55 protein-coding genes and 1 tRNA gene (1 of these 56 cut by a window edge) are annotated in these 56278 nt (G+C 63.0%); 28 read left to right on the top strand and 28 right to left on the bottom strand.

Annotated features, from left to right (window positions below; all coding sequences use genetic code 11):
* Positions 1-406: the 3' portion of a MarC family protein gene (locus KY379_RS12985; RefSeq protein ID WP_261238926.1), read on the top strand. The gene continues 188 nt to the left of window position 1, outside the view; the window shows 406 of its 594 coding nt (coding positions 189-594); its start codon lies beyond the left edge, outside the window; it ends in the stop codon at positions 404-406.
* On the opposite strand, the gene KY379_RS12980 is transcribed toward KY379_RS12985, so the two are convergent.
* The 7 genes from KY379_RS12980 to cobG all read right to left on the bottom strand — a co-directional run bounded on the left by KY379_RS12980 (position 403) and on the right by cobG (position 6883).
* On the bottom strand, positions 403-1026 hold the full coding sequence (locus KY379_RS12980) for a hypothetical protein (protein ID WP_261238847.1): 624 nt from the start codon (positions 1024-1026) through the stop codon (positions 403-405). The two genes, KY379_RS12985 and KY379_RS12980, sit on opposite strands and share 4 nt — an antisense overlap.
* The gene (locus KY379_RS12975; RefSeq protein ID WP_261238845.1) at positions 1013-1669 is read right to left on the bottom strand and encodes a hypothetical protein; all 657 of its coding nucleotides are present in this window, start codon (positions 1667-1669) and stop codon (positions 1013-1015) included. The genes KY379_RS12980 and KY379_RS12975 overlap by 14 nt, the downstream gene beginning before the upstream one ends.
* 46 nt (positions 1670-1715) lie before the next feature.
* Positions 1716-2411: a hypothetical protein gene (locus KY379_RS12970; protein ID WP_261238844.1), complete on the bottom strand. Its 696-nt coding sequence runs from the start codon at positions 2409-2411 to the stop codon at positions 1716-1718.
* A 102-nt stretch (positions 2412-2513) separates the two neighbouring features.
* Complete coding sequence (gene cobJ, locus KY379_RS12965) at positions 2514-4217, bottom strand: precorrin-3B C(17)-methyltransferase (protein ID WP_261238843.1); 1704 nt, start codon at positions 4215-4217, stop codon at positions 2514-2516.
* Positions 4205-4936: a precorrin-2 C(20)-methyltransferase gene (locus KY379_RS12960; protein WP_133325150.1), complete on the bottom strand. Its 732-nt coding sequence runs from the start codon at positions 4934-4936 to the stop codon at positions 4205-4207. The genes cobJ and KY379_RS12960 overlap by 13 nt, the downstream gene beginning before the upstream one ends.
* On the bottom strand, positions 4936-5562 hold the full coding sequence (locus tag KY379_RS12955; RefSeq protein ID WP_133324545.1) for a precorrin-8X methylmutase: 627 nt from the start codon (positions 5560-5562) through the stop codon (positions 4936-4938). The genes KY379_RS12960 and KY379_RS12955 overlap by 1 nt, the downstream gene beginning before the upstream one ends.
* Positions 5555-6883 (bottom strand): precorrin-3B synthase, encoded by a 1329-nt coding sequence (gene cobG, locus KY379_RS12950; RefSeq protein ID WP_261238841.1) that lies wholly within the window; start codon positions 6881-6883, stop codon positions 5555-5557. Before cobG ends, KY379_RS12955 begins: the two co-directional genes overlap by 8 nt.
* Before the next feature lie 144 nt (positions 6884-7027).
* Here cobG and cbiE point away from each other — a divergent pair, with 144 nt between their 5' ends.
* The 17 genes from cbiE (at position 7028) to KY379_RS12865 (ending at position 24379) form a co-directional block, all read left to right on the top strand.
* Positions 7028-8239: a precorrin-6y C5,15-methyltransferase (decarboxylating) subunit CbiE gene (cbiE, locus tag KY379_RS12945; protein WP_261238840.1), complete on the top strand. Its 1212-nt coding sequence runs from the start codon at positions 7028-7030 to the stop codon at positions 8237-8239.
* Positions 8232-9326 carry a cobalt-precorrin-5B (C(1))-methyltransferase gene (locus tag KY379_RS12940; protein ID WP_261238839.1) on the top strand — a complete coding sequence of 365 codons (1095 nt, stop codon included), beginning with the start codon at positions 8232-8234 and terminating at the stop codon, positions 9324-9326. The genes cbiE and KY379_RS12940 overlap by 8 nt, the downstream gene beginning before the upstream one ends.
* Positions 9323-10045, top strand: coding sequence for a cobalt-precorrin-6A reductase (locus KY379_RS12935; RefSeq protein ID WP_261238838.1), 723 nt, complete (start codon positions 9323-9325; stop codon positions 10043-10045). Before KY379_RS12940 ends, KY379_RS12935 begins: the two co-directional genes overlap by 4 nt.
* A gap of 113 nt (positions 10046-10158) precedes the next feature.
* Positions 10159-10596: an NfeD family protein gene (locus tag KY379_RS12930; RefSeq protein ID WP_133324555.1), complete on the top strand. Its 438-nt coding sequence runs from the start codon at positions 10159-10161 to the stop codon at positions 10594-10596.
* Between the two features lie 39 nt (positions 10597-10635).
* Positions 10636-11490: an SPFH domain-containing protein gene (locus KY379_RS12925; RefSeq protein ID WP_133324557.1), complete on the top strand. Its 855-nt coding sequence runs from the start codon at positions 10636-10638 to the stop codon at positions 11488-11490.
* A gap of 101 nt (positions 11491-11591) precedes the next feature.
* Complete coding sequence (locus tag KY379_RS12920) at positions 11592-11981, top strand: DUF2946 domain-containing protein (protein ID WP_261238837.1); 390 nt, start codon at positions 11592-11594, stop codon at positions 11979-11981.
* Positions 11982-12029: 48 nt separating this feature from the next.
* Positions 12030-12515: a copper chaperone PCu(A)C gene (locus tag KY379_RS12915; protein ID WP_261238836.1), complete on the top strand. Its 486-nt coding sequence runs from the start codon at positions 12030-12032 to the stop codon at positions 12513-12515.
* A 20-nt stretch (positions 12516-12535) separates the two neighbouring features.
* On the top strand, positions 12536-12979 hold the full coding sequence (locus KY379_RS12910; protein ID WP_261238835.1) for a DUF2946 domain-containing protein: 444 nt from the start codon (positions 12536-12538) through the stop codon (positions 12977-12979).
* 67 nt (positions 12980-13046) lie between these two features.
* Positions 13047-15113 (top strand): TonB-dependent copper receptor, encoded by a 2067-nt coding sequence (locus KY379_RS12905; RefSeq protein WP_261238834.1) that lies wholly within the window; start codon positions 13047-13049, stop codon positions 15111-15113.
* A gap of 58 nt (positions 15114-15171) precedes the next feature.
* Entirely contained in the window at positions 15172-16539 is a 1368-nt protein-coding gene (locus tag KY379_RS12900; RefSeq protein ID WP_133324567.1) for a PepSY-associated TM helix domain-containing protein, read from the top strand.
* A gap of 171 nt (positions 16540-16710) precedes the next feature.
* Positions 16711-18117, top strand: coding sequence for a D-serine/D-alanine/glycine transporter (gene cycA, locus KY379_RS12895; RefSeq protein ID WP_133324569.1), 1407 nt, complete (start codon positions 16711-16713; stop codon positions 18115-18117).
* Positions 18118-18306: 189 nt separating this feature from the next.
* A complete protein-coding gene (gene urtA / locus KY379_RS12890) occupies positions 18307-19572 on the top strand; it encodes an urea ABC transporter substrate-binding protein (protein ID WP_261238833.1) in 1266 nt (421 codons plus the stop codon).
* A gap of 97 nt (positions 19573-19669) precedes the next feature.
* Positions 19670-21181, top strand: coding sequence for an urea ABC transporter permease subunit UrtB (gene urtB / locus KY379_RS12885; protein ID WP_397466175.1), 1512 nt, complete (start codon positions 19670-19672; stop codon positions 21179-21181).
* Positions 21181-22260, top strand: coding sequence for an urea ABC transporter permease subunit UrtC (gene urtC, locus KY379_RS12880; RefSeq protein WP_261238832.1), 1080 nt, complete (start codon positions 21181-21183; stop codon positions 22258-22260). The genes urtB and urtC overlap by 1 nt, the downstream gene beginning before the upstream one ends.
* Positions 22257-23114, top strand: a complete 858-nt coding sequence (gene urtD, locus KY379_RS12875) for an urea ABC transporter ATP-binding protein UrtD (protein ID WP_261238830.1) — start codon at positions 22257-22259, stop codon at positions 23112-23114. Before urtC ends, urtD begins: the two co-directional genes overlap by 4 nt.
* A gap of 19 nt (positions 23115-23133) precedes the next feature.
* Positions 23134-23832 carry an urea ABC transporter ATP-binding subunit UrtE gene (gene urtE / locus KY379_RS12870; RefSeq protein ID WP_133324577.1) on the top strand — a complete coding sequence of 233 codons (699 nt, stop codon included), beginning with the start codon at positions 23134-23136 and terminating at the stop codon, positions 23830-23832.
* A gap of 31 nt (positions 23833-23863) precedes the next feature.
* Positions 23864-24379, top strand: a complete 516-nt coding sequence (locus KY379_RS12865) for a GNAT family N-acetyltransferase (RefSeq protein ID WP_133324578.1) — start codon at positions 23864-23866, stop codon at positions 24377-24379.
* A gap of 132 nt (positions 24380-24511) precedes the next feature.
* On the opposite strand, the gene KY379_RS12860 is transcribed toward KY379_RS12865, so the two are convergent.
* Together KY379_RS12860 and cbpA are read right to left on the bottom strand one after the other, a co-directional pair.
* A complete protein-coding gene (locus KY379_RS12860; RefSeq protein ID WP_133324580.1) occupies positions 24512-24817 on the bottom strand; it encodes a chaperone modulator CbpM in 306 nt (101 codons plus the stop codon).
* Positions 24818-24819: 2 nt separating this feature from the next.
* Positions 24820-25776, bottom strand: a complete 957-nt coding sequence (gene cbpA / locus KY379_RS12855; RefSeq protein ID WP_261238828.1) for a curved DNA-binding protein — start codon at positions 25774-25776, stop codon at positions 24820-24822.
* Between the two features lie 163 nt (positions 25777-25939).
* On the opposite strand from cbpA, the gene KY379_RS12850 reads away from it, so the two are divergent.
* Positions 25940-27211, top strand: a complete 1272-nt coding sequence (locus KY379_RS12850; RefSeq protein ID WP_261238827.1) for an Hsp70 family protein — start codon at positions 25940-25942, stop codon at positions 27209-27211.
* Positions 27212-27339: 128 nt separating this feature from the next.
* Here KY379_RS12850 and KY379_RS12845 read toward each other — a convergent pair whose 3' ends face one another.
* The 3 genes from KY379_RS12845 to KY379_RS12835 form a co-directional block, all read right to left on the bottom strand.
* Positions 27340-28347 carry an AI-2E family transporter gene (locus KY379_RS12845; protein WP_133324586.1) on the bottom strand — a complete coding sequence of 336 codons (1008 nt, stop codon included), beginning with the start codon at positions 28345-28347 and terminating at the stop codon, positions 27340-27342.
* Positions 28348-28418: 71 nt separating this feature from the next.
* A complete protein-coding gene (locus tag KY379_RS12840) occupies positions 28419-28691 on the bottom strand; it encodes a PsiF family protein (RefSeq protein WP_133324588.1) in 273 nt (90 codons plus the stop codon).
* Between the two features lie 67 nt (positions 28692-28758).
* Positions 28759-29649, bottom strand: a complete 891-nt coding sequence (locus KY379_RS12835; protein WP_133324590.1) for a lipase family alpha/beta hydrolase — start codon at positions 29647-29649, stop codon at positions 28759-28761.
* A gap of 124 nt (positions 29650-29773) precedes the next feature.
* On the opposite strand from KY379_RS12835, the gene osmE reads away from it, so the two are divergent.
* A complete protein-coding gene (gene osmE, locus KY379_RS12830) occupies positions 29774-30115 on the top strand; it encodes an osmotically-inducible lipoprotein OsmE (RefSeq protein WP_133324592.1) in 342 nt (113 codons plus the stop codon).
* 45 nt (positions 30116-30160) lie between these two features.
* On the top strand, positions 30161-30691 hold the full coding sequence (locus KY379_RS12825) for a bacterioferritin (RefSeq protein WP_133325154.1): 531 nt from the start codon (positions 30161-30163) through the stop codon (positions 30689-30691).
* 125 nt (positions 30692-30816) lie between these two features.
* Here the strand turns inward: KY379_RS12825 and KY379_RS12820 are convergent, their stop codons facing one another.
* The gene (locus tag KY379_RS12820) at positions 30817-32883 is read right to left on the bottom strand and encodes an AsmA family protein (protein WP_261238825.1); all 2067 of its coding nucleotides are present in this window, start codon (positions 32881-32883) and stop codon (positions 30817-30819) included.
* A gap of 326 nt (positions 32884-33209) precedes the next feature.
* Here KY379_RS12820 and KY379_RS12815 point away from each other — a divergent pair, with 326 nt between their 5' ends.
* The 3 genes from KY379_RS12815 to KY379_RS12805 all read left to right on the top strand — a co-directional run bounded on the left by KY379_RS12815 (position 33210) and on the right by KY379_RS12805 (position 35584).
* Positions 33210-33617: a phage infection protein gene (locus KY379_RS12815; RefSeq protein ID WP_261238824.1), complete on the top strand. Its 408-nt coding sequence runs from the start codon at positions 33210-33212 to the stop codon at positions 33615-33617.
* Positions 33618-33739: 122 nt separating this feature from the next.
* Positions 33740-34372, top strand: coding sequence for a TetR family transcriptional regulator (locus KY379_RS12810; protein ID WP_133324598.1), 633 nt, complete (start codon positions 33740-33742; stop codon positions 34370-34372).
* 114 nt (positions 34373-34486) lie between these two features.
* Complete coding sequence (locus KY379_RS12805) at positions 34487-35584, top strand: AGE family epimerase/isomerase (RefSeq protein ID WP_261238822.1); 1098 nt, start codon at positions 34487-34489, stop codon at positions 35582-35584.
* On the opposite strand, the gene KY379_RS12800 is transcribed toward KY379_RS12805, so the two are convergent.
* The 6 genes from KY379_RS12800 to KY379_RS12775 all read right to left on the bottom strand — a co-directional run bounded on the left by KY379_RS12800 (position 35585) and on the right by KY379_RS12775 (position 42057).
* A complete protein-coding gene (locus KY379_RS12800; protein WP_133324604.1) occupies positions 35585-36349 on the bottom strand; it encodes an SDR family oxidoreductase in 765 nt (254 codons plus the stop codon).
* A 610-nt stretch (positions 36350-36959) separates the two neighbouring features.
* A complete protein-coding gene (locus tag KY379_RS12795) occupies positions 36960-37676 on the bottom strand; it encodes an ABC transporter ATP-binding protein (RefSeq protein WP_133324606.1) in 717 nt (238 codons plus the stop codon).
* Positions 37673-38548, bottom strand: coding sequence for an ABC transporter ATP-binding protein (locus tag KY379_RS12790; protein WP_133324608.1), 876 nt, complete (start codon positions 38546-38548; stop codon positions 37673-37675). Before KY379_RS12790 ends, KY379_RS12795 begins: the two co-directional genes overlap by 4 nt.
* Positions 38545-39846 carry a high-affinity branched-chain amino acid ABC transporter permease LivM gene (gene livM, locus KY379_RS12785; protein WP_133324610.1) on the bottom strand — a complete coding sequence of 434 codons (1302 nt, stop codon included), beginning with the start codon at positions 39844-39846 and terminating at the stop codon, positions 38545-38547. Before livM ends, KY379_RS12790 begins: the two co-directional genes overlap by 4 nt.
* Positions 39847-39848: 2 nt before the next feature.
* Positions 39849-40763, bottom strand: a complete 915-nt coding sequence (locus KY379_RS12780) for an ABC transporter permease subunit (RefSeq protein WP_133324612.1) — start codon at positions 40761-40763, stop codon at positions 39849-39851.
* Between the two features lie 157 nt (positions 40764-40920).
* The gene (locus tag KY379_RS12775; protein WP_133324614.1) at positions 40921-42057 is read right to left on the bottom strand and encodes a branched-chain amino acid ABC transporter substrate-binding protein; all 1137 of its coding nucleotides are present in this window, start codon (positions 42055-42057) and stop codon (positions 40921-40923) included.
* A 467-nt stretch (positions 42058-42524) separates the two neighbouring features.
* On the opposite strand from KY379_RS12775, the gene pncB reads away from it, so the two are divergent.
* Positions 42525-43730 (top strand): nicotinate phosphoribosyltransferase, encoded by a 1206-nt coding sequence (gene pncB / locus KY379_RS12770; protein ID WP_133324616.1) that lies wholly within the window; start codon positions 42525-42527, stop codon positions 43728-43730.
* 3 nt (positions 43731-43733) lie between these two features.
* Positions 43734-44561 carry an ammonia-dependent NAD(+) synthetase gene (nadE, locus tag KY379_RS12765; protein WP_133324618.1) on the top strand — a complete coding sequence of 276 codons (828 nt, stop codon included), beginning with the start codon at positions 43734-43736 and terminating at the stop codon, positions 44559-44561.
* Between the two features lie 102 nt (positions 44562-44663).
* On the opposite strand, the gene azu is transcribed toward nadE, so the two are convergent.
* Positions 44664-45113 (bottom strand): azurin, encoded by a 450-nt coding sequence (gene azu, locus KY379_RS12760; protein ID WP_133324620.1) that lies wholly within the window; start codon positions 45111-45113, stop codon positions 44664-44666.
* A gap of 350 nt (positions 45114-45463) precedes the next feature.
* Here azu and KY379_RS12755 point away from each other — a divergent pair, with 350 nt between their 5' ends.
* Positions 45464-46051 (top strand): TIGR00730 family Rossman fold protein, encoded by a 588-nt coding sequence (locus tag KY379_RS12755; RefSeq protein ID WP_261238819.1) that lies wholly within the window; start codon positions 45464-45466, stop codon positions 46049-46051.
* A gap of 117 nt (positions 46052-46168) precedes the next feature.
* On the opposite strand, the gene KY379_RS12750 is transcribed toward KY379_RS12755, so the two are convergent.
* The 8 genes from KY379_RS12750 to rnr form a co-directional block, all read right to left on the bottom strand.
* Positions 46169-48466: a YgiQ family radical SAM protein gene (locus KY379_RS12750; protein WP_133324624.1), complete on the bottom strand. Its 2298-nt coding sequence runs from the start codon at positions 48464-48466 to the stop codon at positions 46169-46171.
* A 101-nt stretch (positions 48467-48567) separates the two neighbouring features.
* Positions 48568-49965, bottom strand: a complete 1398-nt coding sequence (gene dnaB / locus KY379_RS12745; RefSeq protein ID WP_133324626.1) for a replicative DNA helicase — start codon at positions 49963-49965, stop codon at positions 48568-48570.
* A 112-nt stretch (positions 49966-50077) separates the two neighbouring features.
* The gene (gene rplI / locus KY379_RS12740) at positions 50078-50524 is read right to left on the bottom strand and encodes a 50S ribosomal protein L9 (RefSeq protein WP_012316464.1); all 447 of its coding nucleotides are present in this window, start codon (positions 50522-50524) and stop codon (positions 50078-50080) included.
* Positions 50525-50544: 20 nt separating this feature from the next.
* Entirely contained in the window at positions 50545-51408 is an 864-nt protein-coding gene (locus tag KY379_RS12735) for a hypothetical protein (RefSeq protein WP_261238817.1), read from the bottom strand.
* A gap of 33 nt (positions 51409-51441) precedes the next feature.
* A complete protein-coding gene (rpsR, locus tag KY379_RS12730; RefSeq protein ID WP_003249563.1) occupies positions 51442-51672 on the bottom strand; it encodes a 30S ribosomal protein S18 in 231 nt (76 codons plus the stop codon).
* A gap of 28 nt (positions 51673-51700) precedes the next feature.
* Positions 51701-52126, bottom strand: a complete 426-nt coding sequence (gene rpsF / locus KY379_RS12725) for a 30S ribosomal protein S6 (RefSeq protein ID WP_003249557.1) — start codon at positions 52124-52126, stop codon at positions 51701-51703.
* Between the two features lie 306 nt (positions 52127-52432).
* On the bottom strand, positions 52433-53179 hold the full coding sequence (gene rlmB, locus KY379_RS12720) for a 23S rRNA (guanosine(2251)-2'-O)-methyltransferase RlmB (RefSeq protein ID WP_133324630.1): 747 nt from the start codon (positions 53177-53179) through the stop codon (positions 52433-52435).
* On the bottom strand, positions 53176-55755 hold the full coding sequence (gene rnr / locus KY379_RS12715) for a ribonuclease R (RefSeq protein WP_133324632.1): 2580 nt from the start codon (positions 55753-55755) through the stop codon (positions 53176-53178). Before rnr ends, rlmB begins: the two co-directional genes overlap by 4 nt.
* A gap of 273 nt (positions 55756-56028) precedes the next feature.
* Between rnr and KY379_RS12710 the strand changes: the two genes are divergently transcribed.
* Positions 56029-56115: transfer RNA gene (locus tag KY379_RS12710), tRNA-Leu, on the top strand.
* The last annotated feature ends 163 nt before the right edge of the window (positions 56116-56278 follow it).

Raw genomic sequence — 56278 nt, 5'->3', positions numbered from 1 at the left:
GGTCTTCGGCATTACCGCCGACGCCTTCCGCATCGGTGCCGGCAGCGTGCTGTTCATCTCGGCCCTGGGCATGGCCCAGGGCAAATCGTCGGTGCAGGCCGACAACGTGCAGCAAGACGTGACCATCGTACCGCTGACTATCCCGCTCACCGTCGGTCCGGGCACCATTGGCGCCTTGCTGGTGATGGGCGTGAGCCAACCGCATTGGGACGAAAAACTACTGGCCATCGTCAGTATCGCGCTGGCCAGTTTCACGGTGGGCCTGGTGCTGTATCTATCCCACCGCATCGAACGGATTCTCGGCGAGCAGGGCCTGCAGATCGTCAGTCGACTGATGGGGCTATTCGTCTGTGCCCTGGCGGCGCAGATCATCTTCACCGGTATCAAAGGTTACCTGGTGTCCTAGATCTTTACCGCAAGGACCTCTTGAACCATGACTCGCTCGACGTTCCTACGCACACGCGCTTGATGCTCCTGCTGGAACAGACGAATGTTGAAACGCACCAGCTCGGCCTTGACCGTGGTCGATTGAAGTACGCGGGTGAGAAATCCAGATGTGAACTCCTGGCGGTCACCCGCTTCGTGATAAATCACCATATCCACGTTGCCATTCTTGGCTGGCGCACAAGGTAACAACTGGAACAGACCTCGCTCCCGGCTATGCTGCTCCAGGTGCGACAAGGCCTGGTCGCTTTGCAACAGTGCCGACAATGACAGGGACAGGCTACTCGCGTGTTTTTCACCGCCTACCCGCCTGGCCATCGAAACGGCTTTGTCGACGATCGCCTGGCGCTGCGGCTGCGGCCAATGGACTTGCTCCGGGCTCAGCGCGTCCCAGCCCAGGTACTGCATCCGACGGCGAAAGTAGCCATACCAATCGCTGACAAGACCAGCGGCATACTCGTCTTCAGTCGCCCGCTCCGTGAACAGGATCGCCAACTCCACCGCGTTACGCTGCTCGACAGTAAGACCTGGCAAGAACGAGACAAGGCTGCCGCCCACAACCACTGATTCATGCCTGTCCATGTACACCCCCTGCCGAAAGCTTGCCGACATACGTGATGTAGTCGCTGCTACTCTTGCTTTCGATCAGTGCTCGCAACTCTGTGCGACGCAACGCAAAGAGCTCATCAATGGGGCTGCCCAACCAGGCGCGCACTTCCAGCCTTGCCGTCGACAACGGGCCTTCTTCGCATGACGACACGCTTTGCCGGTGCAGGCTGCACAACGCAAGAACGTTGTCGCTCGACGCCACCCCAAGCTCATGCACAGGGCCCTGCTGGTCATCGATGAAGCGGGCCAGGTGCCTTTGTGCAGCCGAACCGCCCAGGGCATTGGCAGCAGCATCAAGCTCGCTTGCCAGCGATGGGTCGTGTCCCAGCAACCAATCGCGCATCGGTTGCAAGGGAGGGGCCGAGGCGCCTTGCGCCTTTGGTTGATCACTGTATCGTTGTAACCGGAGCCAGCCCAGGTCATCGAAACTGCTCACATGCAGATCCCACCAGCCTGCGTGATCACTGGAGCGACCCTGAGAACGCTTGTTCGCGCGGAGCTGCGCATAGAGCACACTGTCGAGCAAATCCTGGCGCTGCCCCAGTGCCAGGGCGGTATCGACAAGCAAAGCCGCCCCGCCTATTAGCCACAGCGCGTACTTTTCTTCATTCATCATCAGCTCTCCTGAAGGCGAAGATGCCCCGAAGGGCATCCGCGTTTCTCTAGATTTCCACGTCCAGCGTGCGACGGATGGTGTAATCCTTGAGCTGGTTTCTGATGATTTCCCTGACGGCGGAATACAAGTCGCGATTGAAGACGAACACGGCACGGCCAGAGTAGATTTCCTTCGCCGTGCTTTCCCACTCGAACGCCACAGTGTCCATTTTATGATCGTCAAATGGCGTGGCATCGACCGCGCTTATGGCCAGGATGATTTGTCCCGCTTCGTTCTGGATGCAGGTAGCCAGGCCGACCGTTCCGGTCTTTTTATCATCGAGATTGCGTTTGAAGAGTTTCTGCGCTTCGGTAACCTTGCCCAGGCCTTCGAGCGCCTTGGACGCCAGCTCCATCAATGCGTCGGTCGCAGGGTTGCTGAGTGCGGCTTCACCCACCACTTTCAGGCCTTTGTACGCTACGGCGCCAAGCTTCAACGATTGCGACGACGAAGTTTCGTATTCGTAGGATCGCTGGAGGGGCACCCAGCCGACGTCTCGCATCACCGAGGAGAACTTGCCGAACCATTCCTCGGTCTGGTGTTTACCGGGAAACATTTTGGTAGCACCTAGCGATGCGAAGTGAACGGCATACTGGATGTCGGACAGAGCTGCCAACTCTATGCCACTGCCAAATCCCAACAGAATCTGCTCGATGACAACTGCAGACGGGCGATCGCTCTTTTCAATGATATCTGTGGTCATGCTGGACTTCCTCGAGAGTGAACCCCGACGCTAACCGTCGAGGTGTTTTCACCCTACCGCCGAAACGCTGGCCAACCTGGCCGGAAGCCCTTCCTCAACAGCTCAGCGTAGCCCTGGATACCAGCGTGGCGTGTACACCCAATGGCTGCCATCTGCGCGCGTAAACATGCACGTCGTGGACGAGCCGACCAGCACCATCGTGCGCATATCGACCATTTCTGGCTGCAACTCGGCCAGCGAGACTACTTTCAGCGTCTGTCCTGGCCTACCGATATCTCGACCAAGGACTACAGGCGTCTGCCCATCTCGATGTCGACGGACGATGTCCAGCGCCACGCCCAACTGCCAAGGCCGTGAGCGTGAGATCGGGTTGTAGAAGGCCAGCACCAGGTCCGCTTGGGCAGCCAGGTCCAGCCGCTGTTCGATGACCGCCCAAGGCTTGAGGTTGTCCGACAGCGACATCACGCAGAAGTCATGGCCCAGCGGTGCACCGGCCTGGGCCGCGGTGGCCAGCGAGGCGGAGACTCCCGGCAGGATCTCCAGTTCGACGCGGTGCCAGGCCTGGTCGCTGGAGCCGTGCAAGGCCTCGAGTACGGCCGAGGCCATGGCGAACACACCGGGGTCGCCTGAGGACACCACCACCACCGAGCGACCTTGGGCGGCCAACTCGAATGCGTGGCGGGCACGCTGCATCTCTTCGCGGTTGTCGGTGCAGTGCTGGACCTGATCGTCGCGAAACGGCCCCGCCATGCGCACGTAGGTTTCGTAGCCGAGGATGTCCTGGGCTTGCGCAAGCTCGGCCTTGACCGCCGGCACCATCAGCTCGGCAGCGCCAGGGCCTAAGCCGATCACCGCCAGACGACCGCGGCGCTGGCCGACCTGCTCGACCTCGACCGGTCCCGGTGCGACGGCGATCACGCAGCTGTCCTGTTCATGCAGGCGCGCCTGCGGCAGGGCCTTGCCCGCCATGTCAGCGAGCCCGCTGCCTGCGGGTGCAAAGCGTAGCGCGACCCCCAATGCCTGCGCCGCATCATGCAGCGCTGGTTCGGCCATGGTCTGCTCGGCGGCCAGCAGGCAAGCCAGCGAGCCCTGGGCGATACCCGCTTCGTGCAAGGCCCGGCGCACGCTGTCGGCAAGCTCCGGGGTGCCCGGATCCACTGCCACGACCACGGCACGGGCATGGATCAGCAACTCGTCGCGGCTGGCCGGCCGCGCCGCGCACCCCACATGGATGGTGCGCTGGGCCGAATCGCTGGCCGGCAGGTTCGCCTGCTGCAACCAGGGTGCATCGCCTTCGATGCGTACCGACTCACCGGCCAGCAAGTCGGAGACGAAGCGCTTGCCCTGCTCGAGATCGGCCAGGGCATACCCCTCCGGCGGGTTCAGCAGGCAAGTGCCGAAGCGCAGTTCGCCGCTGGTGGTGATGGCCGCAGCCACACCCAAGGTTTCGCCGATCGTCCGGGCCATGGGGTTTACCCCTGCCAGGCCACCGAGCAACGGCACCACCGCGCTGCCGTCCTCGGCCACAGCCAGCACCGGCGGCTCTGCGCCTTTTTCGTCGAGCAGGCTGGCCAGGCTGCGAATGACGATACCCGCCGCGCACAGAGCGATGATCGGCGTGGCCTGCCGATACAGCGCACGCAAGGTTTCGCCGAACGAGCTGTAGTCCTGGTCGGCGCCTTCGACCCGACCTTTGAGGCCATGGATCGAAGCCTCGGGGTAGCGCTGTTGAATACGCCGTGCGGTTTCCAGGCTGCCCTGGCCGAGGATGACGATAGCCGGTGCCTGCATGATCATCCCTGCCATTTTTCACCTGGCACGATGATCAGCGAGAAGTACGGCGACGACTGTGGGTCGACGTCGTCCAGGGGCACGATCTTCTGATTGGCCATGGTCGCCCGCTCCACATACAGGGCGCGCTTGTCCAAGCCCAGCTCGGCGAGCACCTGGCGCACCTTGGGGAAGTTTCGGCCCAGCTTCATGATCACTGCGGCATCGGCATCGGCCAGGCGCCGCTTGAGCTCCTCGGCCGGCAACACGCCCGAAAGCACCGACAGGCTCTGGTTGCGGTAGACCAATGGCGCGCCGAGCACCGAAGCGCCACCGAGCATCGAGCAGACGCCGGGGATCACCTGGGCCTCGTAGCGCTGCGCCAGGCGGTCGTGCAGGTACATGTAGGAGCCATAGAAGAACGGATCGCCTTCGCAGATCACCGCCACATCGCGCCCGGCATCCAGATGTTCGGCCACCTGCACGCTGGCCTCGTCATAGAAATCGCTGATCACCTGCTCGTAGGACAAGGGTGCCGGGAGCACCTCGGTGGTCACCGGATACACCAGCGGCAGCAGGGTCTGCTCGGCCTGCAGGTGCGCCTCGATGATTCCGAAGGCATTGCCGCGCTTGCCCTTGGCCACGAAATACGCCACCACCGGCGCTTCGCGCAGCAGGCGCAGGGCCTTGACCGTAATCAGCTCTGGATCGCCCGGGCCGACGCCCAGGCCGAGCAGTTGTCCACGCGGCGCCATCATTCGACCTCCGTCGCCAGGGCATTGACCGCCGCAGCGGCCATCGCGCTGCCGCCGAGGCGGCCCTGCATGATCACGAACGGCACGCCTCGGCTGTCGGCAGCGAGCATCGCCTTGGATTCTGCGGCTCCCACGAAGCCTACCGGGAAGCCAAGAATCAGTGCGGGCTTCGGCGCGCCGGCGTCGAGCATCTCGAGCAGGTAGAACAACGCAGTCGGCGCATTGCCGATGACCACCACGCTGCCTTCGAGGTGCGGACGCCAGAGCTCCAGCGCCAGGGCCGAGCGGGTGTTGCCGGCCTCCTTGGCCATGCCTGGCACGCTTGGGTCGCGCAGGGTGCAGATCACCGGGTTGTCCGCCGGCAGGCGCGCACGGGTGATGCCTTCGGCGACCATGTGCGCGTCGCAGAGAATCGGCGCGCCCTTGGCCAGGGCTTCACGACCGGCACGGCCGGCGCCTTCGGAGAACTGCAGGCCATCGATGGCCTCGACCATGCCGCAGGCATGGATAACCCGCACGGCGAGCTTCTCGAGATCTGCGGGGATCCGCTCGAGTCGGGCTTCCTCGCGGATGATCCGGAAGGAATTGCGATAGATCTCCTGACCATCGCGGATGTAGTCAATCATCAAGGTGCTCCGTCGGCAGGTCGAGCATTGCGCCTGCCTCGTTCAAGGTGAGGTCGGTGCCGCGCAGGGCACCCAGGCCCGGCAGGTGCGCGTCACGCTGATAGAGGTCGTAGCGCCCGGGTGCACGGGCCAGCAAGGTGACCGGAGCGACATGGGCCAAGGCGCAAGACCGGGCGCAACCGGACAAGTGCACGCTGGCTGGCCCGCCGCGATGCAGCAAGGCGGCGAGGGCAACGGCGTCGGCCTTGGTTTCGGCATTGGCCTTGGCGCAGCCGGGGCTGCCGGTGCAGGCGACCATACGGGCCAAGGGCTCATGGATGTGGCACAGCAGTCCGAGGGCGGCAAGCTCGGACCGGGCCTGGTCGAGGCGCGCTGGCAGCAGGTTGGGCAATAGCAGGCTTTGCCAGGGGCTGATCCGCAAGCTGCCATCGCCCCACTGCCGGGCGATGCGCGCTGCGCCGCGCAGCATGGCAGGTGTCAACCGACCCAGCGGCGGCGCGACGCCCAGGGCCAGGCCCTGCTGTTGTACCACCGTTCCCAGCCACGCAGTGCAAGTGGTCGCACGCCGCCACCGGAGTACGGCGGCATCGCGTCGAATAGCCAGCCCCAACCCATCGACGAAGGCCTGCGTCGGAATCTGTTCGAGTAGCTGACGCATGCGCCCCTGCTGGGGAGTGGCCAGGTCGAGGAAGCGCTCCAGCACAGCCCGCACCAGGGCCAGGCCTTGCTCTAGCGGCACCGCACCGAGCGGCGCATCGCTGGGGCATCCGGCCAGGCCGAAAGCCAGCCAGGTTCGCTGCTCCAGGCGCAGCACCGAAAGCCATAGGTCGTGGGGGTGCTCAAGCATTGCCAGGCCTTCACCGCCATCGAGCTGGATGGCGAACTTGGCCGACAGCTCATGGAAACGCGGGGTGCCCTGAAGCAGGTCGAGGATCTGCCCGGCCAACGGCCGCACATCCGTCAGCATCATAGGGTCGAGCCCGGCCAAGGGGCTGAGCATGAGGTTGCGCACGTCATCGCTGGCCGCCTCGCGCGGGCCAAGGTCGGCGCCCAGGAGGCTTTCGATCAAACCATCGTGGTCGGCACCGATGCCACGAATTTGCAGGTTGCCGCGATTGGTCGCCTCGATCACACCACCGGCGAAGCGCTCGGCCGCTCTCGCCAGCACATCGGCCTGCTCGACCAGCAGCAGGCCGCCAGGCAGTTTGATGCGGCAGATCCCGCCGTCGCGCGCCGCGACGATGCGCCACAACCCCGGGCAGGCCGAGGGACGGGGCGAAACGGTAGGGGTATGAACCTGCTTCAAAGGGGCGTCCGGCAATCGCTGAAAATGCGCTTGAGTGTAGAAGGCGCGGTATTATGCCTGCTTTGGCCTGTGGCATGAAAAGCCGGTGGTCGAGCATCGTCGCGATCGTGCGAAAAATTCTGGGCGCGGCACGGCCCAAAGCAATAACGGAAAATACCCATGGCACCCTGGCTGACAGTAGTAGGCATCGGCGAAGACGGTTTCAGTGGCCTCGGCAAACAGGCCCGGCGCGCCCTGCTGGGCGCCTCGCGGATCGTCGGCAGCCCACGGCAACTGGCACTGCTGCCGCGCTGCGTGGGCGCACAACGCCTGGACTGGCCGACGCCATTCTCCCTCGCCCCGGTGCTGGCGCTGCGCGGCGAGCCGGTGTGCGTGCTGGCCAGCGGCGACCCGATGTTCTTCGGCGTCGGTGCCAGCCTGGCGCGCCAGGTCGCCGCCGAGGAAATGCAGGTCCTGTCGATGCCTTCGTCCTGCGCCCTGGCTGCCGCGCGCCTGGGCTGGGCGCTGCAGGACGTGCAGGTGGTCTCGCTGGTCGCCCGGCCACTGGCGGCGCTCAACGCTCACCTTTACAGCGGCATGCGCCTGCTGGTGCTGAGCAACGATGGCGATAGCCCTGCAGCCATCGCCGCGTTGCTGCGCGAACGTGGCTTTGGCCCTAGTCGCCTGCAGGTGCTGGAGCACCTCGGCGGTAACGCCGAGCGGCAACTGTCGGGCACTGCCGACGACTGGCCGCACCCGCAGGTTGCCGCTCTCAACATCGTCGCCATCGAGTGCCAGGCCGGCGCCGATGCACCCCAGTTGTCGCGGCTCGCCGGCCTCCCTGATGACGCGTTCCGCCATGACGGCCAACTGACCAAACGCGACGTGCGCGCCATCACCCTGGCCCGCCTGGCGCCACAGCCCGGCCAGTTGCTGTGGGACGTGGGGGCGGGTAGTGGCTCGATTGGCATCGAATGGATGCGTGCGCACCCGGCCTGCCGCGCGCTGGCGATCGAAGCCGACGAGGGCCGCCAGGGGTTGATCGAGCTTAACCGCGACGCCCTTGGCGTACCCGGCCTGCAGCTAGTGCGCGGCAAGGCTCCGCAAGCCTTGACCGGCCTCGAGCAGCCCGATGCCATCTTCATCGGCGGCGGCGTGACCGCTGACGGCGTACTGGCGCTGTGCTGGGAGCGCCTGCGCCCCGGTGGGCGTCTGGTGGCCAATGCGGTCACGCTGCAGAGCGAAATGGCCTTGGCGCAGTTTCGCCAGCAGCATGGCGGCGAACTGACCCGCCTGCACGTTGCCCACGCCCAGCCCCTGGGTGCCTTCGACACTTGGCGCCAGGCGTTGCCGATCACCTTGCTGGACGTGGTGAAGCCGGCCGATGCGTGAAGAGACCCACGAACAGCCCGCCCCGCTGCGTAGCGGCCTGACCACCGGTAGCTGCGCCACCGCCACCAGTCTGGCGGCGGCGCACTTGCTGTTGACCGGCCAGAGTACCGATGCGGTGAACATCACCTTGCCCAAGGGCAAGATCGTGCAGATGCGCCTGGAGTTCTGCCGGCGCAATGGCGAGCGCGCCGAGGCCGGCACGCTCAAGGACGCCGGCGACGATCCGGATGTCACCCACGGCGCCCTGCTCTACAGCCAGGTGCGCCTGCTGGATGAGCCCGGCGTCCGCTTCGTCGCAGGCGCAGGGGTCGGCACCGTCACCCGCCCGGGCTTGGTGCTCGCCGTGGGCGAGCCGGCGATCAACCCGGTCCCCCGGCGCATGATCAGCGAACATCTGCAACAACTGGCCGAGATCTGCAGCTACGTGGGCGGTTTCGAGGTCACGGTGAATGTGCAAGACGGCGAGCAGTTGGCCTTGAAAACCATGAACCCACGCCTGGGCATTCTCGGCGGCCTGTCGATTCTCGGCACCAGCGGCATCGTCCGGCCATTCTCCTGCTCGGCGTACATCGCCTCGATCCACCAGGGCATCGACGTCGCCCACACCAACGGCTACAGCCACATCGCCGCGTGCACCGGCAATGCCAGCGAAGACTGCATGCGCCGAGTGTATGGGCTACCGGAAATCGCCTTGATCGAGATGGGCGATTTCGTTGGTGCGGTACTCAAGCACCTGCGCAAGGTACCGGTGGCGCGCCTGAGCCTCTGCGGAGGCTTCGGCAAGATCAGCAAGCTGGCCGCGGGGCACATGGACCTGCACAGCCGCCACTCGAGCATCGACCTGCCGCAACTGGCCGGCTGGGCCGCCGATATCGGTGCCGACGCCGAGTTGCAGGCGGCCATCGTCGCCGCCAACACCAGCCAGCAGGCCCTAGCCCACGCCCATGCCGCCGGTATCGCCCTGGGCGATGCGGTGTGCGCCCACGCGCTTGCGTTCGCCCGCAGTGTGGTGCCGGCGCAAGTCCAGGTCGAAGTCTTCGCCATCGACCGACAAGGTGGCATCGTCGGCAAGGCAGGTGTGCGATGAGTCGCCGAATCCTGCTGCTCGGCGGCATCACCGAAGCCCTGGCCATCGCTCGCCAGCTGGGTCCCGAGCACGTCTACAGCCTGGCTGGCATCGGTCGCGTGCCGCAGGACCTGGCCTGCCAGGTACGGGTCGGAGGCTACGGCGGCGCTGACGGCCTGGCCACCTATCTGCGCGAGGCTGGCATCACCTTGCTGGTCGACGCCACTCACCCTTACGCGGCGCAGATCAGCCGCAACGCCGCCGAGGCCGCAGCTGTCGTCGGTATTCCCTGCTGGGCCCTGCGTCGCCCGGCCTGGCAGAGCCAAGCGGGCGACGACTGGCGCGAAGTGGCGGACTGGCCGGCGCTGGTCGAGGCGCTCCGGCCCTTCAAGCGCCCGTTGTTCACCCTTGGCCGTGAGCCGCTGCAACATCTGGACGAGATCCCTTCCGGGCAGTTCTGGACCTTGCGGGCCTTGGAGGCCTGCGCCGGTAATCCACGTTGCGAAGTGATCGCGGCACGTGGGCCGTTTCGCCTCGAAGACGAGCGAGCATTGTTCGAGCGCTGCGCTATCGATGTACTGGTGAGCAAGAACAGCGGCAGCGTCGCCACCGAGCCGAAGCTCGACGTGGCGCGCGAACGCGGGGTGCCGGTGCTGATCCTCCAGCGCCCGTCCCTGCCGACAGTGGACCGGACGTTCGCGGTGGCGGCGCAATTGGTCGCGGCGCTGGAAAGTACTTAGGCCTCCAATCGACATTTCCTTCACGCTTTTGCGCCGATTCCACGCCCCTGCGCGCTAGAGAGACGCCGTCTTGCGGTAAACTCGTGCTCCCCTCCTCGGAAGGCGTCCTTCATATGGAAATGCAATGGTGGATCTGGCTGGTCTTCGGCATCGGTCTGATCCTGCTCGAACTGGTGCTGCCCACATTCTTCATCATCTGGTTCGGTATCGGTGCCGTGCTGGTCTCGCTCATCGCGCTGGCCAGCCCTGCCGTGCAACTGGACATGCAGATCCTGATGTGGGTGCTGTTCTCCTCGGCCACCACTGCCCTCTGGTTCAAGGTATTCCGCCGCAAGACGCCGGACGTGCGCTGGACCGCCGACAGCGTGATCGGTGAGGTCGGCCTGCTGACCGCGAGCGTCTCGCAGTTCCAGAAAGGGCGGGTTCGCTTCCAGAAACCGATCCTCGGCAACGAGGAGTGGACCTGCGTCGCCGATAGCGACATCCCCGCCGGCGAGCGCGTGCGTCTCGTCGCCATCGAAGGCAACACCGCCCGGGTCGTTCGCGCCTGACGCTCGCCCGAACGCCCGCATTAAAAGGAACTTAGCATCATGACCAGTCTCATCGTCGTCGGCGCTCTCGCCCTGTTCGTACTGATCACCGTGTTCAAGGGTGTACGCATCGTGCCCCAGGGCGAAGAGTGGATCGTCGAGCGCCTGGGTCGCTACCACAGCACCCTCAAGCCCGGCCTGAACATCGTCATCCCGTACATGGACGTAGTTGCCTACCGCCTGCCGACCAAGGACATCATTCTCGATGTGCAGGAGCAGGAAATCATCACCCGCGACAACGCGGTGATCGTCGCCAATGCCCTGTGCTTCGCCAAGGTCGTCGATCCGCAGAAAGCCTCCTACGGCGTTCAAAATTTCTCCTTCGCCGTCACCAGCCTCACCATGACCTCGCTGCGTGCCATCGTCGGCGCCATGGACCTCGACGAAGCGCTGTCCAGCCGCGAGCAAATCAAGGCGCGCCTGCGCGAGGCGATGTCCGAGCAAACCGAAGACTGGGGGGTGACCGTGCGCTCGGTGGAAATCCAGGACATCAAGCCTTCGCAGAACATGCAGGCGGCCATGGAGCGCCAGGCAGCAGCCGAACGCGAGCGAAAAGCCGACGTCACCCGTGCCGAAGGCGCCAAGCAGGCCGCGATCCTCGAAGCCGAGGCGCGGTTGCAATCGGCCAAGCTCGACGCTGAAGCGCAGATCAACCTGGCCGAGGCCTCGGCACGGGCGATTTCCCTGGTCAAGGAAGCCGTGGGTAACGAGACGGTGCCTGCCATGTACCTGCTGGGCGAGCGCTATGTCGGGGCCATGGAAAACCTGGCCAGCAGCGACAACGCCAAGGTGGTGGTGCTGCCGGCCGATCTGCAGGAGACCGTGCGTGGGCTGATGGGTCGCAGCAAGGTCTGACATTGGCGTGAGCCGCCCGACTGCGTCACTTCACCGCACCTGATCTTTTTACCTATACTCCGACTTACAATACCGCCCACGATTCCTGACCGGATCTCTCCATGCCCCCACGTCGGCACATCGCCTGGATAGCCTGCCTAGCAGTGCTGTTCAACCTGCTGGCCATGCCGCTGTCTACTGCCGCGCCCAAGGGCCCGGCCGAGCAGCTGCTGTGGGGGGCGTTCTGTTCCAGCGTGGCCGGCAAGGCCAAGGTCGACGTCCAGGCTCTGGCCAAGATCGACCTCGGTACGCAAAGCGACGACCATTCGAACATGCAGCATTGCTGGTGCTGTTCCGGCGGTTCGCCATTGCTGGCCTTGCCGGGCTACCCGCCGCAGCTGCACAACCCGCCCACACAGCTGGCCGGGCACCTGTCGCTACTTGCCAAGCATCAACCGACGCCGCGCCAGCTATGGCCGGCGCTCAATCCCCGTGCCTCTCCGCTGATCTGAGTTCATCGCGCTGACCGCCTGAAACCGAACGCAACGGAGATTCACCCCATGCTCAAGCATGCTCTCGTACTGGCCGCCCTGCTGCTGCCTGGCGCCTACGCCAATGCCCATGAATACACTGTGGGCGACCTGCACATCGCCCACCCATGGTCGCTGCAACTGCCACCGAACGCGCCCAATGTCGCCGCGTACTTCATCGTGCACAACAACGGCAAAGCCGATGATCGACTGCTGTCGGTCGACAGCCCGACCAGCGACGACGTCCAGTTGCACGAACATGCCCAGGCCGCCAGCGGCGCGATGCAGATGCGCCAGGTCGCCGACGTGACGGTGCCTGCCGGCAAGGACCTGACCTTCGCCCCCAGCGCCTACCACGTGATGCTCCTGCAACCCAAGGACCGCAGCCTGCTCAGCGAGGGCAAACGCTTTCCGCTGACCCTGCATTTCGAAAAGGCCGGCGATATCACCGTCGAGGTCGCCGTGCAAAAACAGCCGCCTGGCGACCAGCCAGCGGCGCACGAGCACGCCCACTGAGCCTTTGACAGGCATAAGCCATGAGCTTGCCACGCCAGCGCTCACGCCACGCCACTCGCCCTGAACGCGCACGCACCAGGGGGAGCTGGCTGAGCCTGTTCGCCATGTGGATGATCTTCATCGGCCCGCTGGTTTCCCAGTCGATGCCGATGCAGCATCACGCCGGTATGAACATGCCGATGGACATGAGCATGCCGATGAGCATGGCCATGCCCCACGAGCACGCGGCGGACCACCATCATGGCCACGGCAACGATGGCCAGTTGCATGTGATGTGGGAGAAGTGCGGTTATTGCAGCCTGCTGTTCAACTGCCCCGCCTTACCCCAGACCCTCAGCCCGCTCAGCGCGGGTAGCACCGAACCCTGCGCCCTGCGTCCCACGCCAGCGCTCCAGGGCCATGCCCGGCAGGCCGTGTTCCCTGGCGCCCGCAGCCGCGCGCCGCCCCTTTCGATCGTCGTCTGAATCCTCCACTTGCCGCACGGAGCCCACTGGCTCCGCGCACCACCACGACTGATCGACTGGAATCACTATGTCCGGCTGTACCCCTGTATTCGTCCTGTCCCTGCGTGGGACCTTCGCCGCGCTGTGCGGCTCGCTGATCGCGCCTCTGGCCCTGGCTACCGAGCCCGGCCATGAAGGCCATGAGCAGACACCGTCCGAACTGAGCCCGACGGTGATCACCGCGCTGGCGCCAAGCTCGCCGCTGACCGTGGTCACCAACCCCAAGGATCCGCGCCAACCGGTGCCGGCCAGCGATGGCGCTGACTACCTCAAGACCATCCCGGGCTTCTCCGCCATCCGTGCCGGAGGCACCAATGGCGATCCGGTCCTGCGCGGCATGTTCGGCTCGCGCCTGAACATTCTCACCAACGGCGGCATGATGCTCGGCGCCTGCCCCAACCGCATGGACGCACCGACTTCCTACATTTCACCGGAAACCTACGACCGCCTGACCGTGATAAAAGGCCCGCAGAGTGTGATCTGGGGCCCCGGCGGCTCGGCCGGCACCATCCTCTTCGAACGCGAGCCGGAGCGCTTCGGCAGCCTTGGCAGCCGGGTCAATGCCAGCCTCCTGGCCGGCTCCAACGGCCGCTTCGACAAGGTGCTCGATGCCGCCGCCGGTAACAGCCAGGCGTACGCGCGCTTCGTCGGCAATCAGTCACGCTCCGACGACTACGAGGACGGCCACGGCGACACCGTGCCCTCACGCTGGGACAAATGGAACGGCGACGTCACCCTCGGCTGGACGCCCGACCAGGACACCCTGCTCGAACTCACCGCAGGCAAGGGCGATGGCGAAGCGCGCTACGCCGGTCGCGGTATGGACGGCGCGCAGTTCAAGCGCGAAAGCCTTGGCCTGCGTTTCGAAAAGTCCAACCTGGGCGAGGTGCTCGACAAGGTCGAGGCGCAGGTCTACTACAACTACGCCGACCATGTGATGGACAACTACAGTCTGCGCACGCCGTCAGGCACCGGCATGATGGCCGGCCCCATGGCCGCCGCCGTGGACCGCCGGACCTTGGGCGGACGCATCAAGGCCACCTGGCGTTGGGCCGACGTACAACTGATCGCTGGCCTCGACGCGCAGACCAACGAGCACCGCGCACGCAGTGCCATGGGCGTCGATACCTACAAGAGCGAACCCTGGACCAAGGACGCCGACTTCCACAACTACGGTGCCTTCGGCGAACTCACCTGGTACGCCACCGGCGAGGATCGGTTGATCACCGGCCTGCGCCTGGACCGCGCCTCGGCGCGGGATTTCCGCGACGACAGCGCCACCAACGCGGACACCCGCGCCGACACCCTGCCCAGCGGCTTCGTGCGCTACGAGCATGACCTGGCTGCCCTGCCAGCCACGACCTACGTCGGCCTTGGCCATGCCCAACGCTTCCCCGATTACTGGGAACTGTTCTCGCCGGACCAGGGCCCTGCTGGTTCGGTCAACGCCTTCGACAGCATCAAGCCGGAGAAGACCACCCAGCTCGACTTCGGCATCCAGTACCGCGACGCGCGCCTGGAAGCCTGGGCCTCGGGTTACATCGGCCAGGTCCGCGACTACATCCTGTTCGACTACCGGACCGGGATGATGGGCATGAGCACCACCCAAGCACAGAACATCGACGCCCGCATCATGGGCGGTGAACTGGGCACGGCCTACAAGCTGACCGAGCAATGGAAGGCCGATGCAACGCTGGCCTATGCCTGGGGCAAGAACAGCAGCGACGGCAAGGCCCTGCCACAGATGCCACCGCTGGAAAGCCGACTGGGCCTGACCTACAGCCGCGACACCTGGAGCGCAGGTGCCCTCTGGCGGTTGGTGGCGGCGCAAAATCGTATCGCCGAAAACCAGGGCAACGTGGTCGGCAAGGACTACGACAAGAGCGCAGGGTTCGGCGTGTTCTCGCTCAACGGCGCCTACAAGATCAACAACAACCTCAAGCTCAGCGCAGGGGTCGACAACCTGTTCGACAAGACCTACGCCGAGCACCTGAACCTGGCCGGGAATGCCGGGTTCGGCTACCCGGCCACTGATCCACAGCCGGTGAACGAGCCGGGCAGGACCTTCTGGACCAAGGTCGATTTGAGCTTCTGACAACAACGACGGGCGCGTCCGTGGCCGCGCCCCTTAGCTGGTCAAACAGGAGGTTCCCATGAGCGGAACACGCGTATCTTTCTACAACCTGGCCTGGCGCTGGCATTTCTATGCCGGCCTGTTCGTCGCCCCCTTCATGATTCTGCTGGCGATCACCGGGATCATCTACCTGTTCAAGCCCCAGCTTGACCCGTGGATGTACCGCGACCTGATGGTGGTGGAAGCCGGGCACCACCGACAGAGCGCCGACACGCTGCTCGCCGAGGTGCGTCAGGCTTATCCACAAGGCCATGTCGGCCAGTACCTGCCGCCGATCGATGGCGAACGCAGTGCGCAGTTCGTGGTGCATGAGGCAGGCCGCGAGCTCAATGTGTTCGTCGACCCCTACCGGGGCAAGATCCTCGGCGAGCAGGACGGCAAGCAGAACCTGCAGGCCATCGCCCGGGCGCTGCATGGCGAGCTGATGGTCGGCACAGTCGGCGATCGCCTGGTAGAGCTGGCAGCCGGCTGGGGCATCGTGCTCGTGGTATCGGGCCTGTACCTGTGGTGGCCGCGCGGGCGCAACGCCAAGGGTGTGCTCTGGCCGCGCCTTGGCGCCAGAGGCCGGGTGCTGTGGCGCGACCTGCATGCGGTCAGCGGCTTCTGGGGCTCGGCCCTGCTGCTGTTGATGCTGCTCAGCGGCATGACCTGGACGGGTCTCTGGGGCAAGCAGTACGCCGACCTGTGGAATCGCTTCCCGGCAGCGATGTGGAACGACGTGCCGAAGTCGGACCAGCAGGCGCGCGAACTGAACAGCGCCCACCGTCAGACCGTACCCTGGGCACTGGAGAATACACCGATGCCGCAGTCCGGTGCCCATGCCGAACATGCCGGGCACCACATGATGTCCGACCTGCCGGCCGCCCCGCAGATCACCCTGCAACAGGTCGAGGACATCGCCACCGCACGTCACGTCGAGCCAGGCTATAGCATCACCGTGCCGACCACCGCCGAAGGTGTTTTCACCATTTCGGTGTTCGCCGACGATCCGCGTAACGATGCCACCTTGCATGTCGACCAGTACACCGGAAAGGTCCTGGCCGATGTGCGCTGGGCGGACTATCCCACCGTGGCACGGGCGACCGAGCTGGGCGTGATGCTGCATGAGGGCAAGATGTTCGGTCCGCTGAACCAGATACTCATCCTGCTGGTGTGCCTGATGATCCTGCTGGGCTCGGTGAGCGGGCTGGTGATGTGGTGGAAGCGCAGGCCCCGGGGTGGCTTAGGCGTACCGCCGCTACGTCATGACCTGCCGCGCTGGAAGACTGCCGTCGGAGTGATGCTGGTACTGGGCGTGATGTTCCCGCTGGTGGGGGTGTCGATGGTGGTCATGTGGGTGGTCGATAGCGTAGTGGTGAGGCGCCGTCGGCTGCTGGTCAGCGTCTGAGTTTTCGCCTGCACCGGTCTATTCGCGGGTGAACCCGCGAATAGACCCACGCATGAGAAATACTGTTACCCAAAAGTCGAGTCGATCTGTCGCGCCCCGAATTGGGACGCCCGTGTTAGCCTAGCCGGCTGTTTCACACAAGAAGACTGAATCTCAAGGGAATGCAGCTTAATGATGCACACTTCACCCACGGCGCCAGATGACCAGCATCTGCAGCGCAACCTGACCAATCGCCACATCCAGCTGATCGCCATTGGCGGCGCCATCGGTACCGGTTTGTTCATGGGCTCGGGCAAGACCATCAGCCTGGCCGGGCCGTCGATCCTGTTCGTCTACATGATCATCGGCTTCATGCTGTTCTTCGTCATGCGCGCGATGGGCGAGCTGCTGCTATCGAACCTCAATTACAAGTCGTTCATCGACTTCTCCGCCGACCTGCTCGGTCCCTGGGCAGGCTATTTCACTGGCTGGACCTACTGGTTCTGCTGGGTCGTCACCGGTATCGCCGATGTGGTGGCGATCGCTGCCTACACGCAGTTCTGGTTTCCCGAATTGCCCCAGTGGATACCGGCGCTGGCGTGCGTGGCCCTGTTGCTGTCGCTGAACCTGGTGACGGTGAAGATGTTCGGTGAACTGGAGTTCTGGTTTGCCCTGATCAAGATCGTCGCCATTCTCGGCCTGGTCGCCACCGGCCTGTACATGGTGGTCACCGGCTTTACCTCGCCCAACGGCAGCACCGCGCAGTTGGCCAACCTGTGGAATGACGGCGGCATGTTCCCCAACGGCCTGATGGGGTTCTTCGCCGGTTTCCAGATCGCGGTGTTCGCTTTCGTCGGCATCGAGTTGGTGGGCACCACCGCCGCCGAGGCGAAAAACCCGGAACGCACGCTGCCACGGGCGATCAACTCGATCCCGGTGCGGATCATCGTGTTCTACGTGTTGGCCTTGATCGCGATCATGGCGGTGACGCCATGGCGCGACGTGGTACCGGGCAAGAGTCCGTTCGTCGAGTTGTTCGTACTGGCAGGGCTGCCGGCAGCGGCAAGCATCATCAACTTCGTGGTGCTGACCTCAGCGGCCTCTTCGGCCAACAGCGGCGTGTTCTCCACCAGCCGCATGCTCTACGGTCTGGCCCAGGAGGGCGATGCCCCCCGGGCATTCGAACGACTCTCGCGCCGCGCCGTGCCGGCCAACGGCCTGTTCTTCTCGTGCACCTGCCTGTTGCTGGGCGCCGTGCTGATCTATCTGGTACCCGATGTGGTCGAAGCATTCACCTTGGTCACCACCGTGTCGGCGGTGCTGTTCATGTTCGTCTGGACGCTGATCCTGCTGTCCTACCTCAGCTACCGCAAGCACCGTGCACCGCTGCACCAGGCATCGAGCTACAAGATGCCGGGCGGGCGCTTCATGTGCTATGTGTGCCTGGCGTTCTTCGCGTTCATCCTGGTGCTGCTGAGCCTGGAAGCCGACACCCGTTCGGCCCTGATCGTCACCCCCATCTGGTTCGTGCTGCTGGCAGTCACTTACCAGTTCGTCCGCAGCAAGCGCCATCCGCGCACCGCTGTGCGTAACGGCTGATTGAATTTGGGGCTGCTTTGCAGCCCCAATGCTGTGCACACAAATATGCCAGGCACCAACCTGGACCGCCGTCACGCCCCAACACCTCGCACAACCGCTCTATCCTGCCCCTTTTGCCACCCGGCACACCCCTTGCAATGGCCCTCTCCGCTTGGCCAACACCAAAAAAGAACTCATCGGAGAGAGCACATGAAGCGTCGCAGTCTGATCAAGGCCTTTACCCTCAGCGCATCGATCGCGGCGATGGGCCTGAGCTGGAGCATCCAGGCCGCCGAGACCATCAAGGTCGGCATCCTGCATTCGCTGTCGGGGACCATGGCGATTTCCGAGACGTCGCTCAAGGACATGGCGCTGATGACCATCGAGCAGATCAACGCCAAAGGCGGTGTCAACGGCAAACTGCTTGAACCCGTCGTGGTGGACCCTGCATCGAACTGGCCGCTGTTCGCCGAGAAGAGCCGTCAGTTGCTGACTCAGGACAAGGTCGCGGTGGTGTTCGGCTGCTGGACCTCGGTGTCGCGCAAATCGGTGCTGCCAGTATTCGAAGAACTCAACGGGCTGTTGTTCTACCCAGTGCAGTACGAGGGTGAGGAGATGTCGCCCAATGTCTTCTACACCGGCGCCGCACCGAACCAGCAGGCAATCCCGGCAGTGGAATACCTGATGAGCGAAGACGGCGGCGGCGCCAAGCGCTTCTTCCTGCTGGGCACCGACTACGTCTATCCACGCACCACCAACAAGATCCTGCGTGCCTTCCTGCACAGCAAAGGCGTGGCCGACAAGGACATCGAGGAGGTGTACACCCCGTTTGGCCACAGCGATTACCAGACCATCGTCGCCAACATCAAGAAGTTCTCCGCCGGCGGCAAGACCGCGGTGATCTCCACCGTCAACGGCGACTCCAACGTACCGTTCTACAAGGAACTGGCCAACCAGGGCCTGAAAGCCACCGATGTGCCGGTGGTGGCGTTCTCGGTAGGCGAGGAAGAACTGCGCGGCATCGACACCAAGCCGCTGGTCGGCCACCTGGCCGCGTGGAACTACTTCGAATCGGTCGACAACCCGGTCAACCAGCAGTTCGTCGCCGATTGGAAGGCCTATGCCAAGGCCAAGAACCTGCCGGGCGCCGACAAGGCCGTGACCAACGATCCGATGGAAGCCACCTACGTCGGCATCCACATGTGGGCACAAGCGGTGGAGAAGGCCAAGTCCACCGATGTCGACAAGGTCCGCGAGGCCCTCGCCGGCCAAACCTTCAAGGCACCGTCCGGCTTCACCCTGACCATGGACAAGACCAACCACCACCTGCACAAGCCGGTGATGATCGGCGAGATCCAGGACGACGGGCAGTTCAGCGTCGTCTGGGAGATCGAGCAACCGCTGCGGGCCCAACCCTGGAGCCCGTTCATTCCAGGCAACGACAAGCGGCCTGACTACGCGGTGAAAGCCAACTGAGTGCACGGGGCTGCCTTGCAGCCCATTCGCGGGACAAGCCCGCTCCCACCAGTACACCGGTCAACTGTGGGAGCGGGCTTGTCCCCCGAAGAATCCACTGCCGATTTCCAGGATTGCTCGCATGCTCAGATTCCTGCTCACCCTCCTGCTCCTGCTGCCCCTGGCAACCCAGGCCAGCGAGGGCGAATTCTTCCTCACCGCCAAGCCCACCGAGCAAGCCCGCCTGCTCGAAGGCTGGGCGGCGCAACCCGATGCCGGACGCCTGGTGCTGCTGGAAAACCTGCGCCAGGGCCGCATCGCCGCCGACGACAGCCGCAAGGTGCGACTGAACAACCGCTTGCGTGGTCTGATCGACAACGCCCTGGCCAGCCACCAACTGCTCAGCGATGACAACACCGTGCGCCTGGCCGCGGCTCAGCAACTGCAGAAAAGCGCAAAGCCGGCGCAGATGGCCTACCTCGATCGGCGCTTCGCCATTGAAACCGACCCTGCCGTGCAGGCCGCCCTCAGTCTGGCCCTGGCCAATCTGCAACTGGGTGCCAGCGAGCCCTCGGTACGTCTGGCCGCCGTTCGCCTGCTCGGCGAAACCGGTGACCCACTGGCGCGCACCCGCCTCGAAGCGTTGCTGCAGGACGGCGCCGAGACCGATGCCAATGTGCGCAACGCCGCCGAAACCAGCCTTGCCCAGGTCAAACGCAAGCTGCTGTTCGGCGAGTTGCTCGGCCAAGCCTTCAGCGGCCTGTCGCTGGGCTCGATCCTGCTGCTGGCGGCACTGGGGCTGGCCATTACCTTCGGCCTGCTCGGGGTCATCAACATGGCCCATGGCGAGATGTTGATGCTCGGGGCCTACAGCACCTACATGGTTCAGGTGCTGGTACAGCGCTACGCCCCCGGCGCGATCGAGTTCTACCCATTGATTGCGCTGCCGGTGGCCTTCGCCGTCAGCGCCGGGGTCGGCATGGCGCTGGAGCGCACGATCATCCGCCACCTCTATGGCCGTCCACTGGAAACGCTGCTGGCAACCTGGGGCATCAGCCTGATCCTCATCCAGGCCATCCGTCTGCTGTTCGGCGCTCAGAATGTCGAGGTCAGCAACCCAACCTGGTTGTCCGGTGGCATCCAGCTGCTGCCCAACCTGGTGCTGCCGTACAACCGCCTGGTGATCATCGGCTTCGCCCTGGCCGTGGTGCTGCTTACCTGGCTGCTGCTCAACCGCACCCGTTTGGGCCTGAACGTGCGCGCCGTCACCCAGAACCGCAACATGGCCGCCTGCTGCGGAGTGTCCACCGGCCGCGTCGACATGCTCGCCTTCGGCCTCGGCTCAGGCATCGCCGGGCTGGGCGGGGTGGCTTTGAGCCAGGTCGGCAACGTCGGTCCGGACCTGGGCCAGAGCTACATCATCGACTCGTTCCTGGTGGTGGTGCTCGGCGGTGTCGGGCAACTGGCCGGCAGCCTGTGGGCGGCATTCGGCCTCGGGATAGCCAACAAGCTGCTGGAGCCGCAGATCGGTGCGGTGCTTGGCAAGATCCTCATCCTTGCGTTGATCATTCTGTTCATCCAGAAGCGTCCGCAAGGCCTGTTCGCCCTCAAGGGACGGGTAATCGACTGATGAACCAGCCTCTGCTTGTCACCGCTGCGCAAAAAGCCGGACCGCGCCTGTCGCTGGCCATCGGCACCGTCGTCGTCCTGCTGCTGTTGGCCCTGCCGCTGCTGTCGCTGCTGCCGGCCGACCATGCCCTGCAGATCTCGGCTTACACCCTGACTCTGGTTGGCAAGGTGCTCTGCTACGCCATCGTGGCCCTAGCCCTGGACCTGGTATGGGGCTATGCCGGCTTGCTCTCGCTCGGCCATGGCCTGTTCTTCGCCCTGGGTGGCTATGCCATGGGCATGTACCTGATGCGTCAGGCCGCAGGCGATGGGCTGCCAGGCTTCATGACCTTTCTGTCGTGGACCGAACTGCCCTGGTACTGGGCCGGCACCCAGCACTTCGCCTGGGCTCTGTGCCTGGCGGTGCTCGCCCCAGGACTGCTGGCCCTGGTGTTCGGCTGGTTCGCCTTCCGTTCGCGGATCAAGGGCGTGTACTTCTCGATCATGACCCAGGCCCTGACCTTCGCCGGCATGCTGCTGTTCTTCCGCAACGAGACCGGATTCGGCGGCAACAACGGCTTTACCAGCTTTCGCAGCATCCTCGGCTTCGACATCGCCGCCCCAGGAACCCGGGCGGTGCTGTTCACGCTCACTGTCGGCCTGCTGCTGGCCAGCCTGTACCTGTGCTGGAGACTGACCACCAGTAAATTCGGGCGCCTGCTCACCGCCGTGCGCGATGCCGAGAACCGATTGATGTTCTGCGGCTACGATCCCCGTGGCTTCAAGCTGCTGGTGTGGGTGCTGAGCGCTGTGTTGTGCGGCCTGGCCGGTGCGTTGTACGTACCCCAGGTGGGCATCATCAACCCCAGCGAGATGTCGCCGACCAACTCCATCGAGGCCGCGGTATGGGTCGCCCTCGGCGGTCGTGGCACGCTGATCGGTCCACTGCTCGGCGCCGGCCTGGTCAATGGCATGAAGAGCTGGTTCACCGTGGCGTTCCCGGAGTTCTGGCTGTTCTTCCTCGGCGCGCTGTTCATCCTCGTCACGCTGTACCTGCCCAAGGGCGTCGTCGGCTTGCTGAAGAAAAGGAGCCAGTCATGAAAGGCCTGCCCCCGGTACACCCGGAATTCATGCTCGAACCGGTCTTCGACCAACTGGGCAGCGGCCGCGAGGCCATCGGCCTCGGCCATGCCCGCAAAGCCGGCCTGGACACCCGGCATGGCACGGTGCTGAGCCTTGAGGACATCAGCGTCAGTTTCGACGGTTTCAAGGCACTCAATGCCCTCAACCTCTACATCGGCGTGGGCGAGTTGCGTTGCATCATCGGCCCCAACGGTGCCGGCAAGACCACGATGATGGACGTGATCACCGGCAAGACCCGCCCCGACACCGGCAGCGCATATTTCGGCGACACCCTCGACCTGACCCGCATGAGCGAATACCAGATCGCCCAGGCCGGCATCGGTCGCAAGTTCCAGAAGCCCACGGTGTTCGAGGCGCTGACGGTGTTCGAGAACCTGGAGCTGGCACTCAAGGCCGACAAGTCGGTATGGGCAAGCCTGGCCGCGCGCTTGAGCGGTGAGCAGCAGACTCGCATCGAAGAGGTATTGACCACCCTGCGCCTGCTGCCCCTGGCCCAGCGCCAGGCGGGCCTGCTTTCCCACGGGCAGAAGCAATTCCTCGAAATCGGCATGCTGCTGGTCCAGGAGCCGCGGCTGCTGCTGCTCGATGAGCCGGTGGCAGGCATGACCGATGCCGAGACTGAATTCACCGCCGAACTGTTCAAAGGCCTGGCCGGCAGCCATTCGCTGATGGTGGTGGAGCACGACATGGGCTTCGTCGGCAGCATCGCCGACCACGTCACTGTCTTGCACCAGGGCAGTGTACTGGCGGAGGGCTCGCTGGAGCAGGTACAGGCCGATGAACGGGTGGTCGAGGTTTACCTGGGCCGCTGATCAATACCAAGGACAAAACATGCTGAAAATCGACAGCCTGCACCAATACTACGGCGGCAGCCACATCCTGCGCGGCCTGTCCTTCGAGGCCAAGGTCGGCGAAGTCACCTGCCTGCTCGGGCGCAACGGCGTCGGCAAGACCACCCTGCTGCGCTGCCTGATGGGCCTGGTAGCGGCCCGCGAGGGCAGCGTCGAATGGGAAGGCAAGCCGATCACCACGCTCAAGCCACAACAGCGGGTCCATGCCGGCATCGCCTACGTACCCCAGGGCCGCGAGATCTTTGCGCGGCTGACCGTCGAGGAGAACCTGCTGATGGGCCTGTCACGCTTCAGCGCCCGCGAGGCCCGTGAAGTCCCGGCCTTCATCTACGAGCTGTTCCCGGTACTGGAACAGATGAAACAGCGTCGTGGCGGCGACCTGTCCGGCGGCCAGCAACAACAACTGGCCATTGGCCGCGCCCTGGCCAGCCGCCCCCGGCTGCTGATCCTCGACGAACCGACCGAAGGCATCCAGCCCTCGGTAATCAAGGAGATCGGCGCGGTGATCCGCCGACTGGCCGAGCGTGGCGACATGGCGATTCTGCTGGTCGAGCAGTTCTACGACTTTGCCGAGGAGCTGGCCGACCAGTACCTGGTCATGGCGCGCGGGGAGATCGTCCAACGCGGGCGCGGTGAAAACATGCAAGCCGAAGGTGTGCGCGGGCTGGTAACCATTTAATCTGCGCGCATCGACCTTGTGAGACGCTGCAATGAGCCACGACATCCGCGACGCCCTGCCCACCGACGTGCCGGGCATCCTCGACATCTACAACGACGCAGTGCGCAATACCACCGCGATCTGGAACGAGACCCCGGTGGACCTGGCCAACCGCCAGGCATGGTTCGCCGCCCGCGCCGAACAGGGCTATCCGATCCTGGTGGCGGTGGATGACAGCGGCGTGCTGGGCTATGCCTCGTTCGGCGACTGGCGACCATTCGAAGGATTCCGCCTGACGGTCGAACATTCGGTCTATGTGCGCGACGATCAGCGCGGCAGGGGGCTGGGGCCTCGGTTGATGGCGGCATTGATCGAGCGGGCACGGGGTTGCGGCAAGCATGTGATGGTGGCGGCCATCGAAAGCGGCAATGCGGCGTCGGTGCGCCTGCATGAACGGCTGGGGTTCGTGGTCACCGGGCAGATGCCGCAGGTAGGGGTGAAGTTCGGGCGCTGGCTGGATTTGACCTTCATGCAGTTGCTGTTGAACCCAGGGGCTGAGCCCGCTTGAATTCTGCACTGCCTGTACCGGCCTCTTCGCGGGACAAGCCCGCTCCCACAGGTACCCCACCATTTTCAGATTCAGTGGGGTGCTTGTGGGAGCGGGCTTGTCCCGCGAAGAGGCCGGTGCAGGCAATCAAATTCACATCTGGGTAAACCGCCCCAGGCGCTGGCGCAACATGCTGTTCTCGCTCCGCAGCTGCTGCACTTCCTGCAGCAGCTCCAGCGCCAGCGCCACGCCTTCCCATTCGAGTTCAAGCTCCTGGTGCAGCTTCGCCGCGCGCTTGGCCACGAGCGGCGCCTGATCATCGAACAGCCAGTCTTCCGGCGTTCGCCCCAACGGTTCGACGATCCCGTGCTCGACGATCTCGATCACATAGTCAGCCGTGATATCGGCTTCCTGACAAAGGGTACGCATATCCAGTTGAACGATCAGGGTGCTGCTCATGATCATTTACTCCATTGTGTCCTCGGATCGAACGCCGCCTTCTCGGAAAGCTTGGTCCACAGTTCGCGGACAGACTCGTCGGAAGTCGGCGGCATCACCACCTTCAGCTGCGCGTAGAGGTTGCCACGCTCGCCTTTCTTGTTGGCCAGACCCATGCCCGGCACCCGCAGGCGCTGACCGCTCTGGCTGTCGGGGCGGATGGTCAGGTTGATCTTGCCGGTCAGGGTCGGCACGGCCACCTTGGTGCCCAGCGCGGCCTCCCATGGTGCCAGCGGCACGGTGATGATCAGGTCATGACCTTCGACGTCGAACAGCGGGTGCGGTGCCATGCGAACGGTCAGGAACAGGTCGCCATTGGCTCCACCGCCGACGCCTGGGGCACCCTGGCCCTTGAGACGAATGCGCTCGCCATCGGTGACCCCGGCTGGAATCTTCACGTTCAGGGTCTTGGTGGTGAATCCAGTGCGCTGACCGGCAGCGTTGGTCTGCGGTACCTGGAAACTGATCTGCTTGGATTCCTTGCTGAGGGTTTCCTCGAGGAAAATCGCCAGTTCCAGTTCCACGTCCTGCCCTCGCCTGCCGGCACTGCGTTGTTGACCACGCCCACCGCCGAACGGATTGCCGCCACGTGCGCCGAAGATCGAGCTGAAGAAATCGGAAAAGTCGCCGCCCTCGAAACCGCCGCCAGCGCCGCCGCGGCTTTCCCAGCCAGGGGGCGCCTGGAACGGCCGGCCGTGCTGGCCGCCGTACTTACGGATCTCGTCGAATTCGGCACGCTTCTCGGCATCGCCGAGCACCTCGTAGGCCTCGTTGGCCTCCTTGAATTTCTCTTCGGCGTCACGCTCCTTGCTGACGTCGGGGTGATACTTGCGCGCCAGCTTGCGGTACGCGGCCTTGATCGCCTTCTCGTCCGCCGTGGGCTCTACGCCAAGTATCTTGTAATAGTCTTTGAAGTCCATCTACGGATCACCCGTGTGAATTTGCATGTTGCATCTGAAGATAAGGGCCAAGCATAGCCTTTCAAGGTTCGCTTGGCTTGGTCTTGGGGCAGACGATCGGTCTTGATTCTGTAGCTAACTGGCATACACTGCGCGGCCGTTTTGCCTCCGGAAGCTTTTTCCCATGTCTGACGTATCCCCGGCCCGTGCCCTCGGCATCGACTTCGGCACCTCCAACTCCACGGTCGGCTGGCACCGCCCTGGCACCGAGTCGCTGATCGCCCTGGAAGACGGCAAGATCACCCTGCCTTCGGTGGTCTTCTTCAACATCGAGGAACGTCGCCCGGTCTACGGTCGGCTGGCCCTGCACGAGTACCTGGAAGGCTACGAAGGCCGCCTGATGCGCTCGCTCAAGAGCCTGCTCGGGTCCAAGCTGATCAAGCACGACACCAGCGTGCTGGGCAGCGCCCTGCCGTTCAAGGACCTGCTGGGCATGTTCATCGGCGAGTTGAAAAAACGCGCCGAGGCCGCTGCCCAGCGCAGTTTCGACCAGGTCGTACTGGGCCGCCCGGTGTTCTTCGTCGACGAGGACCCAGCCGCTGACCAGGAGGCCGAGGACACCCTGGGCGAGGTGGCACGCAAGATCGGCTTCAAGGACGTATCGTTCCAGTACGAGCCCATTGCCGCAGCGTTCGACTACGAGTCGGGCATCAGCCGTGAAGAGCTGGTGCTCATCGTCGATATCGGCGGTGGTACCTCGGACTTTACCCTGATTCGCCTGTCGCCCGAGCGTCATCAGGTGGCCGAACGCCAGAGCGACATCCTCGCAACCGGCGGCGTGCACATCGGCGGTACCGATTTCGACAAACAGCTCAGCCTGCAAGGCGTGATGCCGCTGTTCGGCTATGGCAGCCGGATGAAGAGCGGCGCTTTGATGCCCACCAGCTATCACCTGAATCTGGCGACCTGGCACACGATCAACGCCCTCTATTCGCAGAAGTCGCAACTGGCCCTGGGCAGCATGCGCTACGACATCGAGGACACCCAGGGCATCGACCGCCTGTTCAGACTGATCGAACAGCGCGCCGGACACTGGCTGGCGATGGAAGTGGAAGCCAGCAAGATCGAGCTGACCGAACAACCGAGCCGCAACATCGACTTGGGCAGGGTCGAGCCGGCCCTGGCCGCAGAACTGACCCGGGTACTGTTCGAGGAGGCCATCGAGGGGCTGCTGGAGCGTGTGCGCGGCAGCGTGAGCGAGCTGCTGGCCAAGGCCGGCGTGAGCGAAACCCAGGTCGACACGGTGTTCTTCACCGGCGGTTCCAGCGGGATCCCGGCGCTGCGCAACAGTGTGGCGGCGATGCTGCCGAATGCCCGGCATGTCGAAGGCAACATCTTCGGTAGCATCGGCAGCGGCTTGGCAATCGAAGCGCGCAAGCGGTACGGGGCGGCCTGATAGTGTGCGACTGACTGCACTGGCCTCTTCGCGGGTAAACCCGCTCCTACAGGATCTGCGCCGGTTTCGAGGGCAGTGCTACCCGTGTAGGAGCGGGCTTGCCCGCGAAAGGGCCGGTACAGACAGACTCAGACCAGCTCGGCCCGCTTCAACTCACTCTTCAGGTAGGCGTAATACACCGGCCCCGCCACTACCCCAGGGAGCCCGAACGCCGCCTCGAACACCAGCATCGCCAGCAGCAGCTCCCACGACTTGGCACTGATCTGCCCACCAACGATCCGCGCGTTGAGGAAATACTCGACCTTGTGGATGACGATCAGGTACCCCAACGCCGCCACCGCCACCCAGATCGACAGCGACAAGCCAACGATGGTGATCAGCGTGTTGGACATCAGGTTGCCGATCACCGGCAGCAGGCCGAGCAGGAACGTCAGGACGATCAAGGTCTTGGTCAACGGCAGGTGCACACCGAACAGCGGCAGCACCACCGCCAGAAAGATACCGGTGAAGGTAGTGTTCAGCAGCGAGATCTTGATCTGCGCGAAGACGATGTTGCGAAATGCCCGCACCAACAGGCTCAGGCGCTCGAACAATGCCGCGGCCAGCGGCTTGCGCCGTGAGATATCGGGAATCCGCTGCAAGGCAACGATCGCGCCGAGGATCATGCCGATCAGCAAGGTGACGAACATGTGCGCCATGCCCTTGCCGACCAGTTGCAATTCCCCCAGGTGACTCTTCAACCAGTCGCCGATGGCGACCTTGAACTCGGCAGCACTGGCCGGCAGGTAACCCTCGATGAACGGCGGCAACTGGCCGCGGGCACGCTCGACCAGGGCCATGAACTTGTCCAGCGAGGCGCCAGGGTTCTCTGCTTCATGCAGCAGAAAGCTGAATGCGCCGGCGATCAGCAAGGTGAGGGTCGTGACTACCAGGGTGCCGAGCAGGGCCACCGCCAGCCAGCGGGCGCGCTGACCGGCGATCAACGGCTGCAAACGCGGGGTGAGCATGTTCACCAGCTCGAACACCAGCAACCCGGCCAGAAGACTGGGCAGCAATTTCAGGGGTAGGGCCAGGAGCAGGCCGGCGAACACGATGATCCAGCTGGCCAGGGTGATCTGGCGGGGGGTAAAGGTCATACAGCCTCAGCGGCAGACAACAGGACAGACCCGCAGTCTGCCAGCCTTGGCGGTGTAGGCATAGGCGCAACTCACTTCTTCTTCAGGCAGTCGCTCATGAACGCCTTGCGCTCGTCGCCTTTGAGCGTCTGCTCGGTGGCTTTGGCATTGCAGATTTTCATCTTTTCCTGCTGGGTGGTCTTCAGGCATTTGCTCATGAACGCCTTGCGCTCATCACCTTTGAGCGTCTGCTCGGTGGCCTCGGCATTGCAGGTTTTCATCTTTTCCTGTTGCGCGGTGGCGGCAAATCCCTGCGCACCGATCAGCATCCCCAACACCAGCAAAGGTACGTGCAACATTTTCATGGAGCGGTCTCCTTTTCTCCGCGCCCGGTGTGCGGAGCTGAGCGTGAGTGTAGACAAGGATTTCCCACTAGAGTCCCGCAGCCTTGAGCCGGGCGGCATGTTCGGTGAACAGGCGCAGCGGCTCGGCCCCCTTGCCCACTGCGCCGAGCGACTGATTGACGATGTCCAGGTGATCGAGCGGATAGTCGTCGCCAATCACCTGGCCCAGATGGGAGCTGAAGCGCCCGACCATGCCGTCGCACTGGCCCTTTTCCTTGACGAAGCTGCGGGCGAACAACCTGCAGAAATAACTGCTGCCATCGAAACGGTTGCGCCCCTGGTCGGTGCGACCTTTCTGTACAGTGCCGGACCAGGAGTAGTAGCGCACCCCGTTCACCTCGGCCGGCCCGTTGCCGCCCCAGGTATCGGGCAGCCCCTGTGGATAAGCCTGGTTGAACAACGCCACCCCGGCACTGGTAAGGGACTGGTGCGAGGCGTGCACATCAAGGGGTAACGGCTCGCGGCGCCAGCCGGTCTCCAGCCACATCTGCAGACGCGCCCAGGCGTGCAGTGCGGCCTTGAGCAAGCGCCCTTGGGGCGAGTCGCCTGGCGCCCTGCGCGACAGGTGGTCGGCCAGTTCCGAACCATGGTTGGGCCCGGCCACCGAGGTCACCGAAGCTACCCGCCAGGGGCGCTTGGCGGCGGCGTAGCGGGCATTGAGCGCGCCCTGGCTATGACCGATCAGATTGACCTTGTCGGCACCCGTGCGCTGGCAGATGTCTTCGATGATCGCCAGCAACTGCTCACCCCGCACCTCGTTGGAATGCAGCGGCGACACCTGCACGGGGAACACCTGCGCCCCGCCCTTGCGTAGCGCCGGCACGATCCCGAACCAGTAGGGGTAGAGCAGCACGCGTACGAAACCGAGCATGCCTGGTACCAGGACCAACGGGTATCGCGTAGCCAGTTCCTGACTCATTCACCTGCCCCTTCCGATGGACGCAGCTACCACCTTAGCGTGCGGCCAATGGCTATCGCAATCGAACTCCCGGCGCTGCCTGAGGTTCCAAACCTGAACAGACCCTTGAGCAAGGAGCGGGACCATGTACAAGCAGACCCTGGCAGTCCTTCTGGCTAGCGCCACCCTGGCCGCCTGCGGCAGCCGCCCGGAAAACCCGGTGGACTATGTCACCTACCGTGATGAGCCGCTGGTCAAGCAAGTGGAGAACGGTATGACCATGCAAAAGGTCATCGCCATCGGTGGCAGCCCGTCCAGTGCTACCGACCTCCCCCACGGCGGCACCTGCAATGACTACATCCTCAACCGCGACGGCCATCAGCAGCCCTACTACGTGCGCTTCGACGCCACCGGGCATGTCGATGCCAAGGGCTTCAAGACCTGCAAACAACGCCAAGAAGACAGCGACGCCGCCCACGGCGCATAAGTCTCGAGACTCCCCATGACCACCCTGATTCTTTCGGAGATGAACATGAACGCCACTGAACTGACCGATGTGCAAACCCTGCGCCAGCGTGCTCGCCAGCACGTGGAAAATGGCGCCGTGACCGAGGGTTATCACGCCGACCGCGAGCGCATCATCACCTTGCTCAACGAATCCCTAGCCACCGAGCTGGTCTGCGTCCTGCGCTACAAACGTCACTACTTCATGGCCAGCGGTATCAAGGCCAGCGTGGCGGCTGCGGAATTCCTAGAACACGCCAACCAGGAAAGCGAGCATGCCGATAAATTGGCCGAACGCATCGTACAGCTCGGTGGCGAGCCGGACTTCAACCCGGATAATCTGAGCAAGAACGCCCATGCCCAGTACGTGGCAGGCAGCACGCTCAAGGAAATGGTGCTGGAAGACTTGGTGGCCGAGCGTATCGCCATCGACAGCTACCGCGAGATCATCCAGTACATCGGCGACAAGGATCCGACCACACGGCGCATCTTCGAGGACATCCTGGCTCAGGAAGAAGAGCACGCCGACGACATGTCGGACTTGCTGCAGGGGCTGTGATTGAGGGGGCTGCGAGTGCTCGTCGGGGCATTCGCAGCGGCCCTGATAGCGAGCGCCGCGCGGGCGGCGCTCGATATCCGCCGCCCTACACCCCTCAAGCCAAGCGCACCCTCCGCAATCCCTTGCTATTTCTTACCCTTCACCGCAGCCGGCGCCTTGCCGGCTTTCATCTGTTCGAGCAACGGTGTGCATTGGTTGGGCTCATCACCACTGCTGGGCGCGATCAGTGCCAGCAACCCGGCTGCCGGCCCCACCGCCACCCCCAGAGCGACCATGCCCGCGCCACGCAGCGCCAGCGGCACAGCCTGCACCCCCGCACTTGGCTTGGCGAACGACCCGCGCACGTACAACGGCGAGCGCAGCGAGAACAGGCGCAGGCCTTTGGACTCGGGCGTGATCTTCAGGTCCAGCTGTTCGCTGGTAAAATTGGCGGTGCCGTTGATGTGGATGATCGCGTTCTCGGTGTCGAAGATGAACAGCCGGGTGGTGGCTAGGCCATCTTTGATACCTACGTCCGCCGCCGCACAGTTGATCTTCACCTCTTCATCGCCGAACAGCTTGCCGATCACGTAATTGCCCACGTTGAGCCCGGCGATTTCCATCAGGCTGCGGCTGATGGCGCCATCGTTGATCAACAGGCGCAGATCGCCATTGGCCGTCCCCAGCAGCGCCGCCACCGAGTTACCGCGGCCACGGACGTCGGCGTCACCGTTCAGTTGACCGAAGCTGGTCTGCATGGGCGCGAACGTGGGAAACAGTTCCTTGAGCTTGAACCCGCGCGCGGTGAGCCTGGCATGGCCTTGCAGTGGCACGCTGCGGCCATCGAGGCGGATAACCGAGGACAGGTTGCCCCCGGCCACGCCAAACCGCAGCGGCTGCAGGCGCAGCAGCCCATCTTCGAGGATCACATGAGCTGCCAGGTCGTTGAATGGCAGCTTCTCGCTGTGCACGATGCGCTTGCCAGCGAAGGTGACGTCGGCGTCCATGGCGCGCCAGCGCTCAGTGCGGAACTCCTCTACCGGCAGCACCTTGTCGGCCGGCTGCTTGCTGGCGCCGCCGCGGGCTTTCTGCTCGGCGTTGGAATCGGCCCCGATCAGTGGGGCCAGGTCCTTGAACAGCAACTGGTTGGAAACCAGATTCCCCGACAGCTTGGGGCGCGGCTGGCTCGCGACGAAAGACAGGTCTCCATGAATGTCACTGTCGCCTATCTTGCCGTTGAAGCCCTGGTAGTCGAAGGTGGCCCCTTGAGCGGCGTGCAGGTTGGCGCGCAGATGGCCGTCGGTGGAATAGGCCGGGGTGTCCGGCAGGGTCACGCCGGTCAGCGGGTAGAGATTGCCCAGGCTCGCGCCCGACAGACGCAGACGCAGGTCCAATGCGCCAAGGTTGCGCGGATCGGTCAGAGTACCGGCCAGCACCACATGGGTGTCGGCGATGCGCACGTCGGCCTGCAGCGGGAACGGCTGCTGGGCATCCTGCAGTGCCAACAGGCCGCCGATCTTGCCGGTACCGGATACTGGCTGGTTCTTGTAGCGACCCTCGACCTTGAGCCCGAACGCATAGTCCTGGGCGCCGCCGGCCTTCTCGGCATCGGCCTTGCCGACGATCTCGCTGAACGGGATCGGCTTGCCGAGCGGGTCTATCTGCACCTTCATACGGGTTTTCAGGGTCTGGTCGTCGAAGCTGACATTGCCCTGGTCGAAGCCAATGGCACCGATGTCCAGCACCCACTTGGACGGTTCCTCGTGTTCATCCTTTGGCCCGAAATCGAAGGTCCAGTTGGCCCGGCCATCGGCCAGACGGGTCAGGCTGGCACTGGGCTTGGTCAGGTCGATACGCGGAATGACGATCTGCTGGAACACCAGGGGCAGCGGCGCCAAACGGAATTCGACGCGCTCCAGGCCAGCCATCTGCGGCTCCTTGAGCCAGTCGGGATTGCCCAAGGTGATGTCTTCGGCGATGAAGTGCGGCCATGGCACCCATGCGCGCCAGCCGCCTTCCTCAGGCTCGGTGCGCCATTTCACGGCGAGGTTGCCGTTGATCGCGAAAGGCCGGTGAAGGGCCTCGGAGACCTTGTCGTTCAACATCGGTTTGACGCGGTTCCAGTCGAACGTGGCGATCACCACCACCAGGATGGCCACTAGCGTAAGCAGGCTGGTGAGGGTCCAGACGAGGATTCTGGCGGGGCGCGTCATTGCGTGGTTCTCCTTTTGGACACGGCACGAAACGGTGAAACGCTGGCCGTGATGGCCTTGCTAAATCGGACTGATGAAAGCCCTGAGGGTTTTATCGGAGCGCCATGATAGCCGCTGTTTTTTGTCCTGCCGCTCAGTTTCCTGCTGGAAAACGCTTGCTAGCAGAAAGCCACTACCCACTTGTAACGCCTGTTCCAGAGCGCTTTAGCCAGGCTATCAATCACGTCGATTGTTACCATTATGCGGATGAACTTTTCTCTGGCCGGGCCAAGCGTAGCATTGGCTCCGTACCCACTTTCCCGCCCCCCCCAGAGGAGCAATCAGACATGAAACGCCAACTTCTTACGCTCACCCTGTCCATCCTTGCTGCCAACGCATTCGCCATGCCGGCTGACGACCAGGCACTCACCTCCGAAGCGCGTTCTCCTTCTGCAAGCGTGGCCCAACCGCTGAAAACCGTGGCTGAAGGCGGTTCCGATCGCCTGATCGAACGCAGCAGCCGCGTGGCCGAAGGCGGTTCCGATCGCCTGATCGAACGCAGCAGCCGCGTGGCCGAAGGCGGTTCTGATCGCCTGATCGAACGCAGCAGCCGCGTGGCCGAAGGCGGTTCTGATCGCCTGATCGAACGCAGCAGCCGCGTAGCCGAAGGCGGTTCCGATCGCCTGATCGAACGCAGCAGCCGCGTGGCCGAGGGAGGTTCCGATCGCCTGGTCGAACTCAGCCACATGAGCTGATCATCATGGCCGATAAGAACAATCCACCCAATCGTGCCTGCTCCCCTCCCAGCCCGGTCCATTGACCGGGCTTCGTTTTTTTAACTAGAGTGCCGGCCTCAACCGCCACAGAAGCGTGCCCCATGCTGCCGCGTGCCGAACAGAAGCTACAGACCCGCCAGGCCCTGCTCGATGCCGCCTGCCTGCTGATGGAGAGCGGCCGCGGTTTCGGCAGCATCAGCTTGCGCGAAGTGGCCAAGGCCGCGGGGATCGTGCCTACCGGTTTCTACCGACACTTTTCCGACATGGATGCCTTGGGACTGGCCTTGGTCGCCGAGGTCGACGCCACTTTTCGCCATACTATCCGCCTGGTCCGACACAACGAGTTCGAACTCGGTGGCATCACCGATGCCTCCGTGCGGATCTTTCTCGATGTGGTGGCCGCCCACCGCGCCCAGTTCCTGTTCCTGGCCCGCGAGCAGTACGGCGGCTCCCAGGTTGTCCGCCAGGCCATCGCCCGTCTGCGCCAGGGCATCAGCGATGACCTGGCCACCGATCTTGCGCGGATGCAGCGCTGGCAGCACCTGGACGACGCAGCCCTGGCAGTGATGGCGGACCTGGTGGTGAAGACCGTGTTCGCCACGTTGCCCGAGTTGATCGACAGCCCTGAGCCGGGTTATCCACAGGCCCTGAGCGCCCAGGAAAAAATCACCCAACAGCTGCGCTTCATTTTCGTCGGGGCGCGGTATTGGCAAGGGCTGGGCAGCCCCGGTTGATGGGTTGTCTGTGTGGGCCCCTTCGCCGGTTTGCCCGCGAAGGGACCCGCACAGACAACCCACCATCGCAGTTCTGCTACCATGGCGCCCTGCCCGATTGCGACGAGCGCCTTCATGTCCGACCCCCGCCCCGCCCTGCCCGAACTGGCCCGCTTCAACCAACACTTTGCCCAACGCATCGTGCCGCTGTGGCAAGGCCCAGGCTGGAACGCCGAAATGGCCCTGCCCTACGAGGCGTTGGATGCCGAACACCGGCCGCTCCCGGTGCAACGCTACCGGGCAATGGCCTGCGCTCGCCAGCTGTACCTGTTCAGCAGCCGCATCGAGCAGCCGGGGGCAGCTCAGCGGGCAGCCGCACTGTTCCGATCGCTGCAAAAGCACTTCCACGACGCCGAGCACGGTGGCTGGTTCTACAGCATCGATGCCGCCGGCAAACCGCTGGATCGGCGCAAGGACCTCTATACCCACGCTTTCATCGTCTTCGCCTGCGCGCACTATTGGGGCAAGAGCGGTGACAGCCTGGTGGAATCCACACTCAATGCGGCCCTCGAAGTGATCGCCGAGCAGTTCGCCCGCGACGATGGTCTGTACGAGGCCAGCCTTGCCGAGGACTGGGGCGATCTCGCCAGCGGCCCACTGCAGAACCCGCAAATGCATCTGGCCGAGGCCTTTCTGCAGGTGCTCGCTGTGCGCGACGATGCAGCGGTACGCCAGGCGTTGTTGCAGTTGTGCGAAGCCTTGCAGGCGCATTTCATTGAACCGCAGCACGGCCTGATGCTCGAGAAGCCTCGCGGTGCTGTGGATAACTGGTTCGAGCCTGGCCACCAGTTCGAATGGTTCTATCTGTTGGACACCTCGCCCCTGCTGCGCGGCACTGCCCTGCACAGCTCCATCGGCCGCGCCTTCACCTTTGCCGAGCAATGCGGGGTCAAGGATTCGGCGGTGCTGGCGATGCTCGATGCACAAGGCAATGTGCTCGATGCGACCCAGCGCATCTGGGCCCAGGCAGAGTACCTGCGGGCGCTGGCGCTGCGCCCTGGCAACGAGGCGACCCTGCGCAGGCAGCTACAGGCTTTGCAAACTCGCTTCTTGCACGAGGCAGGCTGGCATGAGTGCCGCGATGGTGAGGGGGCGGTCAGTCGGCACGACATGCCTTCGACCACGCCCTATCACCTGGCGACCTGTCTCGAGGGGCTGTCCGGAGCTGCGTGATCAGCCCTTCGAGCGATCGATCGAGAACCCTGCCCAATCCTGGCTCACGGGCATCAACTCGAGGCTGTTGATGTTGATGTGTGCAGGCTGGTTGAGGATCCAGAAAATGGTCTCGGCGATGTCCTGCGGCTGGATCGGTTCGGCGCCAGCATAGGTGGCGTCGTACTTGGCCTGATCACCGCCGAAGCGCACCAGCGAAAACTCGCTTTCGCACAGCCCCGGCTCGATGTTGCTCACCCGCACACCAGTGCCACGCAGGTCGCAGCGCAGACTCAACGAGAATTGACCGACGAAGGCCTTGGTGCCGCCATACACGTTACTGCCCGGATACGGGTAGTTGCCTGCCACGGAACCTACGTTGAGGATCGAGGCGCCACGTCCGTGAGCGATCAGGCGCGGCAGCAACAGCCGGGTGGTGTAGATCAGCCCCTTGATGTTGGTATCGACCATGGTTTCCCAGTCGTCGAGGCTACAGTTCTGCGCCGCCTCCACGCCCAAGGCAAGGCCTGCGTTGTTGACCAGCGCCTGCAGCTTGTCGAACGTCGGCGGGAGGCTGGCGATCGCTGCTTCCACGGCTTGACGGTCGCGCACATCGAGTACCAGGCCGTGCACTTCGGTCTTTGCCGACAGTTCCGCACAGAGGGCGTCCAGACGCTCCTTGCGTCGGCCGGTAAGCACCAGCTTCCAGCCTGCATCGGCGAAACGCCGTGCGGTGGCTTCACCAAACCCGGATGTCGCGCCAGTGATGAATACGGTGGACGTCATGCAGTGTTCCTCGCTGTGGATGAATCGTCGACAGGGCTTGCAGCATGCCCTCCGCTGACGAGCTGAGCAAGCCGCACGAGCGTCTGGTCATTTTTTGTACAGTTTCGCCAAACCCCCATGACAGAGGCTCCCGCGGCACCTATGCGCATGTTATCCACAAGGCTTTCCCCACCGATTGGGGGCAACTGGACGACCGGGCGGAACCCTTTCAGCGTACAGGGGTCCTGGTCATCTCGGAGTGTAATGGCGCAACGCTTTCAAGTCCGCCGCTTGCAGCAGTCTGTCCAAGGCTTTTTCACAGACTTATCCACAGACTCGACGCTGTTCGAAAGCGAGCCCGTCGGCGCTTGAACGTGAAGAAAAACATCCACAGAGCGCGACTGATCAAAAAACGAGCGTTCGCCTGGAGCCCTTGCAAACCGTGGATTCCGGCCAGGTGCCACCATGTTTTCCACAGGCGCTTCCACATTATCCGTGGAAAAGATCAACCTGTGGAAACAATGGCTTGGGAGAGAAAGGTGGGATGGCGTCAGAACGTTGTGCGACAAGTTGTCCACATAGGTAGTGCGAAGCTTTTGGGCCTTATCGCCGGCAAGCCGGCGATACGGCATCAATGCCCGCCGAGGTAAGCGTTGCGCACCTCTTCGTTGGCCAACAGCTCCTGCCCCGTACCGGTCATGCGGATCTCTCCGTTGACCATCACATAGGCCCGGTCTGACAGCTTCAAGGCATGGTTGGCATTTTGCTCGACGAGGAAAATGGTCATCCCGGTCTGCGCCAGCTCACGCAAGGTGGCGAAGATCTGCTTGACCACGATCGGTGCCAGGCCAAGCGACGGCTCGTCGAGCAACAGCAACTTGGGCCGACTCATCAAAGCACGTGCGATGGCCAGCATCTGCTGCTCGCCACCGGACATGGTCATGGCGCGCTGGTTACGCCGCTCCTTGAGCCGCGGGAACAGCTCGTACATGCGCTGCATGTCTTCGTCGGCATGCTTGTCACCGATGGGGATGGTGCCCATCATCAGGTTTTCCTCGACGCTCATGTCGGGGAACACCCGCCGCCCCTCCGGCGATTGGGCGATGCCGTTGGAGGCGATGTAGTGCGACGACTTGCGGGTGATGTCGGTGCCGCGATAGACGATGTGGCCCGACGCCGCGCGCGGCTGGCCGAAGATCGACATCAGCAAGGTGGACTTGCCGGCACCATTGGCACCGATCAGGCTCACCGTCTCGCCTTCGTCGATGTGCATCGACACCTTCTTCAGCGCCTGGATCGGCCCGTAGAACACATCCAGGTCACGCAGTTCGAGAATGGGCGCGCTCATACCAGCTCCTCTTCATCCGCACCCAGGTAGGCGGCGATCACTGTCGGGTTGTGGCGGATATCCTGTGGCGTACCTTCGGCAATCACGGTGCCGTGGTCCAGCACCACGATATGGTCGGAAATGCTCATGACCATGCCCATGTCGTGCTCGATCAGCACCACGGTGATGTCGTGCTCGTCGCGCAGCACGCGGATCATGCGGCTCAAGGCCTCGGTTTCCTGTGGGTTGAGGCCGGCGGCCGGCTCGTCCAGGCAGATGATCTTGGGTCGGGTGCACATGGCCCGAGCGATTTCCAGACGCCGCTGCTGGCCGTAGGAAAGCTCACCGGCCAGGCGGTTGGCGCAGTCGACCAGGTCGACGACTTCCAGCCAGTAGAACGCATGGTCCAGGGCATCGCTCTCGGCCTTGCGGTAGGCCTTGGTATTGAGCACACCGGCCAGCAGGTTGCGGTTGACCCACATGTGCTGGGCCACCAGCAGGTTCTCCACCACCGACATTTCCTTGAACAGGCGGATGTTCTGGAAAGTTCGCGCCAGCCCGGCGCGGTTGACCAGGTGGGTTCCGCCGAACATCTTGTAGTAAATGCGCTTGCCCAAGCGCGCAGGCGAAACGAAGTCGGCGGCCTGGAAGCGCTCGCCGAGCAACTGGATGACGTTGGTCTGGCTGCCACGCAGGTTCAGTTCGATGCGCCCGCCACTGGCCTTGTAGAAGCCGGTCAGGCAGTTGAACACGGTGGTCTTGCCCGCGCCGTTAGGGCCGATCAGGGCGAAGATCTGATTGCGCCGGACCTTCAGACTGACATCGCTGAGCGCCTTGATGCCACCGAAGTGCATCATCAGATTGTCGACCGAGAGAATGATATCGTCGCTCATGGCGCCACTCCTTTACGCGGAACCACACCGGTACGGCTGATGCGGATCAGCCCCCGCGGTCGCCAGATCATCATCAGCACCATCAGCACACCGAACAGCAGCACCCGGTACTCGGAGAAACTGCGCAACAACTCCGGCGCCACGGTGAGCACGAAGGCCGCGATCACCACGCCCACCGTCGAGCCCATCCCGCCGAGCACGACGATGGCCAGAATCAGCGCCGACTCGAAGAAGGTGAACGAGGACGGGTTGACGAAGCCTTGGTAGGTGGCAAAGAACACCCCCGCAAGGCCTGCAGTGGAGGCACCCAGCGTGAACGCCGAGAGCTTGACCAGGACGTGGTTCAGGCCCATCGAGCGGCAGGCGATCTCGTCCTCGCGCAACGCTTCCCAGGCACGCCCGACCGGCATGCGGGTCAGGCGATGCTTGATGTACAGCACTGCCAGCACCACTAGGAACAGCACGACGTAGATGAACAGGAATTTCACGTTAGGGTTGTAGTCGATGCCGAAGAACTCATGGAACGGCACCCCACCGTCCTTGGCCCGGCGGCCGAACTCCAGGCCCAGGAAGGTCGGCGACGGCGCCGGCATGCCGTTCGGACCACCGGTGAACGACAGCCAGTTGTTGAGCACCAGGCGGATGATCTCACCAAAGCCCAGGGTCACGATCGCCAGGTAGTCGCCGTGCATGCGCAATACCGGGAACCCTAGAATGCACCCGGCCAGGGCTGCGGCGATGGCCGCCAGAGGCAGTACGCTCCAGAAACCAAGCCCAAGGTACTGATAACCCAGCGCCAGGCCATAGGCACCGATGGCATAGAACGCCACGTAGCCCAGGTCGAGCAGCCCTGCCAGACCCACCACGATGTTCAGGCCCAGGCCCAACAACACGTAGATCAGGCCGAGGATGACCACAGTCAGCAGATACTTGTTGGCGAAGATCGGGAACACGATGGCGATCACGATCAGCGCCGGGATGATGTAGCGCAGCCGCGACTTGTAGCCCGGCGCCAGCACGTGCACGCCGGAGCCGCCGCTGTCGAAGCCCTGCAATACGCGTTGGCCGCTCGCCGACTGCAGATACAGGCTGAGCAGGAAGCGCCCGATCATCACCCCACCGACCAACCACGCCACGCGCGCAGGTTGGGCATTGAAGCTGTAGCCGTCGAGCACGACGCCAACGACTGGGCCGAATACGATGAGCGCCAGCAGGCCGGCGACGATGGTCTCCAGCAGGCTGCGTTTGAGGTCGAAACCCTTGGTTTCGGATACTGAGGCAGTTTTGGCAACGGACATGTTCACACCTTAGCCACGAGCGGACGGCCCAGCAGGCCTTGCGGGCGGAAGATAAGGATCAGTACCAGCAGCGAGAAACTGAACACATCCTTGTAGTCGGAGTTGATCAGGCCCGAGAACAGCGACTCGGAAATCCCCAGGATGATGCCGCCGAGCATGGCGCCGGGCAGCGAACCGATACCGCCGAGCACCGCGGCGGTGAACGCCTTGATGCCGATGATGAAGCCGGCGTAGAAGTCGAAGGTGCCGTAGTTCATGGTGATCAGTACGCCAGCCAGAGCGGCCATCACCGCACCGATGACGAACACGTAGGAAATCACTCGGTCGGTATTGATGCCGAGGATCGAGGCCATCTTGCGGTCTTGCTGGGTAGCGCGGCACATACGACCGAGCTTGGTGTACTTGATCACGTAGGTGAGCAGGCCCATGCCGACGAAGGCGGCTACCAGAATGAAGATCTTGGTGTAGGTCAGTTGCACGAAGCCGCTGCCGACCTCGATACGCATGGCCCCTTCGAGCAGGGTCGGCACGCCTTGCTGGCGAGCGCCCTGGCTGATCTGCGCGTAGTTCTGCAGGATCAGCGAAATACCGATAGCACTGATCAGCGGAGCCAGACGGGTGGAGTTACGCAAGGGTTTGTAAGCGATGCGCTCGATGGTGAAGCCATAGACGCCGGTGACGACGACGGTGAACAACAGCGTGCCGAGCATCAGCAGCGGGAAGGATTCGATACCGAAGTAAGCCAGCAATGCCAGGCTGATCGCCGCGAGGTAAGCGGAGATCATATACACCTCGCCGTGCGCGAAGTTGATCATGCCGATGATGCCATAGACCATTGTGTAGCCGATGGCGATCAGGCCATAGACCGACCCTAGGGTCAGGCCATTGACCAGTTGCTGCAGGAAAATACCATCCATAACGCAATCTCACCTGATTGAGATTGCACGAGCGCCGACCACGGCGGGCCTCGAACAGAGCAGCCCTCGCAGCGCAGTACTGTGCAGATCTACGGATAAAGACAGGTACCGCGGGGCCTGGACCCGGGTGAATGCGCACCCGGGCCGGTGGCCGTTGTTATTTTTGTTTTTCCAGCTGGTGGTACTTGCCTTGGGCGTCCCACTGATAGACCACGTAGTCGGAAACGGTCAGGTCACCCTTGCTATCCCACTTCTTCTCGCCCATGACGGTCTGCACCGGATTGGCCTTGAGCCACTTGGCGGCGTCCTCGCCATTGTTCGACTTGGCGCCGTTGAAGGCCGCGGCCAGGGCTTGCAGAGAGGCGTAGGCATACAGGGTGTAGCCTTCAGGCTCAGTACCGGCTTTACGGAACTCTTCCACCACGGCTTTGCTGTCCGGCAGCAGGCGCGGGTCGGCGCCGAAGGTCATGTACACACCGTCCACGTACTGGGCGCCACCGGCAGTGGCCACCAACTCATCGGTGACGATGCCATCATCGGACATGAACTTGACGTCCTTCAGGCCCTGCTCGCGCAGTTGTCGCACCAAGGGGCCGGCTTCCGGGTGCAGACCACCGAAGTAGACCACGTCGGCACCGGCGGCACGGATCTTGGTGACCACGGCGCTGAAATCCTTCTCGCCACGGGTCAGGCCTTCGTACAGCACCGGCTTGACGCCGCGTTTCTCCAACTGCGCCTTGGTCGCATCCGCCAGGCCCTGGCCGTAGGTGTCCTTGTCGTGCAATACCGCGACCTTCTTGCCCTTGAGCACATCGACGATGTAATCGCCTGCAACGATGCCTTGCTGGTCGTCACGACCACACATGCGGAACATCGCAGACAGGCCGCGCTCGGTGACTTGCGGGTTGGTAGAGCCGGGGGTGATGGCGATCACGCCGGCTTCGTCATATACCTCGGAGGCCGGAATGGTGTTGGAGGAACAGAAATGTCCGACCACACCGATGACTTTGTCCTGGTCGACCAGGCGGTTGGCCACGGCCACGGCCTGCTTCGGCTCACAGGCATCATCACCTTTGACCAAGACGATCTTTTCGCCGTTCACGCCGCCGGCGGCGTTGATCTTGTCGGCCGCCGCCTGGGCACCTTTCATGTACTGCTCACCAAACGCTGCGTTGGCACCGGTCATGGGCCCCGCGACACCGATCTTGACGTCGGCCTGAACATACGAAGAAACACCCAGTGCCGTAGCTACGGCCAGAGCCAGGAAACCTTTCTTGTAAAACGTCTGCGACATGAGGTGGTGCTCCTAGAGTTTTTTTGGTTGGCACTACAACTTCTCAGCCTTGTGCTCCGAGCAAGGGCCGTGCCATTGGTTTTGTTATTTGCAGAAACACACTGAAGGGAATGCTGGGAAGCGACCGACGGCCTTTTCTTTACTGAGCGTGCAACCGTCTGCCACGGGGCGGGCGCCACCAAACGTACAGACAAGGAGCAACCTTTACGTGCCATCATTGCAACCCCAGCAAGTGTTAACGTGCAACCGCCCTGTAACAACAGACGTCACCGAAGTGCACACCCCTGGTGCGCGACTGCTACAGGCAGCACCTTTTCAAGGCTAGACCGTGCACAAAAAAAACACCTGTTTTGTCCTTTCCGGCCCTTGCGCAACGTTCCAAATTGCCCGTTAAAAGGCCGGTATAGACCCAACAAGACGCAAAACACTGGCACAATGGCCGACATTCGCCGCCTTGGAGGCCACTCATGAGCGAGAGCGCATTCGCCGAGCGCATCGTGCATAACCTGCTCGACACCGACTTCTACAAGCTCACGATGATGCAGGCCGTGCTGCACAATTATCCGGATGCCGATGTGGAATGGGAGTTCCGCTGCCGAAACGGTGAAGACCTGCGGCCTTACCTGGGAGAAATCCGCACCCAGATCGAGCAACTCGGCGAGCTGACCCTGGACCCGGGACAACTGGCCTTCCTCGAGCGCATCAGTTTTCTCAAGCCGGATTTCCTGCGTTTTCTCGGCCTGTTCCGCTTCAACCTGCGCTATGTCCACCTGGGCATCGAGAACGACCAGCTGTGCCTGCGCCTGCGCGGCCCGTGGCTGCATGTGATCCTGTTCGAGGTGCCGCTGCTGGCGATCATCAGCGAAGTCCGCAACCGCCAATTGCACCCACGTATGCGCCTGGCCGAAGCCCGCGACCAGCTCTACCGCAAGTTCGACTGGCTACGCGCGCATGCCAGCGAAGAGGAACTGTCCGAGCTGCAGGTGGCCGACTTCGGCACCCGCCGGCGTTTTTCCAGCCGCGTTCAAGAAGACGTGGTGCGGGTGCTGCGCGATGACTTCCCGGCCCGCTTCGTCGGCACCAGCAATGTCGATCTGGCATGGAAACTGGATATCAAGCCACTGGGCACCATGGCCCACGAGTGGTTCATGGCCCACCAGCAGCTCGGCCCACGCCTGATCGACAGCCAGATCGCCGCGCTCGACTGCTGGGTTCGCGAGTACCGCGGCCTGCTCGGCATCGCCCTGACCGACTGCATCACCATGGATGCCTTCCTCGGCGATTTCGACCTGTACTTCGCCAAGCTGTTCGATGGCCTGCGCCATGACTCGGGCGAACCCGTGGCCTGGGGCGAGAAAGCCATCGCCCACTACGAGAAGTTGGGTATCGACCCGATGACCAAGACGCTGGTGTTTTCCGATGGCCTGAACTTGACCCGCTCGCTGGAAATCTTCCGTGCTCTGCGCGGCCGCATCAACGTCAGTTTCGGTATCGGCACCAACCTGACCTGCGACATTCCGGGGGTCGCGCCGATGAACATCGTGCTTAAAATGACCGATTGCAACGGCTCGCCGGTAGCAAAAATTTCCGACGAGGCCGCCAAGACCCAGTGTCGCGACGCCAACTTCGTCGCCTACATGCGTCATGTCTTCAAAGTCCCCAGCAAGGAGTAACTCATGCAAGCGGTTCAGCAGGAAATTGCCCAGGCGCTGAAGGTGCAGCCGCCATTTGCCGACGCCGCTGCGCTCGAGGCCGAAGTTGCCCGGCGCGTGGCATTCATCAAGGATTGCCTGGGTAATGCCCGGCTCAAGACCCTGGTACTGGGAATCAGCGGCGGCGTCGACTCACTGACTGCCGCCCTGCTTGCGCAACGCGCCATCAACGAGCTGCGCGCGGAAAAGAACGACCCGGATTACCGCTTCATCGCCGTGCGCCTGCCCTACCAGGTCCAGCACGATGAGCATGACGCCCAGGCCTGCCTGGCGGTGATCAAGGCCGATGAGGTGCATACCGTCGATATCGCCCCTGCCGTGCGCGCCCTGGCGGCTGAGGTGAAAGCACTGGAGAACGCTGCGCCGGCCCATGTCGATTTCGTCGTCGGCAACGTCAAGGCGCGTACCCGCATGGTCGCCCAATACACCATCGCCGGCGCCCGCGCAGGCCTGGTGATCGGCACCGACCATGCTGCCGAGGCGGTGATGGGCTTCTTCACCAAGTTCGGTGATGGCGCATGCGACCTGGCACCTTTGAGCGGCTTGGTGAAGAACCAGGTACGAGCGATCGCGCGCAGCTTTGGCGCACCTGAAGCGCTGGTCGAGAAAGTACCGACGGCGGACCTCGAAGACCTGGAGCCGGGCAAGCCGGACGAAGCGTCCCATGGCGTCACCTACGCGCAGATCGACGCCTTCCTGCATGGGCAGCCGGTCGATCAGCAGGCGTTCGACATTATTGTCGCCACCTACCGCAAAACCCAGCACAAACGCGAACTGCCGTTCGCCCCGTAAAAAGCTTCGCGGGACAAGCCCGCTCCCACAAGATTCTCATTAATGAACCTGTGGGAGCGGGCTTGTCCCGCGAATGAGCCCGAAAAGCCGATCCAGCTTTCGTTACTTGACTACAACCTTGCCCTTCATCATCGCGATGTGGCCTGGGAAGGTGCAGAAGAAGCTGTAGTCACCACCGGCTTCCAGCTTGGAAGTATCGAACTTCACTTCGGTTTCCTTTTCCGGCGCGCCGATCATCTTGGTGTGGGCGATGATCGCGGCGTTGTCAGCCTTGAGGTAGTCCTTGTCCAGGCCCTGGCTCATGCCTTCGGTGGCGATGGCCTGCATATCGGCGGTCTTGCTGATCACCAGGTTATGGCCCATGACGTTTTTCGGCAGTTTGCCGGAGTGGGTCAGTTTTACGGTGAATTCCTTGCAGCTCTTGTCGACGGTGAACTCCTTGCTGGTGTAGGACATCTGGTCGGTCGAGTCGACGGTCACCGAGCACTCGGCTGCGAAGACGGAGGCGCTGGCGAGGGTCAGCAGGGATACCGCTACAGCTTTCGCAAACATCATGAATCTCCTTGGCAGGGGTTTTTTATCGATCGCAAGACTGCCTGAAAACGCGAGCCCCCTGGCTGATATGCATCAAGGGGGTGTCAAGCGGCCAATCAGTAGAATTGTTCAATGGATTGTATACAACCAATCTAAGAGCACATCATGCCCTTTTCCGGGACGATGGGACAACCTCTCATTCAGGAGCAATCCAATGTCCCACATACATTTCATGAAAATCATGCTTGCCGCGTACGCCCATGGCGCCACGGGTGCAATCTGCGAATTTTCCCGCCCGGAGTGACACCTGCCTTGGAAGCGAGAGGCATGCGCCGTACCCTGTCACTCTGTGTGAAGGGAGATGAGCAATGCCTGTACGTTCCGTTTGTGTCTTCTGTGGCGCCAGCATCGGCGCCAACCCGGCCTACCGAGAGGCCGCCGTGGCGCTTGGCCAGGCCATTGCCCGGCGCGGTCTGACCCTGGTCTATGGCGGCGGCGCGGTGGGCCTGATGGGCACTGTGGCCGATGCAGCGATGGCTGCGGGTGGCGAGGTGATAGGAATCATCCCGCAGAGTCTGATGAACGCCGAAATCGGTCACAAGGGCCTGACTCGCCTCGAAGTCGTCGATGGCATGCATGCACGCAAGGCGCGCATGGCTGAACTTAGCGATGCCTTCATTGCGCTGCCTGGCGGACTGGGCACGCTGGAGGAGCTGTTCGAGGTATGGACCTGGGGTCAGCTGGGCTATCACGCCAAGCCGCTGGGGCTGCTGGATGTGAATGGCTTCTATGAAAAGCTCGGCGGCTTCCTCGACCATATCGTCGAGGAAGGCTTCGTGCGCCCGCAGCATCGGGCGATGCTGTTGCTGGAGCAGCAGGCCGATACGCTATTGGATGGGATGGAACGGTTCGAGGCGCCGGTGCTGCCCAAGTGGGTCGACAAGAAGCCTGATTGATCGGTCGGACGCCGCCCTCCCTGTAGGAGCGGGTTTGCCCGCGAATGCGTCGGTGAGTTCACCATCGCATTCGCGGGACAAGCCCGCTCCTACAGGTTTTCCAGGCTGCTGGTAAGATCAGCGCGGAATCACCGGCTGGCGCGGCTTGCGGCCCTTGCCACCCTTGGCCGCCTCCTTGCGCTCCTTGGCTGCCTGCTGATTGCGCGCAAACGCCTCGGCCTTGGCTTTCTCGCGCTTGTCCCACGGTTTGCTGCCATCACTGGCACGCGGCGGCAACCCAGTGTGCTGGGTCAGGATCTTCTGATCCTTGCCCACCTTGTGGCTACCTGCCGGGGTCGAGTTCTTGCGGCGGGCACTCTGGTAGCTATCGGTCTGCGGTTGGTGCAGCGGAATCAGCTGGTGTTTGCCCGGCCCGATCAGGTCGGCACGCCCCATGCGCTGCAATGCTTCACGCAGCATCGGCCAGCCCTTCGGATCGTGATAGCGCAGGAATGCCTTGTGCAAGCGACGCTGCTCCTCGCTCTTGACGATCTCCACCCCTTCGCTCTTGTAGGTCACCTTGCGCAGCGGGTTCTTGCCCGAGTGGTACATGGCGGTCGCCGAGGCCATCGGCGACGGGTAGAAGGCCTGCACCTGATCGGCGCGGAAACCGTTGCCCTTGAGCCATAGGGCCAGGTTCATCATGTCTTCGTCGGTGGTGCCTGGGTGGGCGGCGATGAAGTACGGGATCAGGTACTGTTCCTTGCCCGCCTCTTTCGAGAACTTCTCGAACATGCGCTTGAAGCGGTCGTAGGTGCCGATGCCCGGCTTCATCATCTTGTCCAGAGGGCCACGCTCGGTGTGCTCCGGGGCGATCTTGAGGTAACCACCGACGTGGTGGGTGACCAGTTCCTTGACGTATTCCGGGGACTCCACCGCCAGGTCGTAGCGCAGGCCCGAGGCGATCAGGATCTTCTTCACACCTGGCAGGGCACGGGCCTTGCGGTACAACTCGATCAGCGAGCTGTGGTCGGTGTTGAGGTTCTCGCAGATGCCCGGGAACACGCACGACGGCTTGCGGCAGTGCTTCTCGATGTCGGGGCTCTTGCAGGCGATGCGGTACATGTTGGCAGTCGGCCCGCCGAGGTCCGAGACCACGCCGGTGAAGCCTGGCACCTTGTCACGCATTTCCTCGATCTCGTGCAGGATCGACTCGTGGGAGCGGTTCTGGATGATGCGGCCTTCGTGCTCGGTGATCGAGCAGAAGGTGCAGCCGCCGAAGCAGCCACGCATGATGTTGACCGAGAAGCGGATCATCTCGTAGGCCGGGATGCGCTGCTTGCCATAGGCCGGGTGCGGCACACGGGCGTAGGGCATGCCGAACACGTAGTCCATTTCCTCGGTGCTCATGGGAATGGGTGGTGGGTTGAACCACACATCCACCTCACCATGCTTCTGCACCAGGGCACGGGCGTTACCTGGGTTGGTTTCCAGGTGCAGCACACGGTTGGCATGGGCATAGAGCACCGGGTCGTTGCGGACCTTTTCGAACGACGGCAGGCGGATCACTGACTTTTCCCGGGTCACGGCCGGGCTGTCGAGAATCTGCACGACCTTGGCTTCGTTTGGATCTTCCACCTCGCCCTTGGCCTGCTCGATGGCGCAGGCCTGGGTATCCTGGGTGTTGACGTAAGGGTTGATGATCTTGTCGACCCGGCCCGGGCGGTCGATCCGCGTGGAGTCGATCTCATACCAGCCTTGCGGGGTGTCACGACGCACGAAGGCGGTACCGCGCACATCGGTGATGGTCTCGATCCTCTCGCCATTGGACAGGCGCTGGGCGACCTCGACCACCGCACGCTCGGCGTTGCCGAACAGCAGGATGTCGGCACTGGCATCGATCAGGATCGAATGGCGGACCTTGTCCTGCCAATAGTCATAGTGGGCGATACGGCGCAGCGAGGCCTCGATGCCGCCAAGCACGATCGGCACATGCTTGTAGGCTTCCTTGCAGCGCTGGCTGTACACCAGGCTGGCCCGATCCGGCCGCGCACCGGCCAGGCCACCGGGGGTGTAGGCGTCGTCGGAACGAACCTTCTTGTCCGCCGTGTAACGGTTGATCATCGAGTCCATGTTGCCCGCCGCGACACCGAAGAACAGGTTCGGCTCGCCGAGCTTCATGAAGTCGTCCTTCGACTGCCAGTTCGGCTGGGCGATGATGCCTACGCGAAAGCCCTGGGCTTCCAGCAGGCGGCCGATGATGGCCATGCCGAACGACGGATGGTCGACGTAGGCGTCACCGGTCACGATGATGATGTCGCAGGAATCCCAGCCGAGCAGATCCATCTCCTCCCTGCTCATCGGCAGGAAAGGTGCTGGTCCGAAGCATTCGGCCCAGTACTTGGGATAGTCGTAGAGAGGTTTGGCTGCTTGCATGTCAGTGACCGGTTCTGGTGTGCAGGGAAATCGCGGGCGCGGAATATAGCACAAATTTTGACCAAATCCGACGATGGTTGTCGGATTCATGGGGCCAGGGGTTATTCGTCGTCGTCGAAGTTGTACATGCCCGGCGCGAGGTTCTCGAAGCGGGTGTACTTGCCGATAAACGCCAGGCGTACGAAACCAATGGGGCCGTTACGCTGCTTGCCGATGATGATTTCCGCCACGCCCTTGTGCTCGGTCTCGGGGTGATACACCTCGTCCCGGTACACGAACATGATCACGTCGGCGTCCTGCTCGATCGCACCCGATTCACGCAAGTCGGAGTTCACCGGGCGCTTGTTGGGACGCTGCTCCAGGGAGCGGTTGAGCTGGGACAGAGCGATGACCGGGCAGTTGAATTCCTTGGCCAGGGCCTTGAGCGAGCGGGAGATCTCGGAAATCTCGTTGGTCCGATTGTCACCAGCAGAGCCCGGGATCTGCATCAGCTGCAGGTAGTCCACCATGATCATGGCGATTTCGCCGTGCTCGCGGGCCAGACGACGGGTACGCGCGCGCATTTCCGAAGGGCTGATACCGGCGGTATCGTCGATGAACAGCTTGCGGTCATTGAGCAGGTTGACCGCCGAGGTCAGGCGCGGCCAATCGTCGTCGTCCAGTTGGCCGGAACGCACCTTGGTCTGGTCGATGCGGCCCAGGGAGGACAGCATACGCATGATCAGCGATTCGCCTGGCATCTCGAGGGAAAACACCAGCACCGCCTTGTCGGTACGCAGCACGGCGTTTTCCACCAGGTTCATGGCGAAGGTGGTCTTACCCATCGAAGGACGGCCGGCGACGATGATCAGGTCGGCAGGCTGCAGGCCGCTGGTCTTCTCATCCAGGTCGGTGAAGCCGGTGGAGACGCCGGTGATGTCGCTGTCGGAGTTGAACAGTGTATCGATGCGGTCGATGGCCATGGTCAACAGTTCGTTGACCCCCACCGGGCCGCCAGTCTTGGGTCGCGCTTCGGCGATCTGGAAGATCTGCCGTTCGGCATCATCGAGGATTTCCTCGGCGTTGCGACCCTGCGGGTTGAACGCGTTGTCGGCGATGTCGGTACTGATGCTGATCAGCTGGCGCAGCGTGGCACGTTCGCGAATGATCGCGGCGTAGGCCTTGATGTTGGCCACCGACGGGGTGTTCTTGGCCAGCTCGGCCAGGTACGCAAGCCCACCGACCTGGGTCGACAGGCCTTCCTTGTCCAACTGCTCGTGCAGGGTCACGACGTCGAACGGTTGGTTGGCGTCGGCCAGCTTGTGCACGGCACGGAAAATCAGGCGATGGTCATGTCGATAGAAATCGCCATCCGACACCTGATCCAGCACGCGCTCCCAGGCGTTGTTGTCCAGCATCAAGCCACCGAGCACAGCCTGTTCGGCCTCGATGGAATGGGGCGGGACCTTCAGGGCTGCGGTCTGCAGGTCGAGTTGTTCGGGGTTGGTGATCTCGTTCATGGCCACGAAAGAATTCTGGAGGATGAAAAAGACAAAGGGCACGGCCTGTCAGAACAGGACCGTGCCCGATGTTAACCGGCTTGGCCGCGAGCGGCCAGCCGATCAGCGCAGCTTAGGCAGCTACGACGACCACGCGTACGGTGGCTTCAACGTCGCTGTGCAGGTGCACGGCTACGTCGTATTCGCCAACCTGACGGATGGTGCCGTTCGGCAGACGAACTTCAGCCTTGGCCACTTCAACGCCCGAGGCGGTCAGTGCGTCAGCGATGTCGTGGGTGCCGATCGAACCGAACAGCTTGCCTTCGTCGCCAGCGGTGGCAGTGATGGTCACTTCCAGCTCGGCCAGTTGGGCAGCGCGGCTTTCAGCCGACGATTTACGGTCAGCAGCTGCTTTTTCCAGCTCGGCGCGACGCTCTTCGAACGCGGCCAGGTTGGCGGCGTTGGCAACGGTGGCCTTGCCGAATGGCAGCAGGAAGTTACGGCCGTAACCAGCCTTAACTTTTACTTTGTCGCCCAGGTTGCCCAGGTTAGCGACTTTTTCCAGCAGGATCAGTTCCATTTGGTAAAACCTCTTAACTTTTAACCTTCACCGTTCGCGGAGTCATTCCCCTCAGGGGACTTGCGACCGCGAAAATCAATCAGGCTGTCGACAATGGCCAGGACCACGAGTAACGGATAAATCAGCTGCATCACCAGCACCAGCGTGACGTACATACCTACCAGCCAGAAACCGGCCAGTCGCCCCTGTGCCACCAGACCGTGCATCAAAGCGACACCGGCCAGTACGAGCACCAGACTGGACGCGGAAGCCAGGACGATGAACTGCGGACCGATGAACGGGCCCAACACCATCACTGCAACCAAGGCCAGCATGACCACTCGCGGCAACTTCAGGGTGCGGAACTCGCGACCGAAGCCTCCAGGGTTGTACAACGCAGCTTGCCAATAACGCGCCAGCATCAGAGCCAGCACGCTGAACAACTGCAACATCACCGCTGTGGAAGCGACCAGCACGGGGCCGATCAGCTCACCGGGAATCACCGGCTTGCCTTCGAATTGCGGCAGGGCTTCTACAAGCGCCTTGGCCAGCACCTCGAAGGTGTCGCGCAGCACCGCATCCAGGATGAGGCTGTAGACCAACCCCAACAACACACTGGACAACAACACCCGGCTCCAGGAATGCCCGGCACGCAACAAGGCGGCCAGTCCCAGCGTACCGACGAACACCAGCAAGGTGCTCGGGTCGCCGAAGACCCAAATGGCCACCGCGGGCAGAAGCCCCCAGGCGATGACCGTTGAAGCGTCCTTGAACCCGCGCCGCAGGAGCACGAGACTCCCAGCAGCGGCACTCAACCAGAACAGCAGCGGCAATACCGCACTTGCAACCACCACCAGGGTGGCCTGCACACGACCGCGCATGATGAAATCAGCCAACGCTCGCATGCTTATCCCTTACTACTTGTCGACGACCCGGTCTCAGCGGCCGTGGCTGTCGGTGTAGGGCAGCAGGGCCAGGAAGCGGGCGCGCTTGATAGCGGTAGCCAGCTGACGCTGATAACGAGCTTTGGTACCGGTGATACGGCTTGGAACGATTTTGCCGGTTTCGGATACGTAAGCTTTCAGGGTGTTGAGATCTTTGAAGTCGATCTCTTTCACGTCTTCAGCAGTGAAGCGGCAGAATTTACGACGACGGAAGAAACGTGCCATGTAATAGGCTCCTCAAAAGGTCCGTGGATTACTCGTCAGCGTTATCGCTGGAGTCGCTGTCATTGCTGTCGTCGCCTTCGGCGGAGTCAGCATGCTCAGGACGCTCACGACGCTCACGGCGCTCGCTGCGGTTCTCTTCGGCCTTGAGCATCTCGGACTGACCGGTAACGGCTTCGTCGCGACGGATGACCAGGTTACGGATCACGGCATCGTTGTAGCGGAAGTTGTCTTCCAGCTCAGCCAGGGCCTTGCCGGTGCACTCAACGTTCAGCATCACGTAGTGAGCCTTGTGAACATTGTTGATTGCGTAGGCCAGTTGACGACGGCCCCAGTCTTCCAGGCGGTGGATCTTGCCGCCATCTTCTTCGATCAGCTTGGTGTAACGCTCAACCATGCCGCCGACTTGCTCGCTCTGGTCCGGGTGAACCAGGAAGATGATTTCGTAATGACGCATGAATGCTCCTTACGGGTTAGTAGTCTGCCAGCGAATCTGGTCAGACAAGGAGTGAATGACACTGTATGTCTTGCCATGGAGGGGAGGCGCATGCACGCCTGCCAGCTCGGCAAGGGGCGCAATTGTAGAGAAGGCGGGACGGACAAGCAAGGAGAGTGGTGATTATTTGAACAGCCGGAAACACTTTAGCCTGTACCGGCCTCTTCGCGGGGCAAGCCCGCTCCTACAGGATCGTATTGAATTCAGCCCCTGCGGGGATCCTGTGGGAGCGGGCTTGCCCCGCGAAGAGGCCGGTACAGACAAAAATCAGCGCTTGGCCTGCCGCTGGCGCACGGCCTCGAACAGACAGACGCCGGTCGCTACCGACACGTTCAGACTGCTGACGCTACCGGCCATCGGCAACTTCACCAAAAAGTCGCAATGCTCGCGGGTCAACCGGCGCATGCCCTTGCCTTCGGCACCCATGATCATCACCAGCGGCCCGGTGAGGTCCTGTTGATAGATCTCCTGCTCGGCCTCGCCAGCGGTACCGACCACCCACAGGCCACGCTGCTGGAGCTTCTCCAGGGTCCGCGCCAGGTTGGTCACGGCCACCAGCGGGATGACTTCCGCTGCGCCGCAGGCCACCTTGCGCACCACCGGCGTCAGGGTCGCCGACTTGTCCTTGGGCACCACCACCGCCGTGGCACCGGCGGCATCCGCCGTGCGCAGGCAGGCGCCGAGGTTATGGGGATCGGTGACGCCGTCCAGCACCAGGATCAGGGGTGGCGTTTCCGTGCGCTCGAGCAACTCCTCGAGCATCAATTCGCCCCACACCTGGCTGGGGCTGACCTCGGCGACCACACCCTGGTGCACGCCTTCAACCCACGCATCCAGCTCCCGACGCTCGGCCTGACCGACCGGCACGCGGTTCTCCGCGGCCAGTGCCAGCAACGCCTGGACACGCGGCTCGCTGCGACCTTCCGACAGCCAGATCTGCTTGACCCGCTTGGGATGGTGCTGCAGCAACGCCTGCACGGCGTGCACGCCGTAGATCTTTTCCAGCTGACTCATGACTTGTTCTTGCTCTTGCGTGGCGCGCCGGACTTCGACGGCCCCTTACGATGCTTGGTCGACTTGCCGGACGACTTGCCGCCTTTGTCCGCCTTGCTGCTGGCATGGCCGCCGGTGCGCGCCTCGCTCATCAGCGCTTTCTTCATCTCGCGGCTCTTGCGCACCTCGGCATTGCGCTGCACGGCGTCCTTGGGGAAGTACGCCTCGGCGGTCTCGCTCTTGCGGCTACGCGGTTTGGGCGTGGCCCGGGCGGGTGCTTCCGGCGCCAAATCGGCCTTCTCGGCGGCAGGCGCAGTGCCACGCCCCTTGCGACCGATCGGTGCGGCGAGCTGCTGCTCGGACACTTCGAAATCGATCTTGCGCTCATCGAGGTCGACGCGCATGACCTTGACCTCGATGGTGTCGCCCAAGCGGAAGCTGCGCCCAGTGCGCTCACCGGACAGACGGTGATGCACAGGATCGAAGTGGTAGTAGTCGCCCGGCAAGGCACTGACATGCACCAGGCCCTCGACGTAGATGTCGGTGAGCTCGACGAACAGGCCAAAACCGGTGACGGCAGTGATCACCCCAGGGAAGGTCTCGCCGACGCGATCCTTCATGAACTCGCACTTGAGCCAGTTGACCACGTCACGGGTGGCCTCGTCGGCGCGGCGTTCGGTCATCGAGCACTGTTCGCCGAGCTGATCCAGGGTGTTCACGTCATACGGGTAGATACGCGCCTTGGGAATGCTCATCGCGCCAGCACGCTTGACATGTGGCGTGTCGACCTTGGAGCGGATGACGCTGCGAATGGCACGGTGTACCAGCAGGTCCGGGTAGCGACGGATCGGCGAGGTGAAGTGGGTGTACGCTTCGTAGTTCAGACCGAAGTGGCCGTTGTTGTCGGTGCTGTACACCGCCTGGCTCAACGAGCGCAGCATCACGGTCTGGATCAGGTGGAAATCCGGGCGCCCGGCGATGCTCGCCAGCAGGGCCTGGTAGTCCTTCGGCGACGGGTCCTTGCCCTTGTGCAGGGTCAGACCCAGCTCACCGAGAAACGCGCGCAGTTTCTCCAGGCGCTCCGGCGGCGGGCCGTCGTGCACACGGTACAGCGAAGGAACGCCGTGCTTTTGCAGAAACTCGGCCGTGGCGACGTTGGCCGCCAGCATGCACTCTTCGATCAGCTTGTGGGCATCGTTGCGCACGGTCGGGCGTATTTCCGCGATCTTGCGCTGGTCACCGAAGATGATGCGGGTTTCCTGGGTCTCGAAATCGATGGCCCCACGGGCATGACGGGCCGCCACGAGCACCTTGTACAGGTTGTACAGGTTCTTGAGGTCCGGCAGCACCTCCTTGTACTCCTCGCGCAGCGCCTTGCCTTCGCGGGTACGCGAGTGCTCCAGCATGCTGCTGACCTTGTTGTAGGTCAGACGGGCGTGCGAGTGGATGACGCCTTCGTAGAACTGGTAGTCGACCATCTGGCCGGCTTTGTTCATGGTCATCTCGCAGACCATGGCCAGGCGATCGACGTGGGGGTTCAGCGAGCACAGCCCGTTGGACAGCTCCTCGGGAAGCATCGGCACCACGCGCTCGGGGAAGTACACCGAGTTGCCGCGTTGCTGGGCCTCGACGTCCAGGGCCGAGCCCAGGCGCACATAGCTGGAAACGTCGGCGATGGCCACGTACAGGCGCCAGCCGCCGGAGAACAGCCGCAGTTTGCCCAGTGGTTCGCAATAGACCGCATCGTCGAAGTCGCGGGCATCCTCGCCGTCGATGGTGACGAACGGCAAATGGCGCAGGTCGACGCGCTTTTCCTTGTCCTTCTCTTCGACTTCGGAGCGGAACTTGCGCGCTTCCTTGATCACATCCTTGGGCCAGACATGCGGGATGTCGTAGCTGCGCAGCGCCACGTCGATTTCCATGCCCGGAGCCATGTAGTTGCCGATCACCTCGACCACATCACCCTGCGGCTGGAAGCGCGGGGTCGGCCAGTGGGTGATCTTGATCTCGACGAATTGACCGATCTTGGCGCCGCCGTTACGACCGGCGGTCACCAGCACTTCCTGCTGGATCTTGGGGTTGTCCGGAGTGACGTAGCCGATGCCGCCTTCCTCGAAATAGCGGCCGACCACGCTTTCGTGGGCGCGGGAGATCACTTCCACCAGCGCGCCTTCGCGGCGACCACGGCGATCGACACCGGAGACCCGGGCCAAGGCCCGGTCGCCGTCGAACACCAGGCGCATCTGCGCGGGACTGAGGAAAAGGTCGTCACTGCCGTCGTCGGGGATGAGGAAGCCGAAGCCATCGCGATGGCCGGATACACGGCCACAGATCAGGTCGAGCTTGTCTACCGGGGCATAGGTGCCGCGCCGGGTATAGATAAGCTGGCCGTCGCGCTCCATGGCGCGCAGCCGACGACGCAGGGCTTCGATCTGGTCTTCGTCGTGAAGACCGAATTCGGCCGCCAGCTCCTCGCGGGCGGCCGGTTCGCCACGGTCGGCGAGGCGCTGCAGGATCAGCTCACGGCTGGGGATAGGGTTGTCGTATTTTTCCGCTTCGCGAGCGGCCTCGGGATCGAGGGATTGCCAATCGGCCATCAGAAGGGGTTCACCTTGGGGTATATAGATATGAATTCTGGCATAGGCGTATTGAAACCGGAAATCTCCGCATTGGACAGCCCCAGAGGAGGGTCCAGACAATGGCAATAGGCCTGTGGAATCAACGAGTTGAATTTTTTGAATTTTTTTTTGATCGGGGGCTTTACAGCCCTCAGGAGCGTCCGTATAGTGCGCACCACAACGACGGACAGCCGACGTTGTAGTTGAGATGAAGCGCGATGTAAAGCATCATGTGACCTCGACGAAATGTGTGCCCAGGTGGCGGAATTGGTAGACGCGCTGGTTTCAGGTATCAGTGACTTAACGGTCGTGGAAGTTCGAGTCTTCTCCTGGGCACCAATGATTTTCAAGTAATAGATGACCAAGGATCTATTACAACTGAGTGAAGCGAACAATAGTCGCCTTCTTCAGATGATGCAAAGCTTTGCCCAGGTGGCGGAATTGGTAGACGCGCTGGTTTCAGGTATCAGTGACTTAACGGTCGTGGAAGTTCGAGTCTTCT

This window comes from Pseudomonas sp. HD6422 (assembly GCF_025377065.1).
Taxonomy (GTDB): Bacteria; Pseudomonadota; Gammaproteobacteria; order Pseudomonadales; family Pseudomonadaceae; genus Aquipseudomonas; species Aquipseudomonas putida_U.
This window is presented reverse-complemented; position numbering and strand designations above follow the sequence as displayed.

Coding starts and splice junctions, on each gene's coding strand:
- KY379_RS12980 (WP_261238847.1), bottom strand. CDS start 1,026: ATGGACAGGCATGAATCAGTGGTTGTGGGCGGCAGCCTTGTCTCGTTC.
- KY379_RS12975 (WP_261238845.1), bottom strand. CDS start 1,669: ATGATGAATGAAGAAAAGTACGCGCTGTGGCTAATAGGCGGGGCGGCT.
- KY379_RS12970 (WP_261238844.1), bottom strand. CDS start 2,411: ATGACCACAGATATCATTGAAAAGAGCGATCGCCCGTCTGCAGTTGTC.
- cobJ (WP_261238843.1), bottom strand. CDS start 4,217: ATGGCAGGGATGATCATGCAGGCACCGGCTATCGTCATCCTCGGCCAG.
- KY379_RS12960 (WP_133325150.1), bottom strand. CDS start 4,936: ATGGCGCCGCGTGGACAACTGCTCGGCCTGGGCGTCGGCCCGGGCGAT.
- KY379_RS12955 (WP_133324545.1), bottom strand. CDS start 5,562: ATGATTGACTACATCCGCGATGGTCAGGAGATCTATCGCAATTCCTTC.
- cbiE (WP_261238840.1), top strand. CDS start 7,028: ATGGCACCCTGGCTGACAGTAGTAGGCATCGGCGAAGACGGTTTCAGT.
- KY379_RS12940 (WP_261238839.1), top strand. CDS start 8,232: ATGCGTGAAGAGACCCACGAACAGCCCGCCCCGCTGCGTAGCGGCCTG.
- KY379_RS12935 (WP_261238838.1), top strand. CDS start 9,323: ATGAGTCGCCGAATCCTGCTGCTCGGCGGCATCACCGAAGCCCTGGCC.
- KY379_RS12930 (WP_133324555.1), top strand. CDS start 10,159: ATGGAAATGCAATGGTGGATCTGGCTGGTCTTCGGCATCGGTCTGATC.
- KY379_RS12925 (WP_133324557.1), top strand. CDS start 10,636: ATGACCAGTCTCATCGTCGTCGGCGCTCTCGCCCTGTTCGTACTGATC.
- KY379_RS12920 (WP_261238837.1), top strand. CDS start 11,592: ATGCCCCCACGTCGGCACATCGCCTGGATAGCCTGCCTAGCAGTGCTG.
- KY379_RS12915 (WP_261238836.1), top strand. CDS start 12,030: ATGCTCAAGCATGCTCTCGTACTGGCCGCCCTGCTGCTGCCTGGCGCC.
- KY379_RS12910 (WP_261238835.1), top strand. CDS start 12,536: ATGAGCTTGCCACGCCAGCGCTCACGCCACGCCACTCGCCCTGAACGC.
- KY379_RS12905 (WP_261238834.1), top strand. CDS start 13,047: ATGTCCGGCTGTACCCCTGTATTCGTCCTGTCCCTGCGTGGGACCTTC.
- KY379_RS12900 (WP_133324567.1), top strand. CDS start 15,172: ATGAGCGGAACACGCGTATCTTTCTACAACCTGGCCTGGCGCTGGCAT.
- cycA (WP_133324569.1), top strand. CDS start 16,711: ATGATGCACACTTCACCCACGGCGCCAGATGACCAGCATCTGCAGCGC.
- urtA (WP_261238833.1), top strand. CDS start 18,307: ATGAAGCGTCGCAGTCTGATCAAGGCCTTTACCCTCAGCGCATCGATC.
- urtC (WP_261238832.1), top strand. CDS start 21,181: ATGAACCAGCCTCTGCTTGTCACCGCTGCGCAAAAAGCCGGACCGCGC.
- urtD (WP_261238830.1), top strand. CDS start 22,257: ATGAAAGGCCTGCCCCCGGTACACCCGGAATTCATGCTCGAACCGGTC.
- urtE (WP_133324577.1), top strand. CDS start 23,134: ATGCTGAAAATCGACAGCCTGCACCAATACTACGGCGGCAGCCACATC.
- KY379_RS12865 (WP_133324578.1), top strand. CDS start 23,864: ATGAGCCACGACATCCGCGACGCCCTGCCCACCGACGTGCCGGGCATC.
- KY379_RS12860 (WP_133324580.1), bottom strand. CDS start 24,817: ATGAGCAGCACCCTGATCGTTCAACTGGATATGCGTACCCTTTGTCAG.
- cbpA (WP_261238828.1), bottom strand. CDS start 25,776: ATGGACTTCAAAGACTATTACAAGATACTTGGCGTAGAGCCCACGGCG.
- KY379_RS12850 (WP_261238827.1), top strand. CDS start 25,940: ATGTCTGACGTATCCCCGGCCCGTGCCCTCGGCATCGACTTCGGCACC.
- KY379_RS12845 (WP_133324586.1), bottom strand. CDS start 28,347: ATGACCTTTACCCCCCGCCAGATCACCCTGGCCAGCTGGATCATCGTG.
- KY379_RS12840 (WP_133324588.1), bottom strand. CDS start 28,691: ATGAAAATGTTGCACGTACCTTTGCTGGTGTTGGGGATGCTGATCGGT.
- KY379_RS12835 (WP_133324590.1), bottom strand. CDS start 29,649: ATGAGTCAGGAACTGGCTACGCGATACCCGTTGGTCCTGGTACCAGGC.
- osmE (WP_133324592.1), top strand. CDS start 29,774: ATGTACAAGCAGACCCTGGCAGTCCTTCTGGCTAGCGCCACCCTGGCC.
- KY379_RS12825 (WP_133325154.1), top strand. CDS start 30,161: ATGAACGCCACTGAACTGACCGATGTGCAAACCCTGCGCCAGCGTGCT.
- KY379_RS12820 (WP_261238825.1), bottom strand. CDS start 32,883: ATGACGCGCCCCGCCAGAATCCTCGTCTGGACCCTCACCAGCCTGCTT.
- KY379_RS12815 (WP_261238824.1), top strand. CDS start 33,210: ATGAAACGCCAACTTCTTACGCTCACCCTGTCCATCCTTGCTGCCAAC.
- KY379_RS12810 (WP_133324598.1), top strand. CDS start 33,740: ATGCTGCCGCGTGCCGAACAGAAGCTACAGACCCGCCAGGCCCTGCTC.
- KY379_RS12805 (WP_261238822.1), top strand. CDS start 34,487: ATGTCCGACCCCCGCCCCGCCCTGCCCGAACTGGCCCGCTTCAACCAA.
- KY379_RS12800 (WP_133324604.1), bottom strand. CDS start 36,349: ATGACGTCCACCGTATTCATCACTGGCGCGACATCCGGGTTTGGTGAA.
- KY379_RS12795 (WP_133324606.1), bottom strand. CDS start 37,676: ATGAGCGCGCCCATTCTCGAACTGCGTGACCTGGATGTGTTCTACGGG.
- KY379_RS12790 (WP_133324608.1), bottom strand. CDS start 38,548: ATGAGCGACGATATCATTCTCTCGGTCGACAATCTGATGATGCACTTC.
- livM (WP_133324610.1), bottom strand. CDS start 39,846: ATGTCCGTTGCCAAAACTGCCTCAGTATCCGAAACCAAGGGTTTCGAC.
- KY379_RS12780 (WP_133324612.1), bottom strand. CDS start 40,763: ATGGATGGTATTTTCCTGCAGCAACTGGTCAATGGCCTGACCCTAGGG.
- KY379_RS12775 (WP_133324614.1), bottom strand. CDS start 42,057: ATGTCGCAGACGTTTTACAAGAAAGGTTTCCTGGCTCTGGCCGTAGCT.
- pncB (WP_133324616.1), top strand. CDS start 42,525: ATGAGCGAGAGCGCATTCGCCGAGCGCATCGTGCATAACCTGCTCGAC.
- nadE (WP_133324618.1), top strand. CDS start 43,734: ATGCAAGCGGTTCAGCAGGAAATTGCCCAGGCGCTGAAGGTGCAGCCG.
- azu (WP_133324620.1), bottom strand. CDS start 45,113: ATGTTTGCGAAAGCTGTAGCGGTATCCCTGCTGACCCTCGCCAGCGCC.
- KY379_RS12755 (WP_261238819.1), top strand. CDS start 45,464: ATGCCTGTACGTTCCGTTTGTGTCTTCTGTGGCGCCAGCATCGGCGCC.
- KY379_RS12750 (WP_133324624.1), bottom strand. CDS start 48,466: ATGCAAGCAGCCAAACCTCTCTACGACTATCCCAAGTACTGGGCCGAA.
- dnaB (WP_133324626.1), bottom strand. CDS start 49,965: ATGAACGAGATCACCAACCCCGAACAACTCGACCTGCAGACCGCAGCC.
- rplI (WP_012316464.1), bottom strand. CDS start 50,524: ATGGAACTGATCCTGCTGGAAAAAGTCGCTAACCTGGGCAACCTGGGC.
- KY379_RS12735 (WP_261238817.1), bottom strand. CDS start 51,408: ATGCGAGCGTTGGCTGATTTCATCATGCGCGGTCGTGTGCAGGCCACC.
- rpsR (WP_003249563.1), bottom strand. CDS start 51,672: ATGGCACGTTTCTTCCGTCGTCGTAAATTCTGCCGCTTCACTGCTGAA.
- rpsF (WP_003249557.1), bottom strand. CDS start 52,126: ATGCGTCATTACGAAATCATCTTCCTGGTTCACCCGGACCAGAGCGAG.
- rlmB (WP_133324630.1), bottom strand. CDS start 53,179: ATGAGTCAGCTGGAAAAGATCTACGGCGTGCACGCCGTGCAGGCGTTG.
- rnr (WP_133324632.1), bottom strand. CDS start 55,755: ATGGCCGATTGGCAATCCCTCGATCCCGAGGCCGCTCGCGAAGCGGAA.